The organism is Saccharopolyspora sp. NPDC002578 (assembly GCF_053592695.1).
Window position 1 is genome coordinate 55,743 of sequence record NZ_JBSFWJ010000015.1, and the last position, 54,898, is coordinate 110,640.

Sequence of the window (54,898 nt, forward strand, 5' to 3'; positions counted from 1 at the left end):
ACCCGCAGCGCGAGATCTTCGTGGTGGGGGAGGGCACACCGCTCGGTTCGGGCGTGGACCCCTCCGCCGAGGGCATGGGCGAGCGGGAGAACGTCGGAGAGCTCGTCGAGCAGCCCGCGAAGGTGATGCGGATCGGCACGATGATCAAGCAGCTGCTGGAGGAGGTGCGGGCCGCGCCGCTGGACGAGGCCAGCCGCAGCAGGCTCAAGGAGATCCACCAGTCCTCCATCCGGGAGCTGGAGGAGGGCCTGGCGCCGGAGCTCATCGAGGAGTTGGAACGCCTGTCGCTGCCGTTCGCGCAGGAGTCGACGCCCTCGGAGTCGGAGCTGCGCATCGCGCAGGCCCAGCTGGTGGGCTGGCTGGAGGGGCTGTTCCACGGCCTGCAGACGGCGCTGTTCGCGCAGCAGATGGCGGCGCGGGCGCAGCTGGAGCAGATGCGCCGCGGACTGCCCGCGGGCAGCGGCGGCGAGGCGGAGCAGTCCCCGCAGTCGAGGGGGACCGGCCAGTACCTGTGACGGCCGCGCACGTCCGGGGGTTCACGCAACGGTGACGGCCTGCGCGGGCGCACGCGCGCCCGAACGGGCGAGCGAGGGTGGGCGCGCCCGAGCTGTCCGGAATGTGCGCCCCGGTCGGCGTGGGTGCCTCCCTCTCCCCGGTGACCAGGGCGCTGTCGGTACTCTTACGCACCGTGCAGGCCACGAGCACGATCGAGAGACCAGCGGCTCCGCCCGAGACTTCGTCGCGGACCTGGTCCAAAGCGTTCAACGACCTCGTCGAGGGCGCCAAGCAGCGTCAGCTGTGGGCGCATCTCGGCTGGCAGGACATCAAGCAGCGGTACCGCCGTTCGGTGATCGGACCGCTGTGGATCACCATCAGCATGGGCGTGATGGTGACCGGGCTGGGCATCCTCTACGGGAGCCTGTTCGGCACGGACCTGCGGGAGAAGCTGCCGCACCTCGCGGTCGGCTTCATCATCTGGGAGTTCATCCGCAACTGCGTGACCGAGGGCACCGAGGTGTTCATCAAGAACGAGGGGCTGATGAAGCAGCTCCCCGCTCCGCTGAGCGTGCACATCTACCGGCTGGTGTGGCGGCAGACGCTGTTCTTCCTGCACAACCTGATCATCTACTTCCTGCTGCTGGCCATCTTCGCGCTGGCCGGGACGCCGATCCCGGTGAACTGGACGATCATCGTCGCGATCCCGGCGCTGCTGCTGATCATGATCAACGGCATCTGGGTGGCCACCCTGTTCGGCGTGATCGCCACCCGCTTCCGGGACATCCCGCCGGTGATCCAGAGCATCATGACGATGGCGCTGTTCATGTCCCCGATCACCTGGGGCATGTTCGAGTTCGAGCACAACGACCAGAACGCGTGGCGGCAGATCTTCGTCGACGGCAACCCGCTGTCGCACTACATCGCGATCTTCCGCGACCCGTTGATCGGGTTCGACCAGCACCTGTACCACTGGTACTGGGTCCTGGGCTGCACCGTCGTCGGCTTCCTGCTGGCAGCCGTGGTCCTGCGCAACTACCGCGCCCGCGTCCCCTACTGGGTCTGAGGGAGATCGAACGATGGTCAGCATCGACGTCTGGAACGCCGCGGTCGACTTCCCGATCTTCGACGCGAAGTCCCGCTCGCTGAAGAAGGCCGTGCTCGGCAAGGCCGGCGGCAAGATCGGCACCGACAGCAAGGTGCCGATCATCGAGGCACTGCACGACATCGACCTGCACCTCAGCCACGGCGACCGGCTCGCGCTGGTCGGCCACAACGGTGCGGGCAAGTCCACGCTGCTGCGGCTGCTGGCGGGCATCTACGAGCCGACCCGCGGCAGCGCCCGCGTCGTCGGCAAGGTCGCGCCGGTGTTCGACCTCGGCGTCGGCATGGACCCGGAGATCTCCGGGTACGAGAACATCGTCATCCGCGGTCTGTTCCTCGGCATGAACCGCAAGCAGATGGAAAAGCGGATGGACGAGATCGCCGAGTTCACCGAACTCGGCGACTACCTGGACATGCCGCTGCGCACCTACTCGACGGGCATGCGGGTGCGCCTCGCCATCGGCGTGGTCACCTCCATCGACCCCGAGATCCTGGTGCTCGACGAGGGCATCGGCGCGGTCGACGCGGACTTCCTGGAGAAGGTGCGCGACCGGCTCAAGGAGCTCGTGAAGCGCTCCGGCATCCTGATCTTCGCCTCGCACTCGGACGAGTTCCTGATGGAGCTGTGCAACTCGGCCGTGTGGATGGACAAGGGCGGGATCCGCGAGCACGGTTCGCTGCGCAGCGTGCTGACGTCCTACAAGGGCAAAGACCCGTTCGAAAACCTCAGTCCGGAAATGCTGGCGCAGGTCAGTGACACGGCCACCGCCACGATCGGGAGCGACAAAGCACCATGAGCGCCGACTCCGCCGAGCAGCCGCAACTTCCCGCAGATTCCGTCGTCGCGGTGATCGTCACCAGGCATCGCCGCGAGCTGCTCGCGGAGTCGCTCAAGGTGATCGCCACCCAGACGCGGGTGCCGGATCACCTGGTGGTCGTCGACAACGGGCCGGACCAACCGGCGCGGCAGGTCGTCGAGGACTGCCCGATCCCGTCGACGTACCTGCCCTCGCGGCACAACCTCGGCGGCGCGGGCGGGTTCGCGCTGGGCATGCTGCACGCGCTGGCGCTCGGCGCGGAGTGGGTGTGGCTCGGCGACGACGACGGCCGGCCCGCTGACGACCAGGCGCTGGCGACGCTGCTCGACGTGGCGCGCACCCGCAAGCTCGCCGCGGTCTCGCCGGTCGTGGTGAACATCAACCGGCCGGACAAGCTGGCGTTCCCGCTGCGCCGCGGCCTCACCTGGAAGCGGCGCCCGGAGGAGCTCAGCGCTCCCGGCGGGGACGCCGACTTCCTGCCGGGGATCGCGTCGTTCTTCAACGGCGCGCTGTTCCGCGCGGCCACGCTGGACGTGGTGGGCGTGCCGGACTACCGGCTGTTCGTCCGCGGCGACGAGGTGGAGCTGCACCGCCGCGTGGTGCGCTCGGGGCTGCCGTTCGGCACCTCGCTCAAGACGCGGTTCGTGCACCCGGACGGTTCGGACGAGTTCAAGCCGATGCTCGGCGGCCGGTTCCACGCGCAGGACCCGTCGGACGAGAACAAGCGCTACTACACCTACCGCAACCGCGGTTATCTGCTCTCGCAGCCGGGGATGCGCAAGATCGGGGCGCTGGAGTTCCTGCGGTTCGGGCTGTACTTCGTCGGCCAGCGCCGTGATCTGAAGGCGTTCCGCGAGTGGCTCCGCCTGGTCCGGCAGGGGCGCCGGGAGCAGTTCTTCCGCCGCTGAACGGGACGGTTCATCTTCCGCCGATCAAGGTCACCCGATCGCGTCTAGTTGGTTTGCCACTTGAGTGTCCACTGCGATAGAAGTATGCTGTGGTCAACAAGAAGCTGAAGCCGGCCAAGGTGCTGAGTCTCGCGCGGCGCGCGGCCCGAAATGCGAAGACGACGATCCAAGAGATCCCGGGCAGAGGTAAGGGCTCGCATCGGATCTTCGCGGTCTACGACCGAGAAGGCGCCGAAGTGGCCCGGTTCGGTTTAACCGGGCACAACAAAGAGATCTCTTGGTACGTGCTCACGCACATCGAGACCGGTTTGGCTCCCATTTTCGGCGACAAGTGGCTGGAGGACCGATGAGCTCCGAGCAGCTGGGCAGCTACCGAGTGGACGTGAGCAGGCAGGATCGAAGCTGGGTGGTGCACGTCCAGGGCCTGCCCGCCGGGGCCACTGAAGTGGATCACCTCGAGGAGCTCGACCTTGAGGTGCGAGACCTCATCGCCGGGCTCGCCGACCGAGAGCCGGACTCCTTCCGCATCGACTGGCGGTACCTGCAAGGCGATGTCGAGTACACCCGGCCCGTCGAAGAGTTGCGGCACTGGACGGCCGAGTCCAAGCGGGCGGCGGCGAACGCCGAGCGGGCGCGCTTGGAGATCATCACGACGTTGCGCTCCGCGGGCTTGAGCCAGCGGGTGATCGCCGAGGTGATCGGAACTTCGCACCAGCGGGTCGCTCAACTGATGGCGGAGGCGTCCTGAACCGTCCGTTGCGACGGTCACCGATCGGTCACGGGGGATCACGGGACGCTGAGAGACACCTGAGAATCACTCGATCGAGGCTGCTCATAGCGTCGGCAAACATCTCGGTTCCGGCCGCGTCGAACGCGCCGGAAGTCCCAGGACCAGGGACTACTATTCTCCTGGCGTGCTTAAGGGGCAGGAAGACAGCAGTCGCAAGGACGACCCATCGGAGTCGTCCTCGGATCAGGCGGCGGACTCTCCGGCACGTCCGGCGGCGAGCCGGCGCGACCCGTCCGCCAAGCAGCTGAGGTGGTTCGCCTCCGTGCTGGGGTTGCTGGGCGCCGTACTGGCGATCGCGGTGCCCTTCCTGCCGGTCGACCACAACATCAACACCTTGAGATGGCCCACCGCCGAGGGCACCAAGTCGGTCTCCGCGCCGCTGGTGAGCTTCTCGCCGCTGTGGATGAACGCGAACGTGCCGTGCGAATCGGTGCGCAGCGTCGACGCGCGCACCAACGGTCCGGCGAACCTGCTGAGCACGAACCCGCCGAACTCGGACTACGGCAACCTCACCGGCATGACCCTGCAGGCCGACAACGGCCAGGTCACCCTGCTGTCCAAGGGCCAGCAGGTCGGCACGGTGCCGGTCCCGGCGGGCGACTGCGCCATCACGGTGCGCTCCGACGTCGCCGGCACCAAGGTGAAGCTCGGTGACGAGACGCTGGCGAACCTGCGCGGCGACCAGCGCCCGCAGCTGACCGGCATCTTCTCCGACATCGACTCGACCCGCGACAACATCGACGGCCTGTCCTTCGAGGCCCGCGTCGACAACCGCTACGAGAGCAGCGCGACGCCGATCAAGCTCACCGTGATCGGCCTGGCGGTGCTGGCCTTCATCGGCTCCGTGGTGTGCCTGCGGCGCCTGGACGTGCGCGCGGGACGACGCCCGCCCCGGCTGGTGCCGCGCGGCTGGTGGAAGCCGACGCTGCGGGACGTCTCGGTGTTCGGCGCGCTGATCATCTGGTGGATCGCGGGCGCGATGACCTCCGATGACGGCTACATCCTCACCATCGCGCGAGCGCGCGAGAGCGCCGGCTACATCAGCAACTACTACCGCTGGTTCGCGGTGCCGGAAGCGCCGTTCGGCTGGTTCTACGAGCTGTACTCGATGTGGGTGCAGATCTCCACGGCCACGCCGTGGGTGCGGCTGCCCGCGTTGCTGATGGGCTCGGTCAGCTGGCTGCTGATCAGCCGCGAAGTGCTGCCGAGGCTGGGCCAGCAGGTCCGGCGCAGCAACGCCGCGGGCTGGGCCGCCGCGGCCGTGTTCCTCGCGTTCTGGCTGCCCTACAACAACGGCCTGCGCGCCGAGCCGGTCATCGCGCTGTTCTCGCTGCTGGCGCTGTGCGCCGTGGAGCGCGCGGTCGCCACCGGCCGCCTGATGCCCGCCGCGCTGGGCCTCGTCGTGGCCGCGCTCGCGCTGGGCGCCGGTCCGCACGGCCTGGTCGCGGTGCTGCCCTACATCGCGGCGCTCAAGCCGCTGCTGCGGTTGGTGCGGCAGCGGGCCAAGGACTACGGCTGGGTACCGGTGCTGGCGCCGATCGCGGCGTGCGGCTTCATCATCCTGGCCGCCGTGTTCGCGGACCAGACCTGGCAGTCGATCATGGACGCCACGGACCTGCGCACCGAGATCGGCCCGAGCGAGGACTGGTACCAGGAGCTCAACCGCTACAACCTGCTGTTCAGCCCCACCCCGGACGGTTCGCTGGTGCGCCGGTTCCCGGTGCTGCTGGTGATGCTGTGCCTGGCGACGTGCGCGGTGATGCTGCTGCGCCGCGGTCGCATCCGCGGTGCGGCGCTCGGCCCGAGCCGCCGCCTGCTGGCCGTGGCCGCGCTGTCGTTCGTGGCGCTGGCCCTGACCCCCACCAAGTGGTCGCACCACTTCGGCATCTTCGCCGCCGTCGGCGGGGCGCTCGCCGCGTTGACGGCGCTGGCCACGAGCAGCACGGTGCTGCGATCGCGGCGCAACCGGGCGGCGTTCTTCTCCGGGCTCATGGTGATCTGCGCGTTCGCCTCGACCGGGCCGAACGCGTGGTGGTACGTCTCCGGTTGGGGCGTGCCGTGGTTCGACAAGGCCCCGTCGATCGACGGCCGCAACGCGAGCACGCTGCTGCTGGGCATCGCGGCCATCGCGGGCATCGTGGCGTTCGTCGAGCACTTGAGGCTGGACGAGAAGAACCCGAAGGTCGTCGAGAGCGTCGAACCCGGCCGGACCGGCATGGAGAAGCGCAGCCGCGCGCTGCGGCTCGGCACGGCACCGCTGGCGATCATCTGCGCGCTGCTGGTGCTGGGCGAGCTCGCGACCTTCGGCAAGGTCATCCAGAAGCAGGCGGGCACCTACAGCCTGGGCATGGACAACATCAAGCAGCTCGCCGGTTCCAGCTGCGGCCTGTCCGACTACGTGTACGTGGAGCCCGATCCGAAGGCGGGCATGTTGCCGGTCGCCGGGCAGCAGCCGTCCAAGCCCGTGCCGGACTTCGAGGTGCCCAAGCGCAACGCCGACAAGGAGAACGCCGAGCAGTACTTGGCGCCGAAGATGGAGGGCTTCCGCAAGCCGGGCCTGCCCGTCGGCGACGGTTCCGACCCGGAGGAGCCGGACTGGCGCCCGCCGCACCAGTTCGGCGACGACAAGGCCCCGGTGTGGGGCAGCTACGACGAGGCGGGCACCGGCACCGGTGAGCTGCGCACCCAGTGGTACGACCTGCCGGAGCGCGCGGCGACGGGCGAGGTGCCGGTGGTGCTGAGCCTCGCGGGTGCCGAGGGCGGCGCGAACGCGCTGGTGCTGGAGTTCGGCCGGGACACCCCGCAGGGCTTCGAGATGATGCACCGGCAGTTCGTCGGCCAGGGCCCGGCTCCGCAGTGGCGGGACTACCGGTTCACCGTCGGCGGTGAGGCCGAGGGCGCCACGAAGATGCGCGTCGTCGGTGTCGACCAGGCGGTCTCGCCGAACGGCTGGCTCGCGGTGAGCGCGCCGCGCGCGCCGCAGCTGCAGAACATGACCGACGTCGTCGGCGACGCCCCCACGTTCGTGGAGTGGACGGCGGCGCTGGTGCACCCCTGCCTGCAGATCTCCGGGATCCGCAACGGCGTCGCCGAGATGCCGCGGTTCCGGGTCTCGGCCGGCGCCGAGGTGCGCGACATCGGCGCGGGCTGGTCCTCGCCGGACGCGGGCGGTCCGTTCGGCTGGATGAACGTCAGCTCCAGCGTGCGGGAACTGCCGACGTACATGCGCGGGGACCTGACGCGGGACTGGGGTTCGCTCTACGAGGTGGACCCGTACCAGCCGGACGCGTTGCCCGCGGAGACCGCGATGGACGTGCGCAAGGAGACCCATTCGGGCCTGTGGACGCCGGGGCCGCTGACGAAGACGGTGGAGCTGCCGGGCGACGTGCCCAGCTCCGACGACCGCAACGACGTCAAGCAGCTCGGCGGTGACGAACCGCAGCAGTAGGAGCAGTCCGACGCGGCCCGCTCGACCGGATCAGGTCGGGCGGGCCGCTTCGCGTCCGCCCAGGGTGAAAACGGGGCGCCGGGCGTCCGCCGAGGGTGAAAGCGCCTGCCGCCGGGGCGCGGGCGGTGGTGCGCTGGGGGGCATGAGTGAGAAGCGACCAGGATTGATCCTGCACTTGGCGGGCGTGTCCCAGCCCCTGCACATCGCGTTGGACGCCACCGAAGCGGAAACGCTCGACGGGCGGCTGGCGGAGCTGATGGGTTCCGGCGGTACGACGTTGCTGACGACGGCGGACGGCGGCAAGTTCGCGGTGAACTTCGCCCACGTCGCCACCGCGCACGTGGAGAGCACCCGCTCCGACAGCAACGCCTACGGGGCGCCCGACCGGGCCACCGGCTTCGGGAGCTGAGCGCCGGGCGCGAACGGCCCGTGCGCCCGGCGGCACCGGGCGGGTGGGGCGTTCGCGCCCTGTTCGCGCGGTGTCAGTCGCGGAAGACGACCCACTTCAGCATCACGAAGTTGATCAGCGTGCCGAGGCCCTGGGCGATCACCCAGAACAGCCCGAACTGCCAGGCCTCGCGCGCGTCGAACAGGAAGCACAGCAGCTCGTTCGAACCCATGTTCACGAAGAACGTGGTCGTGTAGACGATCGCGAAGGCCCCGGCCTTGGCCGTGGAGTTGCCGGAGCTGGCACCGCTGAAGGTGAACTTCCGGTTGATCAGGTACGACGCGGTGGTGCCGAGGATGAACGAGATCGACTTCGACAGCCACGTCGGCCACCCGAGCACGCCCAGCAGCACCGAGTACGTACCCGCGTCGATCAGGGCGCAGAACCCGCCGATGGCCACGAAGCGGAAGAGCTGCTGGAACAGCCCGAGCTTCTTGAGCTCGGCGTCTGCGCCGGATTCGGCCACGGCCACTGGTTCACCCCAAGTGTCGGCAACAGCGTCGGTACGGCAGGCCCGGAGGCGAACGCCCCGCAAGTCGCCCCGAAAAGTGTAGCGGTGAACCTCTGCGCCCCCTGGTGCACCTGTGCTAGCGGGGCGCTACCCGCCCGTACTCGGGGACGCGCCGCGGATAGACTCGGCTGGGTGGGATCGGGACAGCACGACCATGCGACCAGCGAACGGGTTCAGCGACTGGCCGGGTGGGGGCGCACGGCGCCGACCTCGGCTCGAGTCGTGAGCACCCCGGACGTCGACGTGATCGCGCGAGCGGTCCGCGAAGCGGGCCCGCGCGGCGTCATCGCCCGCGGCCTCGGCCGCAGCTACGGCGACCCGTCGCAGAACGCGGGCGGCACCGTCATCGACATGACCGCGCTGAACCGCGTGCACCAGGTCGACGCGGACGAGGCGACGGTCGTGGTCGACGCGGGCGTCTCGCTGGACACGCTGATGCGCCGCCTGCTGCCGTACGGCCTGTGGATCCCGGTGCTGCCGGGGACCCGCCAGGTCACCGTCGGCGGCGCCATCGGTTCCGACATCCACGGCAAGAACCACCACTCGCAGGGTTCGTTCGGCAGCCACGTGCTGTCGCTGGACCTGCTCACCGCCGACGGTTCGGTGCGGACCCTGTCGCCGCAGGGCACCGGCTCCGAGCTGTTCTGGGCGACGGTCGGCGGCATGGGGCTGACCGGCATCATCCTGAAGGCCACGATCCGGCTCAAGCGCGTCGAAACGGCGTACTTCCTGGTCGACAACGTGCAGACGAAGAACCTCGACGAGCTGATCGAGCACTTCACCGACGGCTCCGACGGCAACTACATCTACTCCGTGGCCTGGTTCGACTCGCTGGCGCGTGGCGAGAACCTGGGTCGCGCGCTGTTGACCAGGGGCAACTCCGCGACGCTGGAGGACCTGCCGAAGAAGCTGCGCAAGGACCCGTTGAAGTTCAACGCCCCGCAGCTGATGACGGCGCCGCCGATCTTCCCGAACGGGCTGGTGAACAAGTACACGATCACCGCCTTCAACGAGGTCTGGTACCGCAAGGCGCCGACGAAGTTCGGGGCCGTGCAGAACATCACCCAGTTCTTCCACCCGCTCGACCTGGTCGGCGAGTGGAACCGGATCTACGGTCCGAACGGTTTCCTGCAGTACCAGTTCATGGTGCCGTTCGGGCAGGAGGCGATGTTCCGCCGGTCCATCGACAAGATCAGCGCCAGCGGGCACGCGTCGTTCCTGAACGTGCTCAAGACCTTCGGCAAGGGCAACGACGCCCCGATGTCCTTCCCCAGCGAGGGCTGGACGCTGACCGTCGACATCCCGATCACGCCCGGCCTCGACCGGTTGTGCCAGGAGCTCGACGAGCTGGTGCTCGACGCGGGCGGCAGGCTCTACCTCGCCAAGGAGTCGCGGACGTCGGCGGAGATGATCGAGCGGATGTACCCGCGCATCCACGAGTGGCGCAAGATCCGCGCCTCGGTCGACCCCGAGGGCGTGTTCCATTCCGACCTGTCCCGGAGGTTGAGCCTGTGACCGCAGCGTTGCAGAACCGGAAGCTGATGGGCTGGGCGCGCACCGCGCCGACCCACGCCCAGGTGCTGAGCACCCCTGACGTCGACGCCATCGCCCGCGCCGTCCGCGAGGCGGACGAGCGCGGCGTGATCGCCCGCGGCCTCGGCCGCAGCTACGGCGACGTGTCGCAGAACGCGGGCGGCACCGTCATCGACATGACCGCGCTGAACCGCATCCACGACATCGACCCGGACAACGCCGTGGTCGACGTGGACGCGGGCGTGAGCCTGGACCAGCTGATGAAGGCGGCGCTGCCGCACGGCCTGTGGGTGCCGGTGCTGCCGGGCACCCGCCAGGTCACCATCGGCGGTGCCATCGGCTGCGACATCCACGGCAAGAACCACCACTCGCACGGGAGCTTCGGCAACCACGTGGTGTCGATGGACCTGCTCACCGCGGACGGCGAGGTCCGCACCCTGACCCCGGACGGGGAGGGCTCCGAGCTGTTCTGGGCGACGGTGGGCGGTGTCGGGCTGACCGGCATCGTGCTGCGCGCCAAGGTGAAGATGAAGCGCACCGAGAGCGCGTACTTCATCGTCGACGCCGACCGCACGAAGGACCTGGACGAGACGCTGGAGCTGTTCTCCAACGGGTCCGACATGAACTACGACTACTCGATGGCGTGGTTCGACGCGATCTCCACCGGCCCGAAGCTGGGCCGCTCGGCGTTCTCCCGTGGCTCGCTGGCCAAGCTCGACGAGCTGCCGCCGAAGCTGCGCGCGGACCCGTTGAAGTTCGACGCCCCGCAGCTGCTGACCTTCCCGGACGTCTTCCCGAACGGCCTGGCCAACAAGCTGACGTTCAGCACGCTCAGCGAGGTCTGGTACCGCAAGACGCCGAAGGCGGGCCGTGGTCAGGTGCAGAACCTGACGGCCTTCTACCACCCGCTGGACATGTTCGGCGAGTGGAACCGCGCCTACGGCTCCAAGGGGTTCCTGCAGTACCAGTTCATCCTGCCGTTCGACCAGCACGAAGCGCTGCGCACGCTGGTGAAGCGCATCGCGGAGTCCGGGCACGTGTCGTTCCTGAACGTGCTCAAGCGGATGGGCGACAGCAGCCGCGCGCCGCTGTCGTTCGCGATGCCGGGCTGGACGATCACCGTCGACTTCCCGATCAAGGACGGGCTCAGCCGGTTCTGCCAGGAGCTCGACGACCTGGTGCTGGGTGCGGGCGGTCGCCTGTACTTCGCGAAGGATTCGCGCACCACGCCGGAGATGATCCAGCAGATGTACCCCCGTCTCGACGAGTGGCGCAAGGTGCGCGCCGCCGTCGACCCGCAAGGAATCTTCCACTCCGATCTGTCCCGAAGGTTGGCCCTGTGATCGACGCCGTTGGAAACCCGCAGTCCCTGTTCATCCTCGGTGGTACGTCCGACATCGCGCTGGCGACCGCGGAGCAGTACGCGAACCAGCGCCCGCTGCGGATCGTGCTGGCCGCGCGCCCGGAGGAAGCCGACCTGGTCGAGGCCGCCGCGGAGCGGCTGCGCAAGACCGGCAGCACGGTCAGCACCATCGAGTTCGAGGCCACCGACCCGGAGACGCACGGCGAGGTCGTCGAGAAGGCCTTCGCCGACGGCGACATCGACGTCACCCTGGTCGCCTTCGGCGTGCAGCTCGACAACGAGAAGTGCTGGACCGACCCGGCCGCGGCGCGGCTGACCGCCGAGGTCAACTACGTGGCGCCGATGTCGCTGGGCGTGCACCTGGCGAACAAGCTGCGCAAGCAGGGCCACGGGCACCTGGTGATGATGGCCTCGCCCGCCGGTGAGCGCGCCCGCCGGACGAACTTCGTCTACGGCTCCGCCAAGGGCGGCATCGACCTGTTCTACTCCGGCCTGACCTACGCCCTGGAAGGCTCGGGCGTGAAGGTCACGGTCGTGCGGCCGAACTTCGTGAAGACGAAGCTCACCGCCGGCATGAAGCCCGCCCCGATGGCGCAGACGCCCGAGCAGGTCGGCGCCGCGATCATCGACGCGGTCCGCAAGGGCAAGGAGTCCATCTGGGTCCCGGGGCAGATGCGCTGGGTGATGGTCGTGCTGCGGCACCTGCCGCGGGTGATCTTCCGCCGCCTGTCGTTCTGATCCGCGACGCGTGAGCGAAGGGCCGCCGGGCGAACCGGCGGCCCTTTCTCATGCCCGGTCAGCCGGCCCGGCGACCAGCAGCGGAGTTCCCCCGGTGATGCGCAGGAGCTCCGCGAACGTGCTCGGGAACATGGCGTGCTCGCTGCCCGCTCCCGCCCACACGGTCGGGTGCTCGGCCAACGCCCGGTCCACGACCGTGCGGATCCGCCGAGGGTGACCGACCGGGCCGACGCCGCCCACCGGCTGACCGGTCGCGTCGAGCACGAACTCCGGTGTGGCGCGGCGGATCCACCCGATCCCGAGCTCCCGCGCGACGTGCGCGGTGTCCACCCGGTGCGCGCCGCTCGCGATCACCAGCAGCGGCTCGTCGTCCACCGCGAACACCAGGCTGTTCGCGATGGCCGCGGCGGTGCAGCCGAGGCGTTCCGCGGCCGCCGCCGCGGTCGGCACCGGTTCGGCGAACTCGACGACCTCTCCCGGCACGTCGAGTTCCCGGAGTCGTGCGCTGAAGGCGTTGATGATGTCGGTCATCTCCGCACTCTGGCGCGGTCCGGTTCGGCACGGCAACCCGATTGGCGCCGCACGCGACGGGAACGGTGCGGCCGGTCAGCCGGTGCGCAGCGGGAGCTTGCGGACGCCGGTCATGTTCGGGTTCGGCTGGAACTCCGGCGGATCGGCCGGATCGGTGGCGAGGACGGGGAACCGGTCGAACAGCTTGCCGAGCGCGACGCGCCCTTCGAGCCGAGCCAGCGGCGCGCCGAGGCAGAAGTGGACGCCGCGCCCGAACCCGAGGTGCGGATTGGGGTCGCGGGTCGGGTCGAAGACGTCCGGGTTCGAGAACCGCCGCGGATCCCGGTTCGCGGCGGCGGCCCACACCATCAGCAACTGATCGGCGGGAATGCGCTGACCGCCGAGCTCCGCCTCGGTGCTGGTGACCCGCCCGAGCGTGGCGAACGGGCTGAGGAACCGCAGCGATTCCTCGATCACGGCGGGCAGCGAGGACCTCTCCGCGCGGGCGCGGGCCTGGTGCTCGGGGTGCGCGTCGAGGCACAGCACGGTGTTGCCCAGCAGCATCGTGGTCGTGATGTGCCCGGCGATGAGCAGCACGTTCGCGAAGTTGACGACTTCCGCGCGGGTGAGCCGCTCGCCGTCCACCTCGGCTTCGACGAGCTTGCTGAGCAGGTCCTCGCGCGGGTGCGCGCGGCGTTCGTCGACGTGCCCGCCCAAGTACTCGGTGAGGTTGCGGACCTGGGCGAGCACCGCGTCGAGCTCGCGCTGCTGCTCCGGCGTCTGCTCCTTGAGCGACGGCGTCGCGTCGCGGGTGAACATCGCGTCCACCCACTCCTTGAACAGCTCGCGGTCGCTCGCGGGCACGCCCAGCAGCTCGGCGATGACGATCACCGGCAGCGGATAGGCGAGGTCGGCGACGAGCTCCAGCCGGTCCGCGCCGTCGACGGCGTCGAGCAGTTCGTCGGTGAGTCCGGCGATGCGCGGTTCGAGCCCGGCGACGACCTTCGGGGTGAAGGCGTGGCTGACGAGCTTGCGCAGCTTGTTGTGCTCCGGCGGGTCCATCCGCACCAGGTTGCCGTCGGCGAACTCGTCGCCCTGCGGGAACAACCTGCTGGTGTCGGAGGAGAACGTCGCCGGGTCGCCGAGCAGCTGGACGGCTTCCGGGTGCCCGTAGACGTTCCACAGCCCGGTCGCCTCGTCGTGCTGCACCGGGTCGCGGGGCCGTTCGCCGTGCAGCCAGAACTGCGATGTCGGTAATCCCCAGTTCTCGATCGCGGTCATGATGTCCCCTTCATCAAGCGTCGACGGGTATCACCGGGAGGCGTTCGCCGCGTCCAACGCGTCGAACAGCTCCCGGTAGCCGGTGATCAGTTCGGTGAGCAGCGCGTCGATCCGGTCCGCGACCGCGCGCACCACGGCCGGGTCCGGTCGTTCCGGCGGTTCGAAGGCGTGCCGGATGGTGTGGGCGAGTGCATCGGCCTTGAGCTCCCGGTCGATGCCGGAGACCGCGGGCTTGTAGTCGTCGGCCAGGAAGAACCCGAGCGCGGCGGCGTTGAGCGTGTAGGCGAGGTCGGGCACGTCCGCGCGCAGCAGTCCGGACTCGGCGAGCACCGAGTAGAAGCGCTCGTTGGTCTCCTGCATCCGATCGGAGCCGGCGCGCTCCCGGAGCGCCCCCAGCATCTCGGTGTCCCCGGTGACCAGCGCCAGCGCCAGCGGCCGGCGGAAGGTCACGAGGTAGGCCAGCCGCAGCAACCGGTGCGGGCGGACCTCGTTCGGGTCGGCGCGCAGCGCCCCCAGCACGTCCTCGACCAGCGCGACCGACTCGCGGACGAGCAGGCTCTGGAACAGCGCGACCTTGGTCTTCCAGTGCAGGTAGACGGTGCCCTTCCCGACGCCGGCCTGGCGGGCGACGTCGTCGATGGTCACCTTCCGGTAGCCGTGGCGCAGCAGCAGCTCTCCTGCCGCGTCGAGGATCCGGTCGGCTCGATCGGTGTTGCGGGGCACTCGGTGTCCTTCCCTGCGCCGGGCCGCGGGCCCGACCGTCGTGTCCACGTGACCGGATTCGCTCATCTGGTCACGTGGTCACGCTAATCCCGCCCGCACCCGTTGCCAAGCACTTTTCGCCGAACGGCTCGCTGCTCGCGGTGGAGCAGCGGGCGGGGCGCTCACCGGAGCCGGCGACGGTGCGTCACGGCTGCGGTTCCGGTGCCGCTCCTCGTCACTCGAAAGTGCAGCTTCGTAGTGGCTGACCTGCCTGGAAGCTCTTGACCGGCGCGCATTCGCCCGGCAGGAGGACTAACTTCGAGGGTCACCTGAGATGTCGCGAGAAGGGAGCCGTCATGGGACTCGGCAGCCTCAAGGACAAGCTGATGAACATGGGCAAGCAGCACAGCGACAAGGTCGAACAAGGCATCGACAAGGGAAGTGACGCAGCCAAGAAGAAGTTCGGCCACGAGCAGCAGGTCGATCAGGCCGCCGAGAAGGGCAAGGACTACTTCCGCAATCAGGACTCAGGGCCGCAGCAGTAGTCACCGCTCCGCTGCTCGGCCGAAGCCGACCGGCGGGACCTGGCGAGGGTGGTCCTGAACCTGGTGGTGGCCGGCAGCTCCCTGGAAAGGGGTCGTCCGTGATGGACGGCCCCTTTCCCTGTGTCCGACGGCGGGAACGGAACGGCTGAAAACCCGCAGCCGATGTCTGTGGCGATCGCCGCAGGGCGCCTGGCCCTCTTTTGATCTTGTCAGCGGCGAAGCCGCTGAGCAGTGACCAGCTTGAGCAAGTCGACCACCCGCGGGTTCTCAGGTGTCTTCTCGCGAGGACGGCTTTTTCCCTCGTGGCGGAGCCACTTGGGAAAAAGATCCCGCAGCGAGGAAACCGCTGAGGTTCCGCTACCCGACCCCTACCCAGGCCAGGGACCAAAGCCAGGCAATCAGCCGTCCAGCAGCAGGACCACGTGCAGGGTGCGCGGGCCGTGCACGCCCTCGACCCGGTCCAGCTCGATGTCCGAGGTCGCCGACGGGCCGCTGATCAGGGTCGTCGGCCGGGTCGGTTCGAGCCGGGCCACCGCTTCGGGGATGCCGGTGACGACCGCGGACAGCGCCACCACGCACACGTGCAGGTCCGGAACGAGGGTGAGCGCGCGCCGCCCCTGGTCCGGGGACGCGTCGAGGAAGATCGTCCCGGTTTCGGCGCAGGTCACCGCCGACCCGGTGACGACGCCGTCCAACGCGTCGAGGCGGTCCGGGGGCACCTCGGCGGAGTCGACCACGACCTCGCCGCCGAACTCCGCGAGCCACCCGCGGTCGAGACCCGCGGGGACGCCGATGCGCGCGGCGCCGCCGAGCGCCCTCGCGACGGTGGCCGCGACGTCGGCAGCGGCGCACTGGTGCACCGTGGCCTGGTAGTCCTCCAGCCGGTCGACCAGCAGCTCCCGCTTCTCGTCGGCCGGGAGGTCGCGGTCCCGGCGGTAGTCGCGCGGGACCTGCACGGCGGCGGGCGGGGCGATGGCGAGCGCGTCGCGCACCCGGCCCAGCACGGTGTCGCGGGCGTTCACGGCCGGCCTCCTTCGCGGTGGGCGTCGTCGATCGCGGCCCGGCCCTCCGCGGAATCCCACCACTGCCGGAAGGTCTGCTTCGGCGGTACCGGCAGATCCCGCGCCGCCGTCCAAGCGCTGCCCGGCGGCGGCAGCGTCCGGATCCGCCCGCCGCGCCCGAGCAGCCGTCCCAGCTGCGCCGCGCGCTGCGCCGCGGTCCACCGGCCGGAGGTGGCCATGGCCGTGGAAGCGGCCTTCATCATCAGCTGCTCCGCGCTGACGCGGGCTTCCTCGACGTGCTGGTGGCGCAGCTCCACCAGCAACGACGGTATGTCGATCTTCACGGGACAGGCGTCGAAGCAGGCCCCGCACAGACTCGACGCGTACGGCAGGGACGAGTTCGGATCACCGCCTCCGGTGTCCATCCCGGCCAGCTGCGGGGTCAGCACCGCGCCGATCGGCCCCGGATAGGTGGAGCCGTAGGCGTGCCCGCCGGTCCGCTCGTAGACGGGGCACACGTTGAGGCAGGCCGAGCACCGGATGCAGTGCAGCGCCTCGCGACCCACCTCGTCGGCCAGCGTCGCGGTGCGGCCGTTGTCCAGCAGCACCAGGTGGAACTCCTGCGGTCCGTCGTCGGGCGTGACGCCGGTCCACATCGAGGTGTACGGGTTCATCCGCTCGCCGGTGGAGGAGCGGGGCAGCAGCTGCAGGAACACTTCGAGGTCGGCGTAGGCGGGGATCAGCTTCTCCAGTCCCATCACCGTGATCAGCGTCTCCGGCATGGTCAGGCACATCCGGCCGTTGCCCTCGGACTCCACCACCGACAGCGTGCCGGTCTCGGCGATGCCGAAGTTGGCCCCGGAGATGGCGACCCGCGCCCGCATGAACCGCTCGCGCAGGAACCGCCGCGCCGCGTTGGCCAGGTGCGTCGGGTCGTCGTCCAAGCCGGGGTCCACCCCCGGCATGGAGCGCAGGAAGATCTCGCGGATCTCGGAGCGGTTGCGGTGGATCGCGGGCACCAGGATGTGCGAGGGGCGGTCCTCGCCGAGCTGCACGATCAGCTCCGCCAGGTCTGTTTCGATAGCGGTGATGCCCTCGTCGGCGAGGTGCTCGTTGAGCCCGATCTCCTGGGTGGCCATGGACTTGACCTTGAGGGCTTCGTCGGCGCCGGTGTCCTTGACCAGACCGGTGACGATCGCGTTGGCCTCGGCGGCGTCGCGCGCCCAGTGCACGTGCCCGCCGCGCTCGGTCACCGCCCGTTCGAACTGCTCCAGCAGCTCGGGCAGCCTGGCCATGACGTCGCGCTTGACCGCCGCGCCCGCCGAGCGCAGCTGCTCCCAGTCGGGCAGCTCCCCGGTGACCTGCAGGCGCTTGTTCCGGATCGTGCGGGTGGCCTTGCCGACGTTGCGGCGCATCTGGGTGTTGCCGAGTTCGGTGCGGGCCGCGGCGGGGAACGGTTCCTCGCCGCGCAGGTTGCCGGCTCCGCGCGGGGGAGCGGTGGGCATGCCGAGGAAGGTGCCGCTCATGCGAGTGCTCCCCGTTTCGGGCTGATGGCGTGCTCGGTGGAGGCGAGGATCTCGGCGAGGTGCAGGGTGCCGATGCCGGTCTGCAGCCGGGACAGGCCGCCGCCGATGTGCATCAGGCACGAGGAGTCCCCGGCGGAGCAGAACTCGGCTCCGGTGGCGGCGACGTTGCGCAGCTTGTCCGAGAGCATCGCCGTGGACGTGTCGGCGTTCTTGAGCGCGAAGGTCCCGCCGAAGCCGCAGCACTGGTCGGCGTCGGGCAGTTCCACCAGGTCGATCTCGCGCACCGCGCGCAGCAGCTGCAGCGGCTTGTCCCCGACCCGCAGCATCCGCAGCGAGTGGCAGGTGGGGTGGTAGGTCACCCGATGCGGGAACGTCGCGCCCACGTCGACCACGCCGAGCACGTCGACGAGGAACTCGGCGAGCTCGTAGGTCTTCGCGCGGGACTGCTCGACCTGCGCGCGCAGCGCCGGGGTGCCGAAGCGCTCGGCGACGATCTGGTGCTGGTGGCGGATCGAGCCGGCGCAGGAGCCGGAGGGCACGATCACGGCGTCGATCGACTCGTCGGCGAAGCAGGCCGCGTGGTTGTCGACCAGCGGCAGCGCTTCGCGCTGGTAGCCGGTGTTCACGTGCATCTGCCCGCAGCAGGTCTGCGCCTGCGGGAACACGACTTCCTGGCCGAGCCTGCTCAGCAGCAGCGCGGTGGCCTTGACCGCGTCGGGGAACAGCGTGTCCCCGAGGCAGGTGGCGAACAGGGCTACCCGCATCCGTCGAACCCCTTCCGAAGGTGTGGTCTGACCACACCGTAACCGCGAGCGGTGGCGCAGGGAACGGGTGGTGGCCGTCGCGTCAGCGTTGCGCGGGTGCGCGGTGCCCGCAACGCGCCGGGGCGTCGATAGGCTCGGGCCGTGGCGAACGCTGGGCCGCGGGCGTGGGAACGGGTGCTCGCACAGATCGAGGACGACCTGCTCACCGGGCGGATCGCGCCCGGCCAGCGGCTTCCCGGCGAGCGGGCGCTGGCCGAGGAGCTGCAGGTGGGGCGCTCCTCGGTGCGCGAGGCGATGCGGGTGCTGGAGGCGCTGGGCCTGCTGCGCGCGCAGACCGGTTCCGGGCCGGACGCGGGGGCGGTGATCCTGGCGCGGCCGACCGGGGGCATGAGCGCGCTGCTGCGGTTGCAGGTCGCGGGCCAGGGGTTCCAGGTGCGCGATGTGGTGCGCACCAGGCTGGTGCTGGAGACCGCGTCGGTGACCGCGCTGGCCGGGGCGTCCGCGCCGGTCGACCTCGCGGTGGCGGCGGAACTGCTCGACGCGATGGACGAGCCGGACTTGGCCGCGGCCGAGTTCCTGGCGCTCGACGCCCAGTTCCACCTGGCACTCGCCCAGGCGGCGGGCAACGAGGTGATCGCCGCGATGATGTCCGGGCTGCGCGACTCGATCGAGAACTACACCCGCGAGACTCTGCCGCTGCTGCGGTCGTGGGCGGACACCTCGGACCGGCTGCGGCGGGAGCACCGGGAGGTGCTCGCCGCGATCCGGGCCGGGGACGGCGAGGTGGCGGGGTGGCGGATGACCGCGCACATCAAGGGCTATTACGCCGAGGGCGGGCTGTCGTTGTAATCGTGGCGGCACCTGCTCTTCCTGCATTATGAAACTTTGCGCTGCGCGTGATTCCCTTGCGGGGAATCCGGCAAGATTGCGGAAATCGACGCAACTGCAATTCCGGCGTCGGATTCTTTTTCGCGCGAGAGACCGCGCGACCTGGATTCGTCAGGGCCTGCGGACTCCGGTTTCGAAAGTGTGCGCTACCGGTTCGGGTGATCGTTGGTTCATTGCGGTGATTTCCCGTGGCGGGGCCGCGTCCTGCGCAACAAGTGCTCTCCGGCGGGTTGTGGCTCCGCTGCCGTGGACGGGTATCGGGTGCGCGCCGTTCCCGGGAACCGCTCGGATGCCGCGGAAACAATTCGGCCGGAAACTCTCGCGTGAGTTAACGGGGCCGACGAACGGTCACCAGTCGACGAGGAGGGTGTGGACTCCGTAGTTGACGGCGGCGGAGCGCAGCGGGACCTGCTCCGGTGCGACGGCCAGCCGCAAGGTGGGGAATCGGCTCAGCAGACCGGAGAATCCCGCGCGCAGCTCCACCCGGGCGAGCTGCGCGCCCAGGCAGTGGTGGATGCCGTGGCCGAAGGCGAGGTGCCCGGCGCCTGATCGGGCGAGGTCCAGCCGGTCCGGTTCCGGGAACTGCTCGGGGTCCCGGTTGGCCGTGGACAGCGACAGCGTGACCAGCTCGCCCCGGCGGATGGTCTGGCCGTGCAGCTCCACGTCCTCCAGCGCCGTGCGGGTGGTGCCGAACTGGTTGATCGTCAGGTAGCGCAGCAGTTCCTCGACCGCCGTGCCGGTGGCCGCCGGGTTCTCGCGCAGCCAGGCGAGTTCCGCGGGGTGGGCCAGCAGGGCGTAGGTGCCCAGCGCGAGCATGTTCGCCGTCGTGTCGTCTCCACCGGTGACCAGCATCGCGCTCATGGTCGCGATCTCCTCGTCGGAGAGCTCCCCGTCGGCCACCAGCGCGCTAGTCAGGTCCGTGCCGGGGTCGGCGTGCTTGGCGCGCACGTGCTCGCGCAGTTCCGCCAGCAACCGCTCCCACGCCTGCCCGGCCTGCTCGGGGTCGGCGTCGAGCCGCAGCAGCGCTTCGGTCGTCGCCCGCACCGACGCCCGGTCCATCGGCATCCCGAGCAGGTCGCGGATCACTTGGAAGGCGACGGGGCTGGCGAAGGACTCGACGAGGTCGATCGGTCCGCCCGCGCGCTCCATCACGTCGAGCCGTTCGGCGACCGCCCGCTCCACCAGCGGCTCCATCTCCCGAACCCGCCGCAGGGTGAACGCCGACACCAGTTTGCGCCGGTACCGGGTGTGCTCCGGCGGTCCCATGACGCTGAACAGGCCGGGTGCGGCCGTGGTCTCCTGGGGTCGCCGGTCGGCCGGGCCGCGAAGCAGGTCGATGCGCGAGCTGAAGCGCTGATCGGTGAGCACTTCGCGGACCGAGGAGTACCCGGTCACCAGCCAGCCAGGCGCGTCACCGGGGTGGTGCATCCGGGCCAGCGGCCGGTGCGGGAGCAGGTCGCGCAACCCGTCGTGCGGGGCGAACGGGGTGCTGCGAGTGGTGGCGTGCTCGTCGATCGCGGCGGTGCTGCTCCCGCGGTCGTCGGGGGACGGCCGTTCGACGCGGTGGAGGGACACAGCCGCCATGCTCCGGGCCGATCGGTGCCGTGTCAGGAGGAATCACTCGGCCGTGCACCGGCATCGCCCGGTCGCCGGAGCGGGAATCGCCCTCGGCGCAACGGAATTCCGCCCATCGGGCAGCACGATCACCGCAACGCGCAGGTGTCCGCGCCGCGCATCGGGCAACGCCGGGGTCCGGCTCGGTGATCTCCCCGATGTCCGGCCGGGTGCACCGGGCCAGTGTGGTTCCGAAGCCGCGGTCGGCGGTTTCCCGCGAACACCGCGGTTCCTGCGAGCACTGGGGAGAACACGATGGGCGAACCGAACCGCACTACGGGGGCGTTGTTGGCGGCGACGCTGCTGTGCCTGGCGGTCCCGGCCACGGCGGTGGCCGAGCCACCGCGATCGGAGCCGGCGCTCGCGCTGCCCGAGCCGAGCGGCCCGCACCCGGTCGGATCCACGGCGCTGCACCTGCGCGACGAGTCCCGGGCCGACCCGTGGGTGCCTGCCGAACGGCGCGAGCTCGTGCTCACCGTCTGGTACCCGGCGGCGGAACCGGTGGGCGAGCCGACGCGGTACGTGAGCCCGGCCGAATCCCGGTTGTTCGTGGAACTGCAGGAGGAGCACGGCGCGCAGCCGGTCGAGCCACCGGAGATCCTCAGCACCGTCGGCACGCACGCGAAGGTCGGCGCACCGGCACTGCGCACTCCCGAGGGTCATCCGCTGGTCGTGCTCTCCCCGGGGTTCTCGTGGCCGCGGGCGACGTTGAGCGGGATGGCGGAGGAACTGGCCGGTCGCGGCTACGTCGTGGCCGACATCGGGCACGACCACGAGTCCGCGGGAACCGAGTTCCCCGACGGGCGGGTCACCGAATGCGTCGCCTGCGAGACGCAGGACATGGCGAAGGTGGTGCGCGGCAGGAGCGACGACGTGCGGTTCGTGCTCGACGAGCTCGCCCGCGCCCCGGAGTTCGGCGAGCTCGTCGACGAGCGGCGGATCGGCATGGTGGGGCATTCCATCGGTGGCGCGAGCGCGCTCGAATCGATGCTCGCGGACCCGCGGATCGACGCGGGCGTGAACCTCGACGGCACCTTCTTCGAACCCCCGGCCGGCGGGCTCGACCGCCCGTTCCTCATGTTCGGCTCGGGCGCGCACGGTCCCGGCGGCACGGACTCCACGTGGGACGCCACCGGGGAAGGCCTGCGCGGCTGGAAGCGGTGGATCACGTTGAACGGTTCCGGGCACGGTTCGGCCACGGACCTGAGCATGCTGGTCAACCAGTACGGCATCGAGTTCCCCGGTGAGCCGCTGCCCGGCGCGCGCGGCGCCGAGCTCGGCAACCGGTACGTGGCGGCGTTCCTGGACCTGCACCTGCGCGGGCGGGCGCAGCCGATCCTGGACGGCCCCACCGCCGAGAACCCGGAAGCGCTGTTCTGGCACCACGACAAGTGATCCGCCCCCGCGCCCTGGGACCGAGTCCTGTCTTCGCCCCCCCCGGCCCGGTGCGTGCGCGCGGGATCACCGTCGTTGTCTTGTCAGGGGCGAAGCCGCTGAGCAGTGACCACCAGAGCAAGCCGACCACCCGCGGGTTCTCAGCGTTCTTCTCGCGAGGACGGCTTTTTCCCTCGTGGCGGAGCCACTTGGGAAAAAGATCCCGCAGCGAGAAGAACGCTGAGGTTCCGCCACCCGACCCCCACGCAGAACGAGCAAGGACGCTCAGCGGGACGGCCGGTAGCGCCGGAGTTCGCACGTGCGGCGCACCAGGTCCCGCATCGACTCCAAGGTGCCGCTGACCGTCCCCGCCGCTCGGGCCTGGACGAGGACGTTGCCGAGGGCGGTGGCCTCCACCGGCCCGGCGATCACCGTGCGGCCGGTGCGCTCGGCGGTCAACCGGCACAGCAGCGCGTTCCGCGCCCCGCCGCCGACGACGTGCACGGTGGACAGCGCCCGGCCGGTGATCCGTTCGAGCAGGTCGATGGACTCGGCGTAGGCCGTGGCGAGGCTTTCCAGGATGCAGCGCACGAATTCGGCGCGGGTGCCCGGAACCGGCCGGTCGTGCTCGGTGAGCCAGGCCGCGATGCGGGCGGGCATGTCGCCGGGCGGCAGGAACCTGGCGTCGTTCGGGTCGAACTCGGCGACCCTGCCGGGCGGGATCTCGGCGGCCTCCGCGAGCAGCGATTCCAGATCGACCGCCGGGTCCGCCCGGCTCCACCGGTCGACGGATTCGGTGAGCAGCCACAGGCCCATCACGTTGTGCAGGTAGCGGATCCTGCCGTCGACGCCGAGCTCGTTGGTGAAGTTCGCCGCCCGGCCCTGCTCGGAGAACAGCGGCCGATCCAGTTCCGCGCCGACCAGCGACCACGTTCCGCAGGAGATGTAGGCGAACGAGTCGTCGCGGGCGGGCACGGCGACCACCGCGGACGCGGTGTCGTGCGAGCCGACCGCCGTGACCGCCGACCGGCCCGCGCCGAGCTCGTCGGCGACCTCCGGGGTGATCTCGCCGATCCGCTCGCCGGGCGACACCAGCGGCGCCACCAGGTCCCGGCCGATGCCGAGCCGGTCCAGCAGCAGCTCCGACCACTGCGACGTCCGCGCGTCGAGCAGGCCCGTGGTGGAGGCGTTCGTGCGCTCCGCGACCTGCTCGCCGGTGAGCCAGTAGGCCAGCAGGTCCGGGATGAGCAGCAGCCGCTCGGCCAGCGGCAGCAGCCCGTCCTCCCGATCCGCGGCGAGTTGGAAGGTGGTGGTGAACGGCAGGTGCTGCAAGCCGTTCACCTCGTACAGCTCGGCAGGACCCACGATCTCGTGCACGGTAGGGACCGCCGCCGCGTTGCGGTCGTCGCGGTAGTGGTGCGGCATCCCGAGCATCCGGCCGCCGCGCAGCAGCGCGTAGTCCACGGCCCACGAGTCGATGCCGATGCTCGCGAGGTCCGCCTCCCGCGTCGCCTGCCGAACGCCGTCGCACACCTCCCGGTACAGCTCCAGCACGTTCCAGTGCAGCGCTCCCCGGATGCGCACCGGCCGGTTCGGGAACCGGGCGACGGTGCGCATCCGGAGTTCGTCCGGCCCGGCGCGACCGAGCATCACCCGGCCGCTGGTGGCGCCCAGGTCGACCGCGGCGACAGCCCCAGCCATGTCCTCCTCCTCGGATCGCTCAACGCTTCTGCCGCCACGGCGGCGAATTCCTCGTCAACGGCGGAACCGCCGACCCGGCACCGCGGGCGGGCCCCAGCTACCCCCTCGCGAAGGCAGCGGTGTGGCGGCACCCCCGAGACGAGCAGGCAGCCGGGTCCGGCCCCGCGCGGTGCTCACCGCAAGAACGCCGCCGCCACGCCCGCGTCCACGGGGACGTGCAGCCCGGTGGTGTGGCTCAGGTCGCCGCCGAGCAGCGCGAACACCGCGTTCGCCACGTGCTCGGGCAGCACCTCCCGCTTGAGCAGGGTGCGCTGGGCGTAGAACTCGCCCAAGTCCTCCTCCGCGACGCCGTAGACCTTCGCGCGCTGCGCGCCCCACCCACCGGCGAAGATGCCGCTGCCGCGCACCACACCGTCCGGGTTGACGCCGTTGACGCGGATCGCGTGCCCGCCGAGTTCGGCGGCCAGCAGCCGCACCTGGTGCGCCTGATCGGCCTTCGCGGCGGAGTAGGCGACGTTGTTCGGCCCGGCGAACACGCCGTTCTTCGACACGATGTAGACGATGTCGCCGCCGAGCCCCTGCTCGATGAGCACCTTCGCCGCCGCCTTGCTGACCAGGAACGAGCCCTTCGCCATCACGTCGTGCTGGAGGTCCCAGTCGGCGGCGGTCGTCTCCAGCAGCGGTTTCGACAGCGACAGCCCGGCGTTGTTGACCACCACGTCGAGCCCGCCGAACGCCAGCACCGCGGCGTCGACGGCGGCGGCCACGGCGTCCTCGTCGGTGACGTCCGCGCCGACGCCCACCGCGACGTCCGGGGAGCCGATCTCGGCCGCGGCTTCCCGGGCCTTCGCCTCGTCGAGGTCGGCGAGCACGACGACCGCCCCGTCGCGGGCGAGGCGGGCCGCGGTGGCCTTGCCGATGCCGGAGGCGGCCCCGGTGACCAGCGCGACCTTCGTCGCCAGCGGCTTGGGCGCCGGGCGGCGCCGCAGCTTCGCCTCTTCCAGCGCCCAGTACTCGATGCGGAACTTCTCCCGCTCGTCGATGGGGGAGTAGGTCGACAGCGCCTCCGCGCCGCGCATCACGTTGATGGCGTTGACGTAGAACTCCCCGGCGACGCGCGCGGTCTGCTTGTCGCCGCCGTAGCTGAACATGCCGACGCCGGGGATCAGCACGATCGCCGGATCGGCGCCGCGCATCGGCGGCGAGTCGGCGGTGGCGTGTCGCCGGTAGTAGGCCGCGTAGTCCTCGCGGTACTGCGCGTGCAGTTCTGCCAGCCGCCGCGCGGATTCGCCGACGGAGGCGGTGGCGGGCAGGTCGAGCACCAGCGGTTTCACCTTGGTGCGCAGGAAGTGGTCGGGGCAGCTGGTGCCGAGCTCCGCCAGCCGGGGATGTTCCGCGCGAGCCAGGAACTCCAGCACTTCCGGCCCGTCGGTGAAGTGCCCCACCTGGCGCTTGTCGGTGCTCGCGAGGCCGCGCAGCACCGGCGCGAGCGCGGCGGCCTTGGCGCGGCGCTCCCGCTCGGGCAGCGCCTCGTAGCCGTCGAGGACCGCGCCGAACGGATCGGGGCGGCCGTGCGCGGTGATGTGCTCGGCGGCCGTTTCGATGATCCACCGCGAGTTGCGCTCGCAGTCGTCGCTGGTCTCGCCCCACGCGGTGATGCCGTGCCCGCCGAGGACGGTGCCGATCGCCTCGGGGTGCGTCCGCTTGATCTCGGCGATGTCCTGCCCGAGCTGCCAGCCGGGTCGCCGCCACGGCACCCACACGACTTTCTCGCCGAAGATCGCGCGGGTCAGCTCCGGGCCGTCGGCGGCGGTGGCGAGCGCGATCCCGCTGTCGGGGTGCAGGTGGTCGACGTGGACGGCCTCCACCAGCCCGTGCATCGCGGTGTCGATGGACGGCGCGGCGCCGCCCTTGCCGTGCAACGCGTAGTCGAACGCGGCGACCATCTCGTCCTCGCGCTCCACCCCGGGGTAGACCCCGGACAGCGCGCGCAACCGGTCCAGCCGGAGCACGGCCAGCCCGCGCTCGGTGAGCGTGCCCAGATCACCCCCGGAGCCCTTCACCCACATCAGCTCGACCGGTTCGCCGGTGACGGGGTCGGTGTCGTGGCCCTTGGCGGAGGTGTTGCCGCCCGCGTAGTTGGTGTTGCGCGGGTCGGCGCCCAACCGGTTGCTGCGGGCGATCAGTTCCTCGACGGCGCTGGAATTCGCCATGGCGGCAGCGCTCTCCTCTCCTGCTCGGTCGGACATCAGGCTCCCCACCCGGCCTGCGCGCCGCCGACGCGCTGCTCGGCGAGGAAGCGGGCGTGGCCGGAGTCGGCGTAGGCGCGCATCGGTTCCGCGGGCAGCCCGCGGGACGCGCGCCACTGCGCGAGCGCCGGTCGCACGTCGGTCTGGAAGGCGTCCATCAGCACCTCGTTGGCGCCCAGCACGTCGTGGGCGTCCTGCGCCTTCGCGAGCTCCGCGCGGTCGACCAGCAGCGCCCGCGCGGTCATCTCCTGCACGTTGAGCACGGACCGGATCTGCGCGGGGATCCTCTCCTCCACGTTGTGGCACTGGTCGAGCATGAAACGCACCGGCGAGCCCTCGTCGAGCCCGCCGCCCGCGACGACCTCGTGCAGCACCCGGAACAGCTGGAACGGGTCGGCCGCGCCGACGATCAGGTCGTCGTCGGCGTAGAAGCGCGAGTTGAAGTCGAACGAACCGAGCTTTCCCAGGCGCAGCAACTGCATCACGATGAACTCGATGTTGGTGCCCGGCGCGTGGTGCCCGGTGTCCAGGCAGGTGAACGCGCGGTCGCCGAGCGCGCTGACCTGGACGAACGAGGTTCCCCAGTCGGGCACGTCGGTGTGGTAGAAGGCCGGTTCGAAGAACTTGTACTCCAGCACTAGCCGCTGGTGCTCGCCGAGCCGCTCATAAATCTCGGCCAGCGACTCGGCCAGCCGGTCCTGCCGGGCGCGCAACGAATCCTGGCCGGGGTAGTTGGTGCCGTCGGCGAGCCAGATCTTGAGGTCGGTGGACCCGGTGGCGTGCATGATCTCGATGCACCGGAAGTGGTGGTCGACGGCCTTGCGCCGCACCGCAGCGTCGGAGTGGGTGAGGCTGCCGAACTTGTAGGCCTCGTCCTGGAACGTGTTCGAGTTGATCGTGCCCAGCCGCACCCCGAGCCCTTCGGCGTGCGCCTTGAGCGCGGTGAAGTCGTCGACCTGGTCCCACGGGATGTGCAGCGCCACGGCGGGCGCCAGGCCGGTGAGCTCGTGCACCTTGGCGGCGTCGGCGATCTTCTCCTGCGGAGTGCGCGGTGTTCCGGGGGTGCCGAACACCTTGAACCGGGTGCCCGAGTTGCCGAACGCCCAGCTCGGCAGCTCGATGGCCTGCCGGGCGAGGGTGCCGGTGATCTCCTCGAAACGAGGCGGGGTCATGCGCGTTCTCCTTCGCACGGATCGGTTTCCGGTAGGTCGGCGAGCTGGTCGGCCAGGTGGAAGACCTCGTCGAGCGCGGTGGCGGCCTGATCGGCGCGCCCGCCGTCGCCGACGAACAGGTCCGCCATGGACCGCTCCCACCGCGCGGCCACGGCGGATGCGGCGAGGTGGTTGTCGGAGGCGGCGGGGGAATCGGTCTCGTAGTACCCGATGAGCAGCCCGTCCGGGCGCAGGAACAACGAGTAGTTGCGCCGCCCCGACGCTTCGATCTCGCGCAGCATCTCGGGCCACACCGCGGCGTGGCGGCGCCGGTACTCGTCGAGCCGCTCCGGGTCGACCTGGAGCTGGAAGCACACGCGGGTCACGGGCTCACCACCGCGCCGCCGGTGCTCTCGGGCGTGCCGTAGCGTTCGTGCTCGATCTGCTGGAGGCTCTTGCCCTGCGTGCGGGGCGCCCAGACCGTGCCGATGAGCAGCGAGGCGATCAGGAAGCCGAGGATCAGCGTGCCGAGCCCGCGCAGTCCGATCTGCGTCAGCAGCGCGGGGAATCCGACGCTGAGCAGGCCCACCAGCACTCGCGCCGCCAGGAACAGCACGCCCTGCGCGCTGGCCCGGTAGCGGGTGGCGAACAGCTCGCTGGCCCACAGCCCGTAGAACGCCTGCGCGCCGATGCCGGAGGACACGCCCCAGCCGACGGCGAACACGAGCAGGGTCGCGGTGTTCGCGGGCGCGTAGATCAGCGCGGCCCAGGCCAGCACGCCCAGCGCGGCGCCGGCGCAGTACAGCGCTCGGCGGCTCACCCGGTCGGCGAGCAGCATGAATCCGAAGTAGGTGGCGACGCTGGTGCAGCCCCACACGAGGACCTGCAGCAGGTACTGCTCGGTCACCGAGGTGAGGCCGACCGCGTCGTACACCCGCGGCTGGAAGATCCCGGCCTGCCCCGCGACCGCGTTCCACAGCGCGTACACGCCGAACAGGAACAGCATCGCGAGCAGGTTCGTCCTCCTGCTGAACAGGCCGCGCACGCTGCTCAGGAAGGTGAGCTGCTGACTCGGATCGTCCTTGCGGTCGCGCCACAGCGTCGATTCCGCGAGGCCGCGGCGCACCCACCAGGTCACGGCCGCGACGACGAACAGGTGCAGGAAGATCAACCGGCTGCCGAGCAGGCCGAACGGGGCGGCCACGACCGCCAGCAGGTAGCCGAGCGTCGGCCCGATCGACCACGCGAGCTGCGCGGCGCCGACGTGGGCGGCCCGCTTGTCGTGCGGCGCTTCTTCCGCGATGTAGGTCCAGGAGGCGGTGACGCCCGCGCCGACGGCGATGCCGGTGAGCACGAACGCGGTCAGCAGCATCCCGAAGGACGTGGCGAACACCGCCAGCAGCACACCCAGCATGTACAGCAGCAGGTCGTAGGTGTAGATGAACTTGCGGCCGTAGCGGTCGCACAGCGGGCCGCCGATGGCCGCGCCCGCGGCGGCGCCGAACGCGTTCGCGCTCAGCGCGGCGAGCAGCCCGACCGCCAGATCGTCCAGGCCGAAGCGCTCCTGCCAGAGGCTGAGGCTGGTGGCGATCGCGATGATCGAGCCCGCCTCGATGTAGTTCGACATGGCCACGGCGATCGTCGCGCGCCAGCCGGTCGTGCGTTCGCTACCGAATCGGACCCCCATCGGTCCTCCTGTCCATCGGCTCTGATGTCGCAGGCTCCGGCGGCGAGCGCACGGAGTGTTGAAACGTTTCAATCAATGGATCTGCACGATAAGGGGTTGCGCCGTCGGAGGACAAGGCCCTGCTGGTCTAGTGGCAGGTGCTCCGAACGCGTTCGAGCCGAGGACGTTCCGGAAACGGAGCAGAAGCGGCCGGGTGTCCGCTGGGGTCGAGGTGCAAGATCCGCAGGTCGCGTAGGTGTGTAACGATTAAACACCTGGCGTGGGATCGGCTTGATCCACCGTCGGATCAGGGCCGCGAGCCGCGCGCCGTCGGACCGGCGCACTACGGTCCTCCCATGGGTGAGACGACGATCGCGGACTATCTGCTGCACTACCTCCAGCAGTCCCGCGACACCGTGCTGCGCGGACTGGACGGGCTGGGGGAGTACGACGCGCGCCGTCCGCTGACGCCCAGCGGATCCAACGTCCTCGGCCTGGTCAAGCACTTGGCGGGCATCGAAGCCGGCTACCTCGGCGACTGCGCCGGGCGCCCGTCACCGGTGCGATTGCCGTGGGTCGAGGACGGTTCGATCTGGGACGGCGCGGACATGTGGGCCACCGCCGAGCAGTCCCGGGAGCACATCGTCGGGCTCTACCGGGACGCCTGGGCGCACTCGGACGCGGTGGTGGCGGAGCTGCCGTTGGACGCGCCCGCGCACGTGCCGTGGTGGCCGGCGGCGCGGCGGGACACGACCTTGGGGCACCTGCTGGTGAGGGTGGTCGCGGAGACCGCGCAGCACGCGGGGCACGTCGACGTCCTGCGCGAGGGCGTCGACGGCCGGGGCGGGCCCGACCACGAGGACTTCGGAGACGCCGCGCACTGGGCGGCGTACGTCGGGCGGATCCAAGCCGCGGCCGACGAGCACCGCGGCTGATCCGTCCCGCGCGGGGTCAGCCGGGCTGGCTGCTGTCCTTCTGGCTGCCCCAGCCGTGCCAGCGGTCGATCTCGATCAGCGCGGACACCCGGGGCCGCTGCCGGTCGGGGTACTGCTGGCCGAGGTAGTGCTCGGCCAACCGGTCGATGTCGGTCAGCCCGGTGTCCTCGCGCAGTTCGGTGACCCGCCCGAGCAAGGTGACGTGGGTGTACCAGTCGCCGTCGTCGAGCACGGTCAGCGTGACGCGCGGGTCGCGGCGGATGTGGTCCAGCCGCTTGCGGCCCTCGTCCATGTTGACCAGCACCTTGTCGTTCTCCCACAGGTACCAGGTGGCGGTGGAGACCGGCTGCCCGTCCGAGCGCAACGTCGTGATGGTCGACGGGTTGGGCTTGCGGAGCAGGGCGATCGTGTCGGCGGGCAGTGGTGGCACGGACATGGGTCCTCCTCGTTCCTGCGTGGTGGTGCGGACCGTGGCCAACGTACCGGCGCGCACGGCTCGGCGCGCGCAGCGGTGGGGGTGATCGCGGAGCGCCGGTCGAATGTGGAGGGTTTGCCCGCAGCGGCCGAGCAGATCCACGGCGGATCGAGGAAACCGTTCCGGCTCAAGGGAATCGGGCGTTCGAGTGCACAGTGGACGCGATCTCGCGCGCGCGGGACGCGCGAACGCCGCCGCGCCGGGCCGGCACGACGGCGATCGATCCGCGATGAGCACTACCCGATCGGGCAGGTGTCCCGGTACTCCGCGATCTCGGACCCGCTCGGCGGCGGACACAGGAACCGGTCGTAGCGGACGTCCTCGTCGACGAAGCGCTTGAGCCACGCGATGCTCGACTTCGCGATGGTCGTGTCGTCGGTGTTCGGCGCCAGGTGCCCGGCGCCCGCGAGCTCCAGGTAGGCCTTGTCCGGTGAGCCGGGCAGGCTCTCGTAGAACGGTTCCGAATGGGAGCTCACCGGAGCCACCGCGTCGTTCTCCGCACCGATGATGAGCGTCGGCGTCCGCACCGCCGACCAGTCCCGCACCGTGTGCCACGGCGTCAGCGGGATCGAGGCCTTCAGGCTCGGATCGTCGACGGTGGCCCGCAGCGACCCGCCGCCGCCCATCGAATGACCCATCACCGCGCGGCGGTCCGGGTCGAGGCGATCGCGCACCGCGGGCTCGGTGCTCAGGTGGTCGAGGGCGGCGAGCAGTTGCCCGGCCCGCGAGTCCGGCTGGTCGTAGGGGGTGAGGGTGTCGATGGTGAACACCACGAAGCCCCGCGAGGCCAATCGGGGGCCGTACCAGGACATCGTGGATTGGTCCCCGGTGTAGCCGGGGGAGACGGCGACGGCGCCGAAGGTGCCTTCGGAGGTGTCGGTGGGGTAGTAGATCGTGCCGCCGCCGAAGCCCGTGGCGCCGCTGCGCGGCACCACTTCCTGCTCGACGGCGAACGAGCCGAGGGGCGCTTCGATGCTCTCCTCGGTCGGGTCGGGTCCGCGCTGGTAGGAGTCGTCGGCGGCGTGCGCGACCGGCGAGCCGCCCGCGAGCAGGCCCAGCAGCGCGGTCGCGGCGACCAGGGTGCGGCGTCTTCGGCTTCGGCCGGGCGATGAGGGCGATGTTGCAGTCATGAACCACGCCTTTCTCGAAATGAATCGATGGGCGGTGCGCACTGCGCGGCACGGGGTCGATCACCACCGGTGCCGGGAATATCACGTTCCGATGATGTTGCCCGCTGCCTACTGGTGAGTCAAGAAACGGGTTTCGCGCCCGGGTTTTCGGCCGTCTTTCACCTGTGCTGCCGGGGATTTCGGTTCCGCGTGAGGTTCGTGCCGGTCACGGCGCCTGACATCGATGTCCAGGGTGAATCGAAAAAGCGTTGACATCGATGACATGGCTCGCGTTCCATCTGTGCCAGCCGGCGAAGAGGCCGGTGTCGTGGTCTGAAGGAGCGTGCCGAGTGGAGTTCGCAACGACCGAAGCGGTCGTCGGCATCGACGTGGGCAGCACCGAGATCAAGGTGCTCGTCACCGATCGGCGCGGCGGGACGTTGAGCCTCCGGCGCACGCCGACCGACTGGCGCCGCACCGCCGACGGGCACAGCGAACTGCCCGCCGAGCTGCTCCTGGGCAGAGTTCTGTCCACTGTGTCCGGTGCCGTGCAGGTGGCCGAGCGCTCCGCCCACGGCCTGCGGGTCACGTCCGTCGCGATCACCGGGATGGCGGAGTCCGGGGTCCTGCTCGACCGCCGCGGCACCCCGATGCACCCGATCATCGCGTGGTTCGACCAGCGCGGCGGAGCCGAACTCGCCGCGCTGCCCGGAGATCTGGTGCGCGAGTTCAGCGCGCGCACCGGACTGCCGCTGAGCCCGCTGTGCTCGTTCGCGAAGCTGAACCGCCTCGTCGAGCAGGGCCTGTCCCCGCGCCGCGCCGGGCGCTGGCTCAACGTGCCCGAGTACGTCGCCCACGCGTTGGGCGGCGCGGCGGTCACCGAACCGTCGCTGGCCTCCCGGACCGGGCTGCTCGACCAGGCCACCCGGTCGCCGTGGTCCCCTGCGCTGGAGCACCTGGGGCTGTCCGCCGCGGTGCTGCCGCCGCTCACCCCGGCCGGAACGCCGATCGGCACCGTCGACCACCCCGATGTCCCGGAGTCGGTGCGCGGCGCGGTGCTCAGCGTCGCCGGGCACGACCACCCGGTCGCCTCCGTCGCCAGCGGCGTCTGGCACGGCGAGCACCTGTTCGACTCCTGCGGCACCTCCGAGGCGCTGCTGCGCGTCGCGTCGGCGCCCTTGCGGGACGACCAGCGCACCCGGCTCACCGACGAAGGCATCGCGCAGGGCATGCACGTCCTGCCGGGCCGCTGGATCCTGCTCGGCGGTACCCGCGGCGGCCTGCTGCTGGACCAGGTGCTCGCGCTGCTGGGGCGCAAGGAACAACCCGGCCGGGCCGAACTCGACGAGCAGTGGCTCAGCGAGCCCCCCGAAGGCGCGGCCATCCAGGTCAGCGGTGCGCACGCCCGCAGCGAGCACGTCGACGTGCGGCTCGGCGGCGACGGCGCGACCCCGGTGCGGGTGTGGTCGGCGGCGCTGTCGCACGCCATGGCGGAGACCGACGCCGTGATCGCGCTGATGGCCGCGGAAGCCGGGCCGCACGAGCACGTCACCGCCGCGGGCGGCTGGACCCGGATGGGCAGCTTCCGCGCGGCGAAGCAGCGCAGCCTGCCCGAGGTCCGCTACTCGCGCCTCGACCAGCCCAGCGCCTACGGCGCTGCCATCTTCGCCGCCCGTGCCGCCGCGCACGCCGACGGCGAGACCGCGGTGTCCGCAGTGGACATCGCCCGTCAGTTCACCGACAACGCCCTCGACACCATCGGAGCGCAACCATGACCGCGGCCCTCGCCGACATCGCCCAGTCCGACGGCACCTTCGCCATCGTCGCGCTCGACCAGCGCAACACCTTGCGGCGCATGTTCACCGCCGCGAACCAGCCCATCGACGACGACCTGCTGCGCGGGTTCAAGGGGGACGTGGTGGGCGGGCTCTCGCCCAGCGCCAGCGGCCTGCTCGTCGACCCCGACTTCGGCGTCCCGGCCGCCGTCGAGGACGGCAACCTCGCGCCCGGCGCCGGACTCGCCGTCGCCGCGGAACCGTCCGACCGCGGGAAGTTCGGCGACGAGCCGCTGACCCGCCGCGAGCCCGAGCAGAACGCCCAGTGGGTGCGCGACATGGGCGGGCACGCGGTGAAGTTCTTCGTGCAGCTGCGCGCCGACCGGGACCGCGAGCTCGGCGGCCGGGACGTCTCGGCGGAGGCGGTCGACGCCGCCGCGGAGGTCGTCGCGGACTGCCGCGCCGACGGCGTGCCCTCGGTGATCGAGAACCTGATCTACCCGCTGCCCGGGGAGGGCGAGCTGTCCCCGCAGGCCCGCGCCGACGCGATCATCGAGTCCGCCCGCGCGCTCGACGAGCTCAAGCCCGACCTGCTGAAGCTGGAGTACCCGGGTTCGGCCGAGGCGTGCCGCCGCCTCGCCGAGGTCGTCACCGTCCCGTGGGTCGTGCTCTCCGCCGGAGTCGGCTTCGACGAGTTCCAGGACGTGCTGCGGATCTCCTGCGACGAGGGCGGCGCCTCCGGTTTCATCGCGGGGCGTGCCTTCTGGAAGGACGCGGTGGCGCTGGACCAGCCGGAGCGGCGCCCGTTCCTCGCCGACACCGCCCGCCGCCGGCTCGACCAGTGCGTGACGGCCATCCAGGGCCGAGCCACCCCGTGGACCTCCATCACCGCCTGACCGGGCGGTGTTTCCGCTGCGGGGCCAACGACATCGCCGGTCCCGCGAGGAGATCGCTGAGGAGCCGCCGGGCACCGCTCAGCGGCTCCACCGCCGACAGGACACGCGCTCGCCGCACCGGCATGCGACACCTGAAGATTCCGCACCGCTCTTCCCCGGCAGCGTCGCCGGAGAAATGAGGTTCGACAGTGGCCACCACGTCACTCGATCCCGCACCACCCTCCCGCGCCGCCGGGAAGGCCGTCACCGGAGCCGCGCTCGTCGCGGCGCTCGGCGGGCTGCTGTTCGGCTACGACACCGGCGTCATCTCGGCGGCCCTGCTCTACATCGCCCCGGAGTTCCAGCTCTCCGAGCTGTGGCAGCAGGTCGTGGTCGCCTCGCTGCTGGTCGGCGCGATCGTCGGCGTCGGGCTCGGCGGGATCATCGCCGACGCCCTGGGGCGCAGGCGCACCTTGTCGATCACCAGCGTGGTGTTCACCGCCGGCGCGGTGATCTCGGCGCTGGCACCGGACCTGGCGACGCTGCTCGGTTCGCGGCTGCTGCTCGGCTTCGCCATCGGCACGGCGTCGTTGTCGGTGCCCGCCTACATCGCCGAGATCGCGCCCCCGGAGAAGCGCGGCAGCCTGGTGTCGATCAACCAGATCATGATCAGCTCCGGGATTCTGCTGTCCTACATGTCCGGGTACGTGCTCGCCGAAGCGGGTGCCTGGCGCTGGATGCTGGGGCTGGCAGGGCTGCCGTCGCTGCTGATGTTCGCCGGCCTGTTCCGGTTGCCGGAGAGCCCGCGCTGGCTGGTCTCGCGCGGGCGGTCGCAGGAGGCGCGGGAGGTGCTGCGGCGCATCGTCGGCCCCGACCGGGTCGAGTCGGAGCTGCGGGCGTTGTCCTCAGCGGTCACCGCCGAGGACGGCGTGACCTACCGCGACGTGCTCAAACCCGCGATGCGCCCGGCGATCTACCTCGGCATCGGTGTGGCCGCGGTGAACCAGTTGGTCGGCGTCAACGCGATCACCTACTACGCGCCGACCCTGCTGACGAAGGCCGGTTTCGGGGCGTCGGCGGCGATCCTGTCGTCGGTCGGCATCGGTGTGGCCAACGTGGTGTTCACCCTCGTCGGGCTGCTGCTGGTCGACCGGATCGGGCGCCGCCCGCTGCTGCTGGTGGGCCTGGGCGGGGTCGTCGCCTCGCTGGTGGGGATCGGCCTGCTCTACGCGGTGACCGACCTCGGCGGCGGGTGGGGCGTCGCGCTGGTCGCGCTGCTGATCACCTACGAGGCGATGTTCTCGGCCAGCATCGGACTCGCCATGTGGTTGATCAACAGCGAGATCTTCCCGACCGCGCTGCGCGGCAAGGCGGGCAGCTTCGGCATGTTCACCCACTGGGGCCTGAACCTGATCATCTCGCTGACCGTGCTGAGCGCCTTCGAGGCGTTCACGCCCAGCGGGCTGTTCTGGCTCTACGCCCTGTTCGGCCTGATCGGCTTCTTCTACCTGAAGAAGTACCTGCCCGAGACCCGCAACCGCACGCTCGAAGAGGTCGAGGCGACCCTGCGGGCCAGGGCGCGGGGATGAGCCCGCTCGCGGTGTTCGTCTCCGGTGCTCCGGCCAGCGGCAAGACCACGCTGGCCGGGGCGCTGGCCGCACGGCTGGGTGCCGCGCTGCTCGACCTCGACGTCGTCACCGGGCCGCTGACCTCCCTGCTGGGCGAGGTCAGCGGCGCGGGCGCCGCGCCGGACCACCCGTGGATGCGGGAGCACGCCCGCGGCGCGCGCTACGAGTCGTTGCTGGCCACGGCGTTCGACTCGGTGCGGGTCGGCACCTCCGCGGTGCTCGTCGCGCCGTTCACCGCCGAACGCGCCGACCCGGCTTCGTGGGCGGCCGCCACCGAGCGGTTCCGCGCGGTCGACGTCGACCCGGTGCTGGTCTGGATGGACAGCCCACCGGAGGTCGTCCTGGCCCGGATGCGCGGGCGGGCGGCCGAACGCGACGCCGACAAGCTCGCCGCCCCGGAGCGGGTGCTGGCCGCGCGGACGGCCCCGCCGATCACCCCGCACGTTAAAGTGGACGCGACGCGGCCGATCGCCGAGCAGCTCGCCGAGCTGGACCGGCGCGGCCTGAGTGGAAGGGAACCGGCGTGCCTGGAGGCAACGTCACGCTCTACGACGTGGCCACCGCGGCCGGAGTGAGCCCCAAGACCGTCTCGCGCGTGATCAACGGCGCGGCCGGGGTCTCCGAGAGCACCCGCGGTCAGGTGCAGGCCACCATCGACGAGCTGAACTACCGGCCGAACTTCCACGCCCGCTCGCTGCGGGTGGGCCGCGACGAGGCGATCGGCGTGGTGCTGGAATCGTTGTCGGACCCGTTCTTCGCCGAGATGGCCAGCGTCATCGAGCAAAGCGCGCTGGAACGCGGCCACGCGGTGCTCGTCTCCAGCGTCGGCGGCGACCCGGAACGCGAGCACGGACTCGTGGAAAGCCTGCTGCAGCGCCAGGTCTCGGGCCTGATCATGGTTCCGGTCAGCCGCGACCAGAGCTACCTGCGCGCCGTCGCGGGCAGCACGCCGGTGGTCTTCGCGGACCGCCCGGCGCGACCGGCGACCGGGCTCGGCACCACCGTCCTCGGGGACGACTTCGGCGCGGCGGAGGCCGCGACCCGCCACCTGCTGCACTCAGGGCACACCCGCATCGCGCTCATCGGCGACCGACCCGACGTCTACACCACCGGCGAGCGGATCCGCGGCTACCGCAGCGCCATGGAGTCCTCCCGCGTCGGCGTGGACGAGCACCTCGTCAAAACGGGCCTGTCCAGCGCAGCCGAAGCCCGCAGCGCGCTCGACGACCTGCTGCGCTCCCTGGAACCGCCCACCGCGGTGCTCTCCTCGAACGCGCGCTGCTCGCTCGGCGTGGTGCCCGCGCTGCACGCGCGCGGACGCCCCGACATCGCCTTCATCAGCTTCGGCGACTTCCCGATGGCCGAGTCCCTGTACCCGGCGGTCACCGTCGTCGACCAGGCCCCCGCCGTCATCGCCCGCACCGCCACCGCCGAGCTGTTCAACCAACTCGACGGCACAACGGGGACCGGCGCCACCCTCACCCTCCCGCTCACCCTCACCCCCCGAGGCTCCGGCGAAATCCCCCTCTCCGCGGTATCGCGGTAGTAGGTCAGAGCAGTCGTCGGTTGGACCTGCGCTGCTTCCTGATCGCCAGCAACGCGCCGCTCGAGTCCATGTGCACTAGTCCACCCCATTGGTGCTCGACGACGGACTTGTTGCGGTGCCATGCCTTCAGCACTGTCGGCAGGCGTGCTTCGTGCTCGTCCAAACGCCAGTTGGCAAGCAGGTCGCGTTGCTCGGAGAGCAGCGCGGAGAACACCTCGACGCGTTGCTTTCGCAGGCGGAAGACCTGGTCGGTTCCCACAAAGGTCATGCCTCCGAGCGTGATGCTGGCATCGCACTGGAGTCCAGGGGTCGAGTCGGAGCCGGTCGGGCCCAGCAGCTTCTGCTGACGCTCCGTGAGAAGGCCGCGAGCTGTGTCTCGTTCCCCGGCGAAGGTGAGCAGAGAAGCGGCCCCAGTGCGGGCGAGGATCTGAGACAGCCATTCCCAGTGATCCTCGTGAATGGCGAAGCCGGGACGTGAACTCGGGAGCCCGTCGGCATCGCGAGTGTCGATCTCGGGGTACAAGTTCTTGTCGGCAGCAGGTTCGGACAGGTTCGGAGCGGATTTCCCAGGCACCGTCAGGATGCCGAGCCCGTCCGTCGCCAACACTCGGGTCTCGATGCCCTCGCCCTTGAGCAAGCTCGTCGCGAGCATCAGTGCGGGAACCGGCTCTCCTCTCGTGTCCGACTCGCCGAGCAGCAACGTGTGCGCACGGTGCTGTGAACGCGCGAGCTGGTCGTGCTGGGCCTCCGGCTTACCGTGCGATCCCCTTGCGTCCACGGCGAAGATGCGCAGCGGGGCACCTGGTTTGCGCCCCACGAGGAAGTGGTTCGGCAATCCGGAGTTTCCTGCCGCAGGCCTCCGCCCCTTCGCGGGGCGGAAGGCGCTGAACACGATTTCCGCATCCAGGACGTCGAACCGGTGATCGGGGTAGCGCTCCCGCAACAGCTGCTGTGCGGCTGAAAGTCCGAAGGCACTGCCGAGATCTCGAGCTTGCAGCGACCGCTTGTGGGTGTGCCAGTTCTCGCCCTCGGAACTGAGCCGCATCCGACGTCCGTCGCGGGTTTCGATGGCCGTGACGTAGCGCAGGCAGTCCCATTGCTGGGCCAACGCACGCGCGGAACCCTGTCCGGCCAGTGCGACCGCACGGGCAAAGGTGTGCAGCAGCTGCCAAGGAGTGACTGACATACCGCTCGCTGCGTTCTGCGCGCCAGGGAACGGAAATGTTCGGCCGGGCCGCGCCAGGGGCGGACGCTTCTTCTTGACGCGTTCCCGATCGAGGTGTTTCGCGCGCCCGCGCACTTGGTCGACAAGGCGAGGGGTCGAGTGGAACGACACGACGGATTCTTCGTTGAGCTTCTCGAACGCTGTCTTGAGGTCCACTCACCCTCCACGGCTGCTTGATCAGCGAGACCGTGCCAACTCACCACAAGCGGCGCCTCGTTGTCTGCCGCCTGTCGGCTGACGTTCGGAGCAGCGTTTTGCGCAGCTCGCGGGTCCTCCGAACGCCGGTCGATTGGTGCGTCCAGGGGGTTTTGAAAGGGCGCGGTGGCGGTGAACGATCGCCTGTTGGGCCGTCAGGGGGAGTCATGCTCATCCACCGAGGTGGGGCAAGACGAGTTGTCGGTAGCGGGCGGTCATCGTGGGGAGGACTTCGTCGCCGGGGGTGGACCAGATGTCGGCGTTGAAGATCTCCACTTCGACGTCTCCGGTGTAGCCGGTGGCGGTGATCGCGCGGGTGATGGGGGTGAAGTCGATGACGCCGTCGCCCATCATTCCCCGGGACAGCAGGGCATCCGCTGCGATGGGGAGGTTGAAGTCGCACACCTGGTAGGCGGCGATGCGGTGTTCGCGGCCCGCGCGCGCGACGCTGTCGGCGAGGTTCGGATCCCAGAAGACGTGGAAGGTGTCGACGACGACGGCCACCGCGTCGGCCGGGTGCGGCGCGGCGAGGTCCAGCGCCTGCTCCAGCGTGGAGACCACGGCGCGGTCGGCGACGTACATCGGGTGCAGGGGTTCGAGTACGAGGCGCACGCCGTGCTCGCGGGCGAACGGGGCGAGTTCGGCGAGCCGGTCGGCCACCCTGGCGCGCGCTCCGGCGAGGTCGCGGCTCCCGTCGGGCAGGCCACCCACGACCAGGATCAACGCGTCCGTGCCCACGGTGGCGGCCTCGACGATCGCCGCCCGGTTGTCGTCCAGCGCGGCCTGCGCTCCCGCCGGGTCGGCGGCCGTGAGGAAGCCGCCCCGGCACAGGCTGGAGACCCGCAGGCCCGCGTCGCGCACCGTCTTCGCCGCCGTCTCCAGCCCTGCTTCGGCGACGCGGTCGCGCCACAGCCCGACCGCGGGCAGCCCGGCCCGAGCCGCGCCGTCGACGGCTTCGCGCAGCGTCCACCGCTTCGTCGTCGCCGTGTTCAGCGACAGCCTCGCCAGGTCGTCGGTCATGTCCGCACTCCGTTCACCGCGAGGAACTGCCGCATCCGGTGCGCCGCCAGGTCGGGGTCGAGCAGCAGGCCCGCGCCGTCGGCCGCTCGGAGCACCTCGGCGAGGTGCGGGACCGACCGGCCTGCGTGCAGGCCACCGGCCATGGCGAAGCCGGGCTGGTGACCGTTGAGCCAGGACAGGAACGCGATTCCGGTCTTGTAGTGGAACGTCGGGGATTCGAACAGCAGTCGTCCCAACGGTTCCGTGCTGTCCAAAATGGACTTCGCGGTGCGCGGATCGTCGCGGTCGAGGGCTTGGATCGCGGCGGACGCGGCCGGGTAGATCGCCGCGAACACGCCCAGCAGCGCGTCCGAATGGTCGGTGCCCTCGCCCACGATCAGGCCGGGGTAGTTGAAGTCGTCGCCGGTGTAGAGGCGCACTCCGGTCGGCAGGGCGCGTCGGAGCGCGATCTCGTGCTCGGCGTCGAGCAGCGAGACCTTCACGCCGTCGACCTTCTCCGGGCGCGCCCGGATGATCTCCAGGAAGGTCCGCGTCGCCGCTGCCACCTCCTCGCTGCCCCAGTAGCCGTTGAGCAGCGGGTCGAACATCGGTCCCAGCCAGTGCAGGATCACCGGTGCGTCGGCCTCGTCGAGCAACGCTCCGTACACCGCGGCGTAGTCCGCGGCCGAGCGCGCGATCGCGGCCAGCGCGCGGGAGGCCATCACGATGACCGTCGCGCCGCTGTCCGCGACGACCTCCAGCTGCTCGCGGTAGGCGTCCAGCACCGCCTCCAGGCCCGCGCGCCCGGACGGGAGCGCGGCGAGGTCGAGCTGATCGGTTCCCGCTCCGGCGGCGATCGCGCCACCGGTGGCGCGCGCTTCGGAGGCTGAGCGGCGGATGAGCTCGGCGGCCTGCGTCCAGCCGACGCCCATGCCGCGCTGCGCGGTGTCCATGGCCTCGGCGACCCCCAGCCCGTAGGACCAGATGCGGCGCCGGTACGCCAGGGTCGACTCCCAATCGATGTCGGCGGGGGCACCCGGCACGTTCTCGCCCAGCGCCCTCGGCACCACGTGCACCGCGGCGTAGGCGACGCGAGTCCTCAATGGACCGGCCGGTTCCGGCCAGTGCCGGGGCGGGGTGAGCACGTGCTCGACGAGGGTGCCGTCCGCGCGGGGCAGCTGCAGCGCGGTCACGGTGCCACCTCGCCGAGCTCGACGCGGCGCCCCTCACGGGAGGACGTGAGCCCCGCCTCGGCGAGCCGCAGTCCGCGCACTCCGGCCAGGAAGTCGTAGGGGTGGTCGCCGTCGTTGTGCAGGTAGCGCACGAACTGCTCCCACTGCGCCTTGAACCCGTTGTCGGACTCCCCGTTGTCGGGCACGGGCGACCACTGCTCCCGGAACGGGGTGCGCTCCACCAGGTCGGGGTTCCACACCGGTTTCGGGGTCGCGGCGCGGTGCTGCGCGCGGCACTGGTGCAGGCCGGCGACGGCGCTGCCGTGCGTGCCGTCCACGTGGAACTCCACCAGCTCGTCGCGGTGCACGCGGGTCGTCCACGAGGAGTTGAGCTGCGCGATGATCCCGCCGTCGAGCTCGAAGATGCCGTAGGCGGCGTCGTCGGCGGTGGCGGGGTAGGCGTCGCCGCGTTCGTCCCAGCGCTGCGGGATGTGCGTGACCACGCGTGCGGTGACCGCTTCGACGCGGCCGAACAGGTTCTCCAGCACGTAGTTCCAGTGCGGGAACATGTCGGTGGTGATGCCGCCGCCGTCCTCCTGGCGGTAGTTCCAGCTCGGGCGTTGCGCCGGTTGCAGATCGCCTTCGAAGACCCAGTAGCCGAATTCGCCGCGCACCGACAGGACGCGGCCGAAGAAGCCGCTCTCCACCAGGCGCCGCAGCTTCAGCAGGCCCGGCAGGTAGAGCTTGTCGTGCACCACGCCGGCCCGCACGCCCGCCTCGCTCGCCGCGTGGGCCAGCCGCAGCGCGCCCTCGACGTCGTCGGCGATCGGCTTCTCGGTGTAGACGTGCTTGCCCGCGGCGATCGCCCGCATGATCGCGGGTTCCCGCACGCTCGTCAGCTGCGCGTCGAAGTAGAGCGCGTCCTCGGTATCGGACAGGGCGGTGTCGAGGTCGGTGGTCCACCGGTCCAGGTCGTGCCGTGCGGCGAGCTCCGCGAGCTTCTCGGCGTTGCGGCCGACGAGGATCGGGTCGAGCCGCACCCGGCTGCCGTCGGAGAGCTCGACGCCGCCCTGCTCCCGGATGGCCAGGACCGAGCGCACCAGGTGCTGGCGGTGCCCCATCCTGCCGGTGACGCCGTTCATGATGACGCCCAGCCTTCGCTCCGTCATGCGGTACCGCCTCTCTGGAAAGCGCTTACCAAAACCGTAGGCGGAAGCCGGTTCGCGAGGCAAGGTGCAATGTAAGGCGATTCCCGAAGCGAACGTCGGCGGCGGTGGTGGGGGAGTGGGGACGGTTTCGAACTCGTCAGCCGTTGATCTGCGCCGCTGACCGCTCAGCGGCTCCGCCGTCGACGGGACGCCGACAGAGAACACCGCTCACCTGGAACGAGAGGTTCCAAGGCAGGACCCGAGGTTCCGCCACCGCTCCGGTCGGGGAGACCGCGTCAACGCCGCGGAGTGCTCTCCCGCACCACGACCTCGCCGCGCACCTTGCGGCGGCGCGGTTTGCCGTCCGCCTCGTTGAGCACCAGGTCCAGCGCCATGCCGCCCATCTCGGTCAGCGGCAGCCGGACCGTGGTCAGCCCCGGCGTGACGTCGCGCAGCGTCGAGATGTCGTCGAACCCCGCGACCGCGAGATCACCCGGCACGTCCACGCCGCGCTCCCGGCAGGCCGCCATCGCGCCCAGCGCCATCAGGTCGTTGATGGCGAAGGCGCAGTCGACCTCCGGGTGCTCGTCCAGCAGTCGCTGCATCGCCCGGAACCCGCCGTCGCGGGTGAACTCCTCGGCGAGGAAGAACGGTTCTCCGTCGGCGGATTTCCGCCAGCCCGCGGTGAAACCGTCCCGCCGGTCGCGCGAGACGAGCAGGCGCTCCGGTCCGGTGAGGACGGCGGGACGCCGGTAGCCGAGCGCGGCGAGCTCCACCGCCAGGTCGTGGGCGCCCCGCCGGTTGTCGACGACCACGGTGTCGACCGGCAGCCGGGGTTCGCTGATCGCGGCCACCCGCCCGCCGGACTCGGTGAACGGTTCCACCTGCGCGGCGAGCTCCCGCAGGTGCGCGCGGTCGTTGGTGCGGCTGCCCGCCAGCACGATCGCGCGCCCGCGCTGGCGCCGCAGCGCCGCCAGCAGCTCCAGCTCGCGTTCGGGCCTGCCGCCGGTGCTGCACAGCATCACCAGCAGCCCGTGCTGCTCGGCGGCGTTGGCCAACCCGGCGGCGATGGTGGAGAAGTAGGGGTCGGAGATGTCGTTGACCAGCAGTCCCACCAGGTCGGTGGAGCCCCGGGCCATCGACTGGGCCTGGGCGTTGGGCGTGTAGCCGAGCCGGGCGGCGGCTTCCAGCGTGCGGGCGTGCAGCTCGGCCCGGACGACGCGTTCGCTGCCGTTGAGCGCGCGCGACGCCGTCGCGAGCGACACGCCCGCTTCCTTGGCGACGTCGGTGAGGGTCGCTGCACGTGCCGGCACCGGGCGCTCCTTCCACGGGGAATGCGTATTCCGAGCATAGCGCCCGGCGCCGGACGTCCGGAGATCCGCGTGGGAGCCCGGCGCGCCGGGCTCCCACGCGCTCAGCGGGATTCCGCGCGGCGCCGGTCGAACTCGGCGCGGGGAACCGGTTTCGCGTCCTTGGTGCCGAGCTGCTCCAGCGGGATGCGGTGGGTCTCCCTCGCCGACCAGGCGGCGACGGCGCCGACGACTGTGATCGCGAAGCACAGCGTGCCGACGATCAACGGCACGTTCGCCGATCCGGGCGGTGCGACCAGCGTGAAGATGCTCGGCAGGAACGAGGTGATCGCCAGCCCCAGGTTCTGGGCGATGGCGAACCCGGTGACCCGCGTGCGAGCGGGGAAAAGCTCCTGGAAGAAGCCCGCGAACGTCGCGTTCCACACCTGGTAGAGCAGTCCCCAGGTGAGGATCGCCAGCACGATCGTCAGCGCCACGTTCTGCTGGCTGATCGACCACAGGTAGGCGTAGGACAGCACGCCGGATCCCAGCGAGCCCACGATCATCAGCGGGCGCCTGCCGAACCTGTCGGACAGGTTCGCGAACCACGGGATGAACGCCAGCGCCACCAGGTTGGCCACCACCGGGATCCACAGGTAGACGCTCTTGTCCATCTCGATGCCGTAGCCGGGTTGCGTCGCGTACGCGGCGCCGAACACGGATACGACGACGCCGATGACGTTGACCAGCGTCATGCACGCGGCGCGCACCACGTCCATGCCGCTCTCCCGCAGCACTTGGACGAACGGGGGCCGCTCGCGGCGGCGTTCCTCCTTCTCCTCCAGGAAGATCCGGCTCTCGTCGACGCGCCGCCGGATGACGTACCCGGCGAGCACGACCAGCGCGCTGAGCAGGAACGGGACTCGCCAGCCCCACGAGTCGAAGGCTTCGTCGGACAGGAACGCCGACAGCGGCAGGAACATCGCGGCGGCGATGATCTGCCCGGCCTGGGTGCCGTGCAGGCTGAAGCTGGCGTAGTAGCCGCGGCGCCCGAACGGCGCGTTCTCCACGATCATGGCGCTGGCGCCGCTGAGCTCCCCGGCGACCGCGAACCCCTGCACGAACCGCAGCAGGACCAGCAGCACGGGCGCCCACATGCCGACTTGGCCGTAGGTGGGCAGCAGCGCGACCGCGAAGGTGGACAGGCCCATCAGCAGCATCGCCAGCACGAGCACGTTCTTGCGGCCCCGGCGGTCACCCCAGTGCCCGAGCGCGATCGCGCCGATCGGGCGGGCGACGTAGCCGACCGCGTAGGTGCCCAGCGACGCGACCAGGGCGACGGTGGGGTCGCCCTCGGGGAAGAAGATGCTGGGGAACACCAGCGCGGCGGCCTGCGCGTAGACGAACCAGTCGTAGTACTCCAGCGCGCTGCCGATCCAGCCGCTGGCGGCCGCTTTCCTGGAGGTGCTGCGGGAATCCTTCGGTGCTTCCGGGCGGGATTCCCCGGTATCGCTGGTCAATGTGTTCTCCTCGGCATGATCCGGTGACGTCGTTGTTCCGATCAGCGGGATGCAGGCCGCCATGCGGCCGAATCGGCCGGGCTTGCGCGCACGCGGTCTGGGTAAGCGCTTTCCAGATGGAACAAGTACCGGATCGAGCTGTCAACACCCCGGTTCTCGTCGGCGGCATCGCGACGGCGGATCAGGCGCAGGTCACGGCGCCAATGTGCGGAATGCGCTTTCCGGAGTGGTCGTTCGATCGTTACGATGCGCGCCGACGGGGGCCCGGCGAATTCCTTGCGAGGTTCGATGAGCGGCACCACCACGGTCGTCCTGGCGGGCATGCACGGCCACGGGCGCTGGCACCTGCGCGAACTCCGACGCCTGCGCGGTGCGGGGGCGCGGCTGGTCGGGATCTGCGATCCGCGTCCGCCGGAGGACGCCGACGACGACCTCGCCGGGGACGTCCCGGTGCTGCCGAGCCTCCGGGACCTGCTCGACCGGGTCCGGCCGGACGTGACGATCGTGTGCACCCCGATCCACACCCACGCCGAACTGGCGCTGCTGGCCGCCGAGTCCGGTTCGCACGTGCTGCTGGAGAAACCACCCGCGCCGACGCTGGCCGAGTTCGACCGGCTGGCCGCGGGTCTGGCGGTCACCGGCCGCGCGTGCCAGGTCGGCTTCCAGAGCCTCGGCTCGCTGGCGCTGGGCCACGTGCGCGCGCTGATCGACGACGGCGCGATCGGCGAGGTGCGGGGGATCGGCGCGGCGGGAGCGTGGCAGCGCGACGCCGCGTACTACGCCCGCGCGCCGTGGGCCGGGCGGCGTTCGCTGGAGGGCGTCGCGGTCGTCGACGGCGCGCTGACCAACCCGTTCGCGCACGCCATCGCGACGGCGCTCGCCCTCGACGGGGTGCGCGGCGACGAACGGCTGCGGGACTGGGAAGTGGAGCTGTACCGGGCGAATCCGATCGAGGCCGACGACACCTCCTGCCTGCGGCTGATCACCGCGCGCGGCACCACGATCACCGTCGCGGGCACGTTGTGCGCGGAGGGCGAGGTGGAGCCCCACGTCGTGGTGCACGGCACGAGCGGCCGGATCGTCCTGGAATACCGGACGGGCCTGGTCCGGCTGGAATCAGGCGGACGGGTGCGGACCAGCGCGCACGGGTTCACCGGCCTGCTGGAGAACCTCATCGCCCACGTGCACGACGAATCGGTCCCGCTGCTGGTGCCGCCCGCGGCGACCCGCCCGTTCATGCAGGTGCTGGAGGCGGTGCGCACCGCACCCGAACCGCGCGAGATCCCCCCGTCGCGGCGGTGGATAGATCGCGTCGGACCACACCCCCGATTCGTGGTGACCGGCGTGGACGAGGCCGTCGTGCGCGCCGCCGACGAGATGCTGCTGCTGTCCGAAGTTGACCCGTCGTGGCGGAACCGATGATCGCGAGGCTGCGGTTGGCCGGTGCGGTCGTGGCCGAGTGCGTCGACGGCGCGCAGCTGCCCGCACGCCTCGGGCCGCGTCCGCACCTGCACCCGATCCGCACCCTGGGCGGGAGCACCGTGACCGACGCCCGGCCCGCGGACCACCCGTGGCACCAGGGTTTCTCGGTCGCGCTGCAGGACGTGGGCGGCTGGAACCTGTGGGGCGGCCCCACCTTCGTGCGCGGCCGGGGCTACGTCGACCTCGACGATCACGGGCGGATCGAGCGCGTCGGCTTGGCAGACGTCCGCGAGGACGCCTTCGAGGAGCGGTCGCGCTGGTGCGGCGCGGACGGTGAGCACCTGCTCGACGAGCACCGGCGGGTGCGGGCGCGGCTCAGCGAGCACGGCTGGGAACTGGAGATGACCACCGCGCTCACCAACGCCACCGGCCGGGAGCTGCGGCTCGCCGGGCCTGCCGCGAACGGCTGCCCCGGCGCGGGCTACGGCGGATTCTTCTGGCGCCTGCCGCCCGCGGTCGCGCCCCGGGTGCGCACCGAAGCGGGAGAGGGGGAGCAGCGGGTGCACGGCGCCGCCGCCCCCTGGCTGGCCTGGGTCGATCGCGACCACACCCTGGTGTTCACCGGGACCGACGCGGCGACCCGGGCCGATCCGTGGTTCGTCCGCGTCGGCGACTACCCGGGCGTCGGCTCGCAGCTCGCCGCCCCGGACGCGGTCCTGCTGGAGCCGGGCGGCGCGCTGCACCGCGGCCTGCGGGTGCTCGTCGCCGACGGCGCGCTCGACGGCGGAGCCGTCGAGCGGTGGGCGGGCGGCGCAGGTGCGGAGCTCACAGCGCGCGGGTGAACACGACGCGGTCGAGCGAAGGCCCGTCGTAGTCCGGGATCGGGTCGGAGGCCGTGAACCCCACCGCTCGGTGGAACGCGATCGACGTCGCGTTCTGCGGCGAGGTGATCGCCTTGACCTCGGTCCGGCCGTCGTCGCGCGCCCTCGCGAAGAACCGCTCGTAGAGGTCGCGGGCCAGCCCGGAGCGCCGCCACTCCGGGGCGACACCGGTGAAGTGGATGTAGGCCACCGCCGGGTCGGACGGCGACAGGAAGCCGATGACGAATCCGGCCATCGTGCCGCCCGCCTCGGCGATCAGGCTCGTGGAACCGAAGTGGTCGACGAAGACCCTGGTCAGGTCCCGCGAGGCGGGGCGTCCCCACCAGTCGTCGACCACGCCCACGATCACGTCGTAGTCCTGCGGGACCGCGCTGCGAACGGTGATGTCGTCGAGCATGTGCGAAAACCCCTTCGCCTCGCCGGATCGAGCATGGCCACTGCAAAGCGACGTCCAGCATGCCAGAGGCGGCCCGCGATGCCGGTCAGCCCGCGCGCAGGGCTTCCTCGGCGGCGTTCGCGGCGCGGTCGCGGTCGGCCGCGACCAGGCCGAGGCGGGTGCGGCGGTCGAGCAGGTCGGACGCGTCGAGCGCGCCCTCGTGCCGCACCGCGAAGCGGAGTTCGGCCGGGGTGACGTCCACGTCGTCGATCGGTTCCAGCAGCCGCCGATCGCCGCCGGCCTCCGCGACCACGGCCGCCGCTTCCGTCCCGTAGCGGGAGACCAGCCGGGTCGGAGCATCCACTGTGGACAGCTGGACGGGGTTCGCGGCTCCGGCCAGCGGGAGGTTCTTCGTGCGGCACGGCCGGTCGGTCAGCGCGGCGGCGTCCACGGCGTCCTGCGCCATCTTGCGGTAGGTCGTCAGCTTCCCGCCCACGACGCTGATCACGCCGTTGTCCCCGGTGATCACCGCGTGCTCCCGGGAGAGGTCGGAGCTCTGCCCGTCGCCGCCGTCCAGCAGCGGGCGCAGGCCGGAGTAGGTGCCGAGCACGTCGTCCTCGCGGATCGGCCGCGCCAGCACGGAGTTGACCGTCTTGAGCAGGAAGGTGATCTCCTCGGCGGAGGCCGTCGGCACGTCGGGGACCGGGCCGTCCTGCTCCTCGTCGGTGAGTCCGATGTAGACCCTGCCGTGGCCGGCGGGCAGCGCGAACACGAACCTGTTGGTGGTGCCGGGGATCGGCACCGTGAGGCCCGCGTCGAGCCCGCCGAACACCGCGTCGGACACGACCAGGTGGGTGCCCCGGCTCGGGCGCAGGCGCAGTCCGGGCGCCACTTCACCGGCCCAGACCCCGGCGGCGTTGATCACCTTCCGGGCGCGGACGTCGACGGTCTCGCCGGTGAGCCGGTCCCGCAGCACGGCGCCGTCGCCGGTGACCTGCTCGGCCGCGCAGCGGGTCAGGATTCGCGCTCCGTGCCCCGCGGCGGTCCGCGCGATTCCGACGACCAGGCGCGCGTCGTCGACGAGCTGGCCGTCCCAGGACAGCAGCCCGCCGCGCAGCCGGTCCTGCCGGACGGTGGGGACCATGCGCCGCGTCTCGACGCTGGAGACCCGGCGCGGTGCGGCCAGGACCGATCCGGGCGTCCCGGAGCCGCGGCGCAGCAGGTCGCCCGCGACGAACCCGGCGGCCACCAGCGCCGCCTGCTTCGCCCCGACCCCCGCGACCAGCGGCACCAGCTGGGGGAGCGGGCGGACCAGGTGCGGTGCGGTGCGCTCCATCAGGATCCGGCGTTCGACGGCGCTCTCGTAGGCGATCCCGACGTTGCCGGAGGCCAGGTAGCGCAGTCCGCCGTGCACCAGCTTCGAGCTCCACCGGCTGGTGCCGAAGGCGAGGTCGTGCTTTTCGGCCAGCACCACGTTCAGCCCGCGCGACGCCGCGTCCAGCGCGACGCCCGCGCCGGTCACGCCGCCGCCGACGACGAGCACGTCGACCTGGCCGCCCTCGGCCAGTTCGGTCAGGTCCTTGGTGCGCCGGGCGGCGTTCAGCGAGGTCATCGGAGTCACTCCTCGGGACGGAGGTAGGTGTCGAGCACGGTGCGCAGCTGCGCGTCGAGGCGGTCCGGTGGCAGCGCGTCGGAGACGATGCGGGCGGACAGGACCGCCGACTGCACCAGCAGCAGGACCATCGCGGCCAGTTCGTCGGGATCGCCGGAGCGGATCGTGCGGTCGGCCTGGCCGCTGCGGATCGCGGTGGTGAGGACTTCGAGGATGCGCTGCTGGCTGGCGCCGAGCCGGTCGAACACGTAGGTGCTGAGCAGTTCCGGGTCGGTTTCGAGGATCTTGACGAACAGCGGGTGTTGCCGGGCCGCCGAGACGGTGCGCACGATCCCGTCGATGCCGTGCCTGCGCGAACCGTCGCCGGTGTCGGCCGGCAGCAGCGCGACGAGCTCACGGGTGAGCAGGTCCGCGGACAGGGTCCGCACGTCCGGCCACCGCCGGTAGACGGTCGGGCGGCTCACACCTGCTCTGCGGGCGATCTCCGCGAGCGTGGTGCGGCGCATGCCGACGGCGAGCACGCACTGCTTCGCCGCGTCGAGGATAGCGTCATCGTTACGACTTGACGTCATGTGTAAAACTGTAACGCATGACTGAGCTTGAGCACCGCACCCCGGAGCAGGAGTGGAACGCCTGGGGCACCGCCGACGGGGCGAGCCCCGTGCCCGAGGAGATGCGCACCCTGATCGAACAGGGCCTCGGTGTGGTGCGGCGGGACACGCCGTCGGTGGACCGGTCCGCAGTGCGCGTCGGGGAGTCGCGCCTGCCGGACGAGGTCCGCTCCGCGCTGGTCGCGATCGTCGGCGACGACGGCGTGCGGACCGACGACGACGCGCGGCTGCTGCACGCGGGCGGCAAGAGCACTCCCGACCTGCTGCGCCGCCGGGCGGGGGACGCGGACTCCGCGCCCGACGCCGTGGTGCTGCCCGGCTCCCACGAGCAGGTGTGCGAGCTGTTGGCGCGGTGCGCCGAGCACCGGGTGGCGGTGGTCCCCTTCGGGGGTGGGACCAGCGTCGTCGGCGGCGTCGAGCCGGAGCGCGGTGGGTTCGCCTCGGTCATCGCGCTGGACCTGCGGTTGCTGGACGGCCTGGTGGACCTCGACGCGGAGTCGCAGACCGCGACCTTGCAAGCCGGGCTGCGCGGCCCGGAGGCGGAGGAGCTGCTGGCCGGGCACGGCTTCACGCTCGGCCACTTCCCGCAGAGCTTCGAGCACGCCAGCATCGGCGGCTTCGCGGCGACCCGCTCGTCCGGGCAGGCCTCGGCGGGGTACGGGCGTTTCGACGCCATGGTGGTGCGGCTGCGCGTCGCGACCCCCACCGGTGAGCTCGACCTGGGCCGGGCTCCCGCCTCGGCGGCCGGGCCGGACCTGCGGCAGCTGTTCCTCGGGTCGGAGGGCGCGCTGGGCATCATCACCGAGGTGACCGTCCGGGTGCACCCGAAGCCCCAGGAGGTGGAGTCCGCGGCGTGGTCGTTCCCGGACTTCGCCACCGGCGCGAAGGCGCTGCGCGTGCTGGCGCAGGAGGGCGCGCTGCCCACCGTGGCCCGGCTCTCCGACGAGCTGGAAACGATGATCAACCTGGCCACCGCCCACGAGGTCGGCGGCGGGGAGCAGTCCGGCGGCTGCTTGATGATCACGCGCTACGAAGGCTCCCGGATCGCGGTGCGCGCGCGGGTCGAGCAGCTGCTGTCGGAGTCGGGCGGCACCTCGCTGGGCGCCGCTCCGGCCGAGAAGTGGGACCACGGCCGCTACCACGGCCCGTACCTGCGCGACGCGCTGCTCGACGTCAACGCGCTGGTGGAGACGCTGGAGACCGCGAGCACCTGGTCCCGGCTGGAGGAGACCTGCAACGCGGTGCGGGAGGCGCTCACCGAATCGCTGCAGGCTCAGGGCACTCCGCCACTGGTCATGTGCCACATCTCGCACGTGTACCCGACCGGCGCGTCGCTGTACTTCACGATCGCCTGCGGACGCGGTGACGAACCGGTTTCCCAATGGCGGCAGGCGAAGCGCGCGGCGGGCGACGCGATCAGCCGATCCGGCGCCACCATCACCCACCACCACGCCGTGGGCCTGGACCACCGCGAGTGGCTGACCGACGAGATCGGCGAGCTCGGCGTGGCGGTGCTGCGCGCCGTGAAGTCCACCGTGGACCCGTCGGGCGTGCTCAACCCGGGCAAGCTGATCCCGTGATCACCGACATCGCGATGCTGGTGAATCCGCGCTCGGGCCAGGGGCGCACACCGGCGGTCGCGCTGCGCGCGCTGCGCTACCTGCGCGAGTCCGGGGTGTCGACCTCCGTCCTGGTGGGGCGGGACGAGGCGGATTCGCTGGCGCTCGCGCGCCGGGCCGTCGAGTCGGGCACGGGCGCGCTGGTGGCCTGCGGCGGCGACGGCGTCGTCAACCTCGCGCTGCAAGCGGTCGCCGGGACGGACACGCCGTTCGGCGTGATCCCGGCGGGAACGGGCAACGACCACGCCCGGATGCTGGGGGTTGCGCGGCACGACCCGATCGCCGCCGCGCGGGTGGTGCTCGACGGCGCGGTCCGCCCGATCGACCTCGGCAGGGTCGGGGACCGCTGGTTCGGCACGGCGTTCGCCGGCGGTTTCGACGCCCTGGTCACCGAGCGCACCAACCGGTTGAAGTGGCCGCGCGGCAAGCTGCGCTACAACCTCGCGATGCTCGTCGAGCTGGCGGCGCTGCGCCCGCTGGACTACGTCCTGGAGCTCGACGGCCGGGAGGTGTCCACGCAGGCGATCCTGGTCGCGGTCGGCAACGGCCAGACCTACGGCGGCGGCATGCGGATCTGCCCGGACGCCGTGATCGACGACGGCCTGTTCGACGTCACCGTCATCGGGGCCGCCCGGCGGGACCAGATCGTGCGGCTGCTGCCGACGATCTACCCCGGCACGCACGTCGAGCACGCGCAGGTCACGACCTACCGGGCGAGCCGGGTCCGCCTGTCCACGCCGGGCGTCACGGGCTACGCCGACGGCGAGCGCTTCGAGAAGCTGCCGGTGACGTGCGAATGCGTCCCGCTCGCGGCCAAGGCGCTCGTGCCGGCCTAGTCCGGCCACGTGGGGATTCCCGGTGCGGGTCCGCTTGCCGGAACACGGTTCGACGGTCGCCGGACTCCGGCGCGCGGATCGCCGGGCGTTGTCGGGGGTCGGCGGTACCGTCGCGCGACCTTCGACGTTCACGCGCGGGCCGGGCACGAGACCGGCCCGCGTCGAGGTTCCGCCACGACCGGGAGGCCGTCCCATGCCCTTCGCCGAGGAACTGATCGGCGCGCGCACCGTCCAGGAGCTCACCGCGGCGCTGCGGGTGGTCCTGCCGGACGCGGAGCTGCCCGCGGTGCGCGCGGCCGGTCCGGCGCTGCCGCCGCTGGCTTTGCGGGAACGCAGCGATCTCCTGCGGGACGCGCTGCTGGCGGACCTGCCGGACGGCTACGACGAGTTCGCGGACGTCGTGCGCGCGGCGGCGCGGCGCGCTCCGACGTTCACCGGATGGCTGATCTGGCCGGTGACCGCCGCGGTCGCGGCCAGGGCGATCCGAGACGATGCCGCGGCCGCGTTCGACGACGCTGTGGCGCTGCTGGCGGAGCTGACCGACCGGCTCAGCTCCGAGTTCGCGCTGCGCTCCCTGCTGAACCACGACCTCGACCGTGCGTTGGCGGTGATCTCCGGCTGGACGAGGTCGGAGAACGAGGGCGTGCGGCGGCTCGCTTCGGAAGGAACCCGCCCGTACCTGCCGTGGGCGGTGCGGGTGCCGCGACTGCTCTCCGAGCCCTCGTCGACGCTGCCGATCTTGGGGGAGCTCTACCGGGACGACAGCGACTACGTGCGGCGCTCGGTCGCCAACCACCTCAACGACCTCAGCCGGGTGGACCCCGACCTGGTGACCTCGACCGCCGCGAAGTGGCTCGCCGAACCCGACGCCAACACCCCGCGCCTGGTGCGGCACGGGCTGCGGACCCTGGTCAAGCGCGGACATCCGGAAGCCTTGCGGCTGCTGGGCTTCCCGCCGGTCCGGGTCGAGGTGACCGGCCCCGAACTGGCCGCCGACGAGGTTGCCATCGGTGCGGCGCTGACCTTCACGGCCTCCGTGCACAACCCGGAACCCGAACCGGCCCGATTGGTGATCGACTACCTCGTGCACCACCGCAAGGCCGACGGGAGCCGGACGGCGAAGACCTTCAAGCTCACCACCCGGACCGTCGCGCCCGGCGAGACGGTCGAGTTGACCCGCGCGCACCCGTTCCGCGTCCTGACGACCCGGCGCTACCACCCGGGCCTGCACGGGATCGAATTGCAGGTCAACGGTGTCCGCTCGGGGCGCGCCGAGTTCACCCTGCTGCCCGCGGCGGAACCGGTCGACGCGGGCTGAGCCCGGCAGGGCCGGCGCCGCCCGGTTCGTCGTGCGCGTCCCGATTCGTCGGCTCCGTGGCACCGATCGCGATCCGATCCGAGATCCGGTGGGGCGCCCGTCGTGATCACGCGGGGGTGATCGTGGGATGCTGCATATGCCAGGAGCACCGCGGCGGGTCGTTCGTTCCACGTGCTGGAAGCGGGGCCCGTTCCGGGAGCGTCGGGCAGTGCCTGTCGGGGGCACCTGAGCTGAGCTGGACGAAGGTGGGAGCACGATGGCGGACGGAATGCGCCCGGAAGTGGACCTGCGCACGGATCGCGCCCACGGTGCGCGGATCTACGACTACATCCTCGGTGGCAAGGACAACTACGCCGTCGATCGCGCCGCGGCCGAAGCGACCTTGCAGATCTGGCCCGCGCTCGGTGTGCACATGCGGGCGAACCGCACGTTCATGCACCGAGCAGCCCGGTTCCTCGCGCAGGAATGCGGTGTCCGCCAGTTCCTCGACATCGGTACCGGCATCCCCACTCCGCCCAACCTGCACGAGATCGTGCAGGAGGTGGCGCCGGAGACCAGGGTCGTCTACACCGACAACGACCCCATCGTGCTCGCCCACGCCCGCGCGCTCATGACCAGCGCGGAGCGGGGCCGCACCGCGTACATCCAGTCCGACATGCGCGAACCCGAAGCCCTGCTCGCGGCACCCGAGCTGCACGAGACGCTGGACCAGGACCGGCCGATCGGCCTGATGCTCATCGCGATCGTGCACTTCATCGAGGACGACGACGAAGCGCTGGCGGTGGTGCGCCGCATCATCGACGCGATGCCCTCGGGCAGCTACGTGGCGGCCACGGTGGCGACCGACGACTTCGCGCCCGAGATGCTGGCCAAGGTCACCGACACCTACCACGAGCACGGCGAGAGCATGCGGTTCCGCGACAAGGCCGCCGCGGAGCGGTTCTTCGACGGCCTGGAACTGGTCGATCCGGGCCTCGTGCAGATGCACAAGTGGCGCCCCGACGACGAGCACCTGTCGGTGCCCGACGCCGACATAGCAATGTACGGCGGAATCGCCCGGAAACCCTGAACTTCCCTCGTCTCGTTCTGCGTAGCTGGTCGGGTGGCGGAACCTCAGGTGTCTTCTCGCTGCGGGATCTTTTTCCCGAGTGGCTCCGCCACGAGGGAAAAAGCTGTCCTCGCGAGTGTCCGCCCACGACCATCG

At 71.1% G+C, this 54,898-nt stretch carries 50 protein-coding genes (1 of these 50 running past the window's edge); 26 read left to right on the plus strand and 24 right to left on the minus strand.

Annotated features, from left to right (window positions below; translation table 11 throughout):
* The 8 genes from ACWD38_RS10290 to ACWD38_RS10325 all read left to right on the plus strand — a co-directional run.
* On the plus strand, positions 1 to 515 hold the 3' portion of the coding sequence (locus ACWD38_RS10290) for a bacterial proteasome activator family protein (protein WP_184483773.1). The gene continues 19 nt to the left of window position 1, outside the view; the window shows 515 of its 534 coding nt (coding positions 20-534); the start codon falls outside the window, past its left edge; its stop codon occupies positions 513 to 515.
* Between the two features lie 77 nt (positions 516 to 592).
* On the plus strand, positions 593 to 1,561 hold the full coding sequence (wzm, locus tag ACWD38_RS10295) for a galactan export ABC transporter permease subunit Wzm/RfbD (protein WP_343071619.1): 969 nt from the start codon (positions 593 to 595) through the stop codon (positions 1,559 to 1,561).
* 13 nt (positions 1,562 to 1,574) lie between these two features.
* Positions 1,575 to 2,396 (plus strand): galactan export ABC transporter ATP-binding subunit Wzt/RfbE, encoded by an 822-nt coding sequence (gene wzt, locus ACWD38_RS10300; RefSeq protein WP_184483770.1) that lies wholly within the window; start codon positions 1,575 to 1,577, stop codon positions 2,394 to 2,396.
* Positions 2,393 to 3,325, plus strand: a complete 933-nt coding sequence (glfT1, locus tag ACWD38_RS10305) for a galactofuranosyltransferase GlfT1 (RefSeq protein ID WP_184483768.1) — start codon at positions 2,393 to 2,395, stop codon at positions 3,323 to 3,325. Before wzt ends, glfT1 begins: the two co-directional genes overlap by 4 nt.
* 89 nt (positions 3,326 to 3,414) lie before the next feature.
* Positions 3,415 to 3,675 (plus strand): hypothetical protein, encoded by a 261-nt coding sequence (locus tag ACWD38_RS10310; protein ID WP_184483766.1) that lies wholly within the window; start codon positions 3,415 to 3,417, stop codon positions 3,673 to 3,675.
* On the plus strand, positions 3,672 to 4,073 hold the full coding sequence (locus tag ACWD38_RS10315) for a MerR (RefSeq protein ID WP_184483764.1): 402 nt from the start codon (positions 3,672 to 3,674) through the stop codon (positions 4,071 to 4,073). The genes ACWD38_RS10310 and ACWD38_RS10315 overlap by 4 nt, the downstream gene beginning before the upstream one ends.
* 166 nt (positions 4,074 to 4,239) lie before the next feature.
* Positions 4,240 to 7,563: an arabinosyltransferase domain-containing protein gene (locus ACWD38_RS10320; protein WP_184483762.1), complete on the plus strand. Its 3,324-nt coding sequence runs from the start codon at positions 4,240 to 4,242 to the stop codon at positions 7,561 to 7,563.
* Positions 7,564 to 7,705: 142 nt separating this feature from the next.
* Entirely contained in the window at positions 7,706 to 7,972 is a 267-nt protein-coding gene (locus tag ACWD38_RS10325; RefSeq protein ID WP_184483760.1) for a hypothetical protein, read from the plus strand.
* A gap of 73 nt (positions 7,973 to 8,045) precedes the next feature.
* Here ACWD38_RS10325 and ACWD38_RS10330 read toward each other — a convergent pair whose 3' ends face one another.
* Complete coding sequence (locus tag ACWD38_RS10330) at positions 8,046 to 8,483, minus strand: GtrA family protein (protein WP_184483758.1); 438 nt, start codon at positions 8,481 to 8,483, stop codon at positions 8,046 to 8,048.
* A gap of 171 nt (positions 8,484 to 8,654) precedes the next feature.
* On the opposite strand from ACWD38_RS10330, the gene ACWD38_RS10335 reads away from it, so the two are divergent.
* The 3 genes from ACWD38_RS10335 to ACWD38_RS10345 are packed head-to-tail and all read left to right on the plus strand — an operon-like array spanning position 8,655 to position 12,156.
* Positions 8,655 to 10,037: an FAD-binding protein gene (locus tag ACWD38_RS10335; protein WP_184483756.1), complete on the plus strand. Its 1,383-nt coding sequence runs from the start codon at positions 8,655 to 8,657 to the stop codon at positions 10,035 to 10,037.
* Positions 10,038 to 10,063: 26 nt separating this feature from the next.
* Positions 10,064 to 11,398: an FAD-binding oxidoreductase gene (locus ACWD38_RS10340; RefSeq protein WP_184485905.1), complete on the plus strand. Its 1,335-nt coding sequence runs from the start codon at positions 10,064 to 10,066 to the stop codon at positions 11,396 to 11,398.
* Positions 11,395 to 12,156 carry a decaprenylphospho-beta-D-erythro-pentofuranosid-2-ulose 2-reductase gene (locus ACWD38_RS10345; protein WP_184483754.1) on the plus strand — a complete coding sequence of 254 codons (762 nt, stop codon included), beginning with the start codon at positions 11,395 to 11,397 and terminating at the stop codon, positions 12,154 to 12,156. The genes ACWD38_RS10340 and ACWD38_RS10345 overlap by 4 nt, the downstream gene beginning before the upstream one ends.
* A gap of 48 nt (positions 12,157 to 12,204) precedes the next feature.
* Here ACWD38_RS10345 and ACWD38_RS10350 read toward each other — a convergent pair whose 3' ends face one another.
* The 3 genes from ACWD38_RS10350 to ACWD38_RS10360 form a co-directional block, all read right to left on the minus strand.
* The gene (locus tag ACWD38_RS10350; protein WP_184483752.1) at positions 12,205 to 12,687 is read right to left on the minus strand and encodes a YbaK/EbsC family protein; all 483 of its coding nucleotides are present in this window, start codon (positions 12,685 to 12,687) and stop codon (positions 12,205 to 12,207) included.
* Between the two features lie 75 nt (positions 12,688 to 12,762).
* Positions 12,763 to 13,950: a cytochrome P450 gene (locus ACWD38_RS10355; RefSeq protein WP_450123903.1), complete on the minus strand. Its 1,188-nt coding sequence runs from the start codon at positions 13,948 to 13,950 to the stop codon at positions 12,763 to 12,765.
* Between the two features lie 27 nt (positions 13,951 to 13,977).
* Positions 13,978 to 14,736, minus strand: coding sequence for a TetR/AcrR family transcriptional regulator (locus ACWD38_RS10360; RefSeq protein WP_450123889.1), 759 nt, complete (start codon positions 14,734 to 14,736; stop codon positions 13,978 to 13,980).
* 269 nt (positions 14,737 to 15,005) lie between these two features.
* Here ACWD38_RS10360 and ACWD38_RS10365 point away from each other — a divergent pair, with 269 nt between their 5' ends.
* A complete protein-coding gene (locus ACWD38_RS10365; protein ID WP_246457108.1) occupies positions 15,006 to 15,194 on the plus strand; it encodes an antitoxin in 189 nt (62 codons plus the stop codon).
* Between the two features lie 398 nt (positions 15,195 to 15,592).
* On the opposite strand, the gene ACWD38_RS10370 is transcribed toward ACWD38_RS10365, so the two are convergent.
* The 3 genes from ACWD38_RS10370 to ACWD38_RS10380 are packed head-to-tail and all read right to left on the minus strand — an operon-like array spanning position 15,593 to position 18,485.
* Positions 15,593 to 16,216, minus strand: coding sequence for an LUD domain-containing protein (locus ACWD38_RS10370; RefSeq protein WP_184479553.1), 624 nt, complete (start codon positions 16,214 to 16,216; stop codon positions 15,593 to 15,595).
* Positions 16,213 to 17,721: a LutB/LldF family L-lactate oxidation iron-sulfur protein gene (locus ACWD38_RS10375; protein WP_184479552.1), complete on the minus strand. Its 1,509-nt coding sequence runs from the start codon at positions 17,719 to 17,721 to the stop codon at positions 16,213 to 16,215. Before ACWD38_RS10375 ends, ACWD38_RS10370 begins: the two co-directional genes overlap by 4 nt.
* Positions 17,718 to 18,485, minus strand: a complete 768-nt coding sequence (locus ACWD38_RS10380) for a (Fe-S)-binding protein (RefSeq protein ID WP_184479551.1) — start codon at positions 18,483 to 18,485, stop codon at positions 17,718 to 17,720. Before ACWD38_RS10380 ends, ACWD38_RS10375 begins: the two co-directional genes overlap by 4 nt.
* Before the next feature lie 141 nt (positions 18,486 to 18,626).
* On the opposite strand from ACWD38_RS10380, the gene ACWD38_RS10385 reads away from it, so the two are divergent.
* Positions 18,627 to 19,334, plus strand: a complete 708-nt coding sequence (locus ACWD38_RS10385; protein ID WP_184479550.1) for an FCD domain-containing protein — start codon at positions 18,627 to 18,629, stop codon at positions 19,332 to 19,334.
* Between the two features lie 387 nt (positions 19,335 to 19,721).
* Here ACWD38_RS10385 and ACWD38_RS10390 read toward each other — a convergent pair whose 3' ends face one another.
* Positions 19,722 to 20,948 (minus strand): cytochrome P450, encoded by a 1,227-nt coding sequence (locus ACWD38_RS10390; protein ID WP_450123890.1) that lies wholly within the window; start codon positions 20,946 to 20,948, stop codon positions 19,722 to 19,724.
* 294 nt (positions 20,949 to 21,242) lie between these two features.
* On the opposite strand from ACWD38_RS10390, the gene ACWD38_RS10395 reads away from it, so the two are divergent.
* On the plus strand, positions 21,243 to 22,382 hold the full coding sequence (locus tag ACWD38_RS10395; RefSeq protein ID WP_450123891.1) for an alpha/beta hydrolase family protein: 1,140 nt from the start codon (positions 21,243 to 21,245) through the stop codon (positions 22,380 to 22,382).
* Between the two features lie 264 nt (positions 22,383 to 22,646).
* Here the strand turns inward: ACWD38_RS10395 and ACWD38_RS10400 are convergent, their stop codons facing one another.
* The 5 genes from ACWD38_RS10400 to ACWD38_RS10420 all read right to left on the minus strand — a co-directional run bounded on the left by ACWD38_RS10400 (position 22,647) and on the right by ACWD38_RS10420 (position 29,149).
* Positions 22,647 to 24,062, minus strand: a complete 1,416-nt coding sequence (locus ACWD38_RS10400) for a rhamnulokinase (RefSeq protein ID WP_450123892.1) — start codon at positions 24,060 to 24,062, stop codon at positions 22,647 to 22,649.
* Positions 24,063 to 24,235: 173 nt separating this feature from the next.
* A complete protein-coding gene (locus ACWD38_RS10405) occupies positions 24,236 to 26,275 on the minus strand; it encodes a bifunctional aldolase/short-chain dehydrogenase (protein ID WP_450123893.1) in 2,040 nt (679 codons plus the stop codon).
* 35 nt (positions 26,276 to 26,310) lie between these two features.
* Positions 26,311 to 27,483 (minus strand): L-rhamnose isomerase, encoded by a 1,173-nt coding sequence (gene rhaI, locus ACWD38_RS10410; protein WP_450123894.1) that lies wholly within the window; start codon positions 27,481 to 27,483, stop codon positions 26,311 to 26,313.
* Positions 27,480 to 27,848, minus strand: a complete 369-nt coding sequence (locus tag ACWD38_RS10415) for an L-rhamnose mutarotase (RefSeq protein ID WP_184479544.1) — start codon at positions 27,846 to 27,848, stop codon at positions 27,480 to 27,482. Before ACWD38_RS10415 ends, rhaI begins: the two co-directional genes overlap by 4 nt.
* Positions 27,845 to 29,149: an MFS transporter gene (locus ACWD38_RS10420; RefSeq protein ID WP_184479543.1), complete on the minus strand. Its 1,305-nt coding sequence runs from the start codon at positions 29,147 to 29,149 to the stop codon at positions 27,845 to 27,847. The genes ACWD38_RS10415 and ACWD38_RS10420 overlap by 4 nt, the downstream gene beginning before the upstream one ends.
* A gap of 335 nt (positions 29,150 to 29,484) precedes the next feature.
* Between ACWD38_RS10420 and ACWD38_RS10425 the strand changes: the two genes are divergently transcribed.
* A complete protein-coding gene (locus ACWD38_RS10425; RefSeq protein WP_450123895.1) occupies positions 29,485 to 30,063 on the plus strand; it encodes a DinB family protein in 579 nt (192 codons plus the stop codon).
* 16 nt (positions 30,064 to 30,079) lie between these two features.
* Here the strand turns inward: ACWD38_RS10425 and ACWD38_RS10430 are convergent, their stop codons facing one another.
* Both ACWD38_RS10430 and ACWD38_RS10435 read right to left on the minus strand, forming a co-directional pair.
* The gene (locus tag ACWD38_RS10430; protein ID WP_184479541.1) at positions 30,080 to 30,499 is read right to left on the minus strand and encodes a PPOX class F420-dependent oxidoreductase; all 420 of its coding nucleotides are present in this window, start codon (positions 30,497 to 30,499) and stop codon (positions 30,080 to 30,082) included.
* 275 nt (positions 30,500 to 30,774) lie between these two features.
* On the minus strand, positions 30,775 to 31,668 hold the full coding sequence (locus ACWD38_RS10435) for a poly(ethylene terephthalate) hydrolase family protein (RefSeq protein ID WP_450123896.1): 894 nt from the start codon (positions 31,666 to 31,668) through the stop codon (positions 30,775 to 30,777).
* Positions 31,669 to 31,997: 329 nt separating this feature from the next.
* Between ACWD38_RS10435 and ACWD38_RS10440 the strand changes: the two genes are divergently transcribed.
* The 5 genes from ACWD38_RS10440 (at position 31,998) to ACWD38_RS10460 (ending at position 37,471) form a co-directional block, all read left to right on the plus strand.
* Complete coding sequence (locus ACWD38_RS10440) at positions 31,998 to 33,422, plus strand: FGGY-family carbohydrate kinase (RefSeq protein WP_450123897.1); 1,425 nt, start codon at positions 31,998 to 32,000, stop codon at positions 33,420 to 33,422.
* The gene (locus ACWD38_RS10445) at positions 33,419 to 34,318 is read left to right on the plus strand and encodes a hypothetical protein (protein ID WP_184479538.1); all 900 of its coding nucleotides are present in this window, start codon (positions 33,419 to 33,421) and stop codon (positions 34,316 to 34,318) included. Before ACWD38_RS10440 ends, ACWD38_RS10445 begins: the two co-directional genes overlap by 4 nt.
* Before the next feature lie 188 nt (positions 34,319 to 34,506).
* On the plus strand, positions 34,507 to 35,886 hold the full coding sequence (locus tag ACWD38_RS10450) for a sugar porter family MFS transporter (RefSeq protein WP_450123898.1): 1,380 nt from the start codon (positions 34,507 to 34,509) through the stop codon (positions 35,884 to 35,886).
* The gene (locus ACWD38_RS10455; protein WP_184479536.1) at positions 35,883 to 36,500 is read left to right on the plus strand and encodes an AAA family ATPase; all 618 of its coding nucleotides are present in this window, start codon (positions 35,883 to 35,885) and stop codon (positions 36,498 to 36,500) included. Before ACWD38_RS10450 ends, ACWD38_RS10455 begins: the two co-directional genes overlap by 4 nt.
* Positions 36,449 to 37,471 carry a substrate-binding domain-containing protein gene (locus ACWD38_RS10460; RefSeq protein WP_184479535.1) on the plus strand — a complete coding sequence of 341 codons (1,023 nt, stop codon included), beginning with the start codon at positions 36,449 to 36,451 and terminating at the stop codon, positions 37,469 to 37,471. The genes ACWD38_RS10455 and ACWD38_RS10460 overlap by 52 nt, the downstream gene beginning before the upstream one ends.
* A 4-nt stretch (positions 37,472 to 37,475) precedes the next feature.
* Here the strand turns inward: ACWD38_RS10460 and ACWD38_RS10465 are convergent, their stop codons facing one another.
* The 6 genes from ACWD38_RS10465 to ACWD38_RS10490 form a co-directional block, all read right to left on the minus strand.
* Positions 37,476 to 38,852, minus strand: a complete 1,377-nt coding sequence (locus ACWD38_RS10465) for a hypothetical protein (protein ID WP_184479534.1) — start codon at positions 38,850 to 38,852, stop codon at positions 37,476 to 37,478.
* Between the two features lie 210 nt (positions 38,853 to 39,062).
* A complete protein-coding gene (locus tag ACWD38_RS10470) occupies positions 39,063 to 39,911 on the minus strand; it encodes a sugar phosphate isomerase/epimerase family protein (protein ID WP_184479533.1) in 849 nt (282 codons plus the stop codon).
* A complete protein-coding gene (locus tag ACWD38_RS10475; RefSeq protein ID WP_184479532.1) occupies positions 39,908 to 41,083 on the minus strand; it encodes a DUF993 family protein in 1,176 nt (391 codons plus the stop codon). The genes ACWD38_RS10470 and ACWD38_RS10475 overlap by 4 nt, the downstream gene beginning before the upstream one ends.
* On the minus strand, positions 41,080 to 42,231 hold the full coding sequence (locus tag ACWD38_RS10480) for a Gfo/Idh/MocA family protein (protein ID WP_450123899.1): 1,152 nt from the start codon (positions 42,229 to 42,231) through the stop codon (positions 41,080 to 41,082). The genes ACWD38_RS10475 and ACWD38_RS10480 overlap by 4 nt, the downstream gene beginning before the upstream one ends.
* A gap of 275 nt (positions 42,232 to 42,506) precedes the next feature.
* Positions 42,507 to 43,523, minus strand: coding sequence for a substrate-binding domain-containing protein (locus tag ACWD38_RS10485; protein WP_184479530.1), 1,017 nt, complete (start codon positions 43,521 to 43,523; stop codon positions 42,507 to 42,509).
* Between the two features lie 101 nt (positions 43,524 to 43,624).
* Positions 43,625 to 45,019 carry an MFS transporter gene (locus ACWD38_RS10490; protein ID WP_450123900.1) on the minus strand — a complete coding sequence of 465 codons (1,395 nt, stop codon included), beginning with the start codon at positions 45,017 to 45,019 and terminating at the stop codon, positions 43,625 to 43,627.
* Between the two features lie 288 nt (positions 45,020 to 45,307).
* Here ACWD38_RS10490 and ACWD38_RS10495 point away from each other — a divergent pair, with 288 nt between their 5' ends.
* Together ACWD38_RS10495 and ACWD38_RS10500 are read left to right on the plus strand one after the other, a co-directional pair.
* Entirely contained in the window at positions 45,308 to 46,441 is a 1,134-nt protein-coding gene (locus ACWD38_RS10495) for a Gfo/Idh/MocA family protein (RefSeq protein WP_184479528.1), read from the plus strand.
* Positions 46,426 to 47,283 carry a DUF6807 family protein gene (locus tag ACWD38_RS10500; protein ID WP_221315824.1) on the plus strand — a complete coding sequence of 286 codons (858 nt, stop codon included), beginning with the start codon at positions 46,426 to 46,428 and terminating at the stop codon, positions 47,281 to 47,283. Before ACWD38_RS10495 ends, ACWD38_RS10500 begins: the two co-directional genes overlap by 16 nt.
* Here the strand turns inward: ACWD38_RS10500 and ACWD38_RS10505 are convergent.
* The 3 genes from ACWD38_RS10505 to ACWD38_RS10515 all read right to left on the minus strand — a co-directional run bounded on the left by ACWD38_RS10505 (position 47,267) and on the right by ACWD38_RS10515 (position 49,882).
* Entirely contained in the window at positions 47,267 to 47,719 is a 453-nt protein-coding gene (locus ACWD38_RS10505) for a GNAT family N-acetyltransferase (protein WP_184479527.1), read from the minus strand. The two genes, ACWD38_RS10500 and ACWD38_RS10505, sit on opposite strands and share 17 nt — an antisense overlap.
* Positions 47,720 to 47,804: 85 nt before the next feature.
* The gene (locus ACWD38_RS10510) at positions 47,805 to 49,310 is read right to left on the minus strand and encodes a glycerol-3-phosphate dehydrogenase/oxidase (RefSeq protein WP_184479526.1); all 1,506 of its coding nucleotides are present in this window, start codon (positions 49,308 to 49,310) and stop codon (positions 47,805 to 47,807) included.
* 5 nt (positions 49,311 to 49,315) lie between these two features.
* Complete coding sequence (locus ACWD38_RS10515) at positions 49,316 to 49,882, minus strand: TetR/AcrR family transcriptional regulator (RefSeq protein ID WP_184479525.1); 567 nt, start codon at positions 49,880 to 49,882, stop codon at positions 49,316 to 49,318.
* Between the two features lie 17 nt (positions 49,883 to 49,899).
* Between ACWD38_RS10515 and ACWD38_RS10520 the strand changes: the two genes are divergently transcribed.
* The 4 genes from ACWD38_RS10520 (at position 49,900) to ACWD38_RS10535 (ending at position 54,763) form a co-directional block, all read left to right on the plus strand.
* A complete protein-coding gene (locus ACWD38_RS10520; RefSeq protein WP_184479524.1) occupies positions 49,900 to 51,501 on the plus strand; it encodes an FAD-binding oxidoreductase in 1,602 nt (533 codons plus the stop codon).
* Positions 51,498 to 52,376 carry a diacylglycerol kinase gene (locus ACWD38_RS10525; protein ID WP_450123901.1) on the plus strand — a complete coding sequence of 293 codons (879 nt, stop codon included), beginning with the start codon at positions 51,498 to 51,500 and terminating at the stop codon, positions 52,374 to 52,376. The genes ACWD38_RS10520 and ACWD38_RS10525 overlap by 4 nt, the downstream gene beginning before the upstream one ends.
* Positions 52,377 to 52,569: 193 nt before the next feature.
* Positions 52,570 to 53,694, plus strand: a complete 1,125-nt coding sequence (locus ACWD38_RS10530) for a DNA alkylation repair protein (protein ID WP_184479522.1) — start codon at positions 52,570 to 52,572, stop codon at positions 53,692 to 53,694.
* A gap of 256 nt (positions 53,695 to 53,950) precedes the next feature.
* Complete coding sequence (locus ACWD38_RS10535) at positions 53,951 to 54,763, plus strand: SAM-dependent methyltransferase (protein WP_450123902.1); 813 nt, start codon at positions 53,951 to 53,953, stop codon at positions 54,761 to 54,763.
* The last annotated feature ends 135 nt before the right edge of the window (positions 54,764 to 54,898 follow it).

Coding starts and splice junctions, on each gene's coding strand:
- ACWD38_RS10445 (WP_184479538.1), top strand. CDS start 33,419: ATGACCGCGGCCCTCGCCGACATCGCCCAGTCCGACGGCACCTTCGCC.
- ACWD38_RS10510 (WP_184479526.1), bottom strand. CDS start 49,310: ATGACCTCGCTGAACGCCGCCCGGCGCACCAAGGACCTGACCGAACTG.
- ACWD38_RS10425 (WP_450123895.1), top strand. CDS start 29,485: ATGGGTGAGACGACGATCGCGGACTATCTGCTGCACTACCTCCAGCAG.
- ACWD38_RS10395 (WP_450123891.1), top strand. CDS start 21,243: ATGGGCGAACCGAACCGCACTACGGGGGCGTTGTTGGCGGCGACGCTG.
- ACWD38_RS10470 (WP_184479533.1), bottom strand. CDS start 39,911: ATGACCGACGACCTGGCGAGGCTGTCGCTGAACACGGCGACGACGAAG.
- ACWD38_RS10515 (WP_184479525.1), bottom strand. CDS start 49,882: ATGACGTCAAGTCGTAACGATGACGCTATCCTCGACGCGGCGAAGCAG.
- ACWD38_RS10375 (WP_184479552.1), bottom strand. CDS start 17,721: ATGAGCGGCACCTTCCTCGGCATGCCCACCGCTCCCCCGCGCGGAGCC.
- ACWD38_RS10430 (WP_184479541.1), bottom strand. CDS start 30,499: ATGTCCGTGCCACCACTGCCCGCCGACACGATCGCCCTGCTCCGCAAG.
- ACWD38_RS10380 (WP_184479551.1), bottom strand. CDS start 18,485: ATGCGGGTAGCCCTGTTCGCCACCTGCCTCGGGGACACGCTGTTCCCC.
- ACWD38_RS10315 (WP_184483764.1), top strand. CDS start 3,672: ATGAGCTCCGAGCAGCTGGGCAGCTACCGAGTGGACGTGAGCAGGCAG.
- ACWD38_RS10325 (WP_184483760.1), top strand. CDS start 7,706: ATGAGTGAGAAGCGACCAGGATTGATCCTGCACTTGGCGGGCGTGTCC.
- ACWD38_RS10340 (WP_184485905.1), top strand. CDS start 10,064: ATGGGCTGGGCGCGCACCGCGCCGACCCACGCCCAGGTGCTGAGCACC.
- ACWD38_RS10535 (WP_450123902.1), top strand. CDS start 53,951: ATGGCGGACGGAATGCGCCCGGAAGTGGACCTGCGCACGGATCGCGCC.
- ACWD38_RS10480 (WP_450123899.1), bottom strand. CDS start 42,231: ATGACGGAGCGAAGGCTGGGCGTCATCATGAACGGCGTCACCGGCAGG.
- ACWD38_RS10420 (WP_184479543.1), bottom strand. CDS start 29,149: ATGGGGGTCCGATTCGGTAGCGAACGCACGACCGGCTGGCGCGCGACG.
- ACWD38_RS10530 (WP_184479522.1), top strand. CDS start 52,570: ATGCCCTTCGCCGAGGAACTGATCGGCGCGCGCACCGTCCAGGAGCTC.
- ACWD38_RS10455 (WP_184479536.1), top strand. CDS start 35,883: ATGAGCCCGCTCGCGGTGTTCGTCTCCGGTGCTCCGGCCAGCGGCAAG.
- wzt (WP_184483770.1), top strand. CDS start 1,575: ATGGTCAGCATCGACGTCTGGAACGCCGCGGTCGACTTCCCGATCTTC.
- ACWD38_RS10365 (WP_246457108.1), top strand. CDS start 15,006: ATGGGACTCGGCAGCCTCAAGGACAAGCTGATGAACATGGGCAAGCAG.
- ACWD38_RS10505 (WP_184479527.1), bottom strand. CDS start 47,719: ATGCTCGACGACATCACCGTTCGCAGCGCGGTCCCGCAGGACTACGAC.
- glfT1 (WP_184483768.1), top strand. CDS start 2,393: ATGAGCGCCGACTCCGCCGAGCAGCCGCAACTTCCCGCAGATTCCGTC.
- ACWD38_RS10520 (WP_184479524.1), top strand. CDS start 49,900: ATGACTGAGCTTGAGCACCGCACCCCGGAGCAGGAGTGGAACGCCTGG.
- ACWD38_RS10435 (WP_450123896.1), bottom strand. CDS start 31,668: ATGACTGCAACATCGCCCTCATCGCCCGGCCGAAGCCGAAGACGCCGC.
- ACWD38_RS10400 (WP_450123892.1), bottom strand. CDS start 24,062: ATGGCTGGGGCTGTCGCCGCGGTCGACCTGGGCGCCACCAGCGGCCGG.
- ACWD38_RS10495 (WP_184479528.1), top strand. CDS start 45,308: ATGAGCGGCACCACCACGGTCGTCCTGGCGGGCATGCACGGCCACGGG.
- ACWD38_RS10405 (WP_450123893.1), bottom strand. CDS start 26,275: ATGGCGAATTCCAGCGCCGTCGAGGAACTGATCGCCCGCAGCAACCGG.
- ACWD38_RS10350 (WP_184483752.1), bottom strand. CDS start 12,687: ATGACCGACATCATCAACGCCTTCAGCGCACGACTCCGGGAACTCGAC.
- ACWD38_RS10360 (WP_450123889.1), bottom strand. CDS start 14,736: ATGAGCGAATCCGGTCACGTGGACACGACGGTCGGGCCCGCGGCCCGG.
- rhaI (WP_450123894.1), bottom strand. CDS start 27,483: ATGACCCCGCCTCGTTTCGAGGAGATCACCGGCACCCTCGCCCGGCAG.